General features: G+C 46.5%; 49 protein-coding genes and 2 rRNA genes. 31 read left to right on the forward strand and 20 right to left on the reverse strand.

Going from position 1 to position 55,642, the window contains the following annotated elements:
• The first annotated feature begins 98 nt into the window (after positions 1 to 98).
• Positions 99 to 213 (forward strand): 5S ribosomal RNA (rrf, locus tag ASC49_RS17695).
• Between the two features lie 519 nt (positions 214 to 732).
• On the opposite strand, the gene ASC49_RS17700 is transcribed toward rrf, so the two are convergent.
• A complete protein-coding gene (locus ASC49_RS17700; protein WP_055464577.1) occupies positions 733 to 2,076 on the reverse strand; it encodes a DUF2254 domain-containing protein in 1,344 nt (447 codons plus the stop codon).
• A gap of 136 nt (positions 2,077 to 2,212) precedes the next feature.
• Entirely contained in the window at positions 2,213 to 3,019 is an 807-nt protein-coding gene (locus ASC49_RS17705; RefSeq protein ID WP_055464578.1) for a flagellin N-terminal helical domain-containing protein, read from the reverse strand.
• Between the two features lie 167 nt (positions 3,020 to 3,186).
• Between ASC49_RS17705 and ASC49_RS17710 the strand changes: the two genes are divergently transcribed.
• Complete coding sequence (locus ASC49_RS17710) at positions 3,187 to 4,182, forward strand: phosphotransferase (RefSeq protein ID WP_055464579.1); 996 nt, start codon at positions 3,187 to 3,189, stop codon at positions 4,180 to 4,182.
• Positions 4,183 to 4,258: 76 nt separating this feature from the next.
• On the opposite strand, the gene ASC49_RS17715 is transcribed toward ASC49_RS17710, so the two are convergent.
• The 3 genes from ASC49_RS17715 to hrpB form a co-directional block, all read right to left on the reverse strand.
• Positions 4,259 to 4,483, reverse strand: coding sequence for a hypothetical protein (locus tag ASC49_RS17715; RefSeq protein WP_055464580.1), 225 nt, complete (start codon positions 4,481 to 4,483; stop codon positions 4,259 to 4,261).
• A 21-nt stretch (positions 4,484 to 4,504) separates the two neighbouring features.
• Positions 4,505 to 5,026 carry a DUF6795 domain-containing protein gene (locus ASC49_RS17720; protein ID WP_055464581.1) on the reverse strand — a complete coding sequence of 174 codons (522 nt, stop codon included), beginning with the start codon at positions 5,024 to 5,026 and terminating at the stop codon, positions 4,505 to 4,507.
• Between the two features lie 139 nt (positions 5,027 to 5,165).
• Positions 5,166 to 7,628 carry an ATP-dependent helicase HrpB gene (hrpB, locus tag ASC49_RS17725; RefSeq protein ID WP_055464582.1) on the reverse strand — a complete coding sequence of 821 codons (2,463 nt, stop codon included), beginning with the start codon at positions 7,626 to 7,628 and terminating at the stop codon, positions 5,166 to 5,168.
• Positions 7,629 to 7,831: 203 nt separating this feature from the next.
• Between hrpB and ASC49_RS17730 the strand changes: the two genes are divergently transcribed.
• The 10 genes from ASC49_RS17730 to ASC49_RS17775 all read left to right on the forward strand — a co-directional run bounded on the left by ASC49_RS17730 (position 7,832) and on the right by ASC49_RS17775 (position 18,098).
• On the forward strand, positions 7,832 to 8,572 hold the full coding sequence (locus ASC49_RS17730; protein ID WP_055464583.1) for a response regulator: 741 nt from the start codon (positions 7,832 to 7,834) through the stop codon (positions 8,570 to 8,572).
• Positions 8,572 to 11,082 carry a PAS-domain containing protein gene (locus ASC49_RS17735; RefSeq protein WP_055464584.1) on the forward strand — a complete coding sequence of 837 codons (2,511 nt, stop codon included), beginning with the start codon at positions 8,572 to 8,574 and terminating at the stop codon, positions 11,080 to 11,082. Before ASC49_RS17730 ends, ASC49_RS17735 begins: the two co-directional genes overlap by 1 nt.
• A gap of 140 nt (positions 11,083 to 11,222) precedes the next feature.
• Positions 11,223 to 12,242: a sugar ABC transporter substrate-binding protein gene (locus ASC49_RS17740; protein ID WP_055464585.1), complete on the forward strand. Its 1,020-nt coding sequence runs from the start codon at positions 11,223 to 11,225 to the stop codon at positions 12,240 to 12,242.
• A 107-nt stretch (positions 12,243 to 12,349) separates the two neighbouring features.
• On the forward strand, positions 12,350 to 13,438 hold the full coding sequence (locus tag ASC49_RS17745; RefSeq protein WP_055464586.1) for an ABC transporter permease: 1,089 nt from the start codon (positions 12,350 to 12,352) through the stop codon (positions 13,436 to 13,438).
• Entirely contained in the window at positions 13,438 to 14,232 is a 795-nt protein-coding gene (locus tag ASC49_RS17750) for an ATP-binding cassette domain-containing protein (protein WP_055464587.1), read from the forward strand. The genes ASC49_RS17745 and ASC49_RS17750 overlap by 1 nt, the downstream gene beginning before the upstream one ends.
• A gap of 35 nt (positions 14,233 to 14,267) precedes the next feature.
• Entirely contained in the window at positions 14,268 to 15,242 is a 975-nt protein-coding gene (locus ASC49_RS17755; protein ID WP_082443874.1) for a substrate-binding domain-containing protein, read from the forward strand.
• A gap of 97 nt (positions 15,243 to 15,339) precedes the next feature.
• Entirely contained in the window at positions 15,340 to 16,227 is an 888-nt protein-coding gene (locus tag ASC49_RS17760) for an AEC family transporter (RefSeq protein WP_055464588.1), read from the forward strand.
• 11 nt (positions 16,228 to 16,238) lie between these two features.
• Entirely contained in the window at positions 16,239 to 16,805 is a 567-nt protein-coding gene (locus ASC49_RS17765) for a mechanosensitive ion channel domain-containing protein (protein WP_055464589.1), read from the forward strand.
• An 85-nt stretch (positions 16,806 to 16,890) separates the two neighbouring features.
• Complete coding sequence (locus ASC49_RS17770; RefSeq protein WP_055464590.1) at positions 16,891 to 17,166, forward strand: hypothetical protein; 276 nt, start codon at positions 16,891 to 16,893, stop codon at positions 17,164 to 17,166.
• Between the two features lie 107 nt (positions 17,167 to 17,273).
• Positions 17,274 to 18,098, forward strand: coding sequence for an ion transporter (locus ASC49_RS17775; RefSeq protein ID WP_055464591.1), 825 nt, complete (start codon positions 17,274 to 17,276; stop codon positions 18,096 to 18,098).
• Between the two features lie 107 nt (positions 18,099 to 18,205).
• Here ASC49_RS17775 and ASC49_RS17780 read toward each other — a convergent pair whose 3' ends face one another.
• The 8 genes from ASC49_RS17780 to xseA all read right to left on the reverse strand — a co-directional run bounded on the left by ASC49_RS17780 (position 18,206) and on the right by xseA (position 27,205).
• Complete coding sequence (locus tag ASC49_RS17780; RefSeq protein ID WP_055464592.1) at positions 18,206 to 19,711, reverse strand: tripartite tricarboxylate transporter permease; 1,506 nt, start codon at positions 19,709 to 19,711, stop codon at positions 18,206 to 18,208.
• A complete protein-coding gene (locus tag ASC49_RS17785; RefSeq protein ID WP_055464593.1) occupies positions 19,699 to 20,151 on the reverse strand; it encodes a tripartite tricarboxylate transporter TctB family protein in 453 nt (150 codons plus the stop codon). Before ASC49_RS17785 ends, ASC49_RS17780 begins: the two co-directional genes overlap by 13 nt.
• Positions 20,148 to 21,149: a Bug family tripartite tricarboxylate transporter substrate binding protein gene (locus ASC49_RS17790; RefSeq protein ID WP_245624758.1), complete on the reverse strand. Its 1,002-nt coding sequence runs from the start codon at positions 21,147 to 21,149 to the stop codon at positions 20,148 to 20,150. The genes ASC49_RS17785 and ASC49_RS17790 overlap by 4 nt, the downstream gene beginning before the upstream one ends.
• A 41-nt stretch (positions 21,150 to 21,190) precedes the next feature.
• The gene (gene tcuB, locus ASC49_RS17795; protein ID WP_055464594.1) at positions 21,191 to 22,327 is read right to left on the reverse strand and encodes a tricarballylate utilization 4Fe-4S protein TcuB; all 1,137 of its coding nucleotides are present in this window, start codon (positions 22,325 to 22,327) and stop codon (positions 21,191 to 21,193) included.
• A 42-nt stretch (positions 22,328 to 22,369) separates the two neighbouring features.
• Positions 22,370 to 23,794, reverse strand: a complete 1,425-nt coding sequence (tcuA, locus tag ASC49_RS17800) for an FAD-dependent tricarballylate dehydrogenase TcuA (protein ID WP_055464595.1) — start codon at positions 23,792 to 23,794, stop codon at positions 22,370 to 22,372.
• Between the two features lie 126 nt (positions 23,795 to 23,920).
• The gene (locus tag ASC49_RS17805; RefSeq protein WP_055464596.1) at positions 23,921 to 24,847 is read right to left on the reverse strand and encodes a LysR family transcriptional regulator; all 927 of its coding nucleotides are present in this window, start codon (positions 24,845 to 24,847) and stop codon (positions 23,921 to 23,923) included.
• Between the two features lie 40 nt (positions 24,848 to 24,887).
• Positions 24,888 to 25,781 (reverse strand): EamA family transporter, encoded by an 894-nt coding sequence (locus tag ASC49_RS17810; protein ID WP_055464597.1) that lies wholly within the window; start codon positions 25,779 to 25,781, stop codon positions 24,888 to 24,890.
• Positions 25,782 to 25,870: 89 nt separating this feature from the next.
• The gene (gene xseA / locus ASC49_RS17815; protein ID WP_055464598.1) at positions 25,871 to 27,205 is read right to left on the reverse strand and encodes an exodeoxyribonuclease VII large subunit; all 1,335 of its coding nucleotides are present in this window, start codon (positions 27,203 to 27,205) and stop codon (positions 25,871 to 25,873) included.
• Positions 27,206 to 27,296: 91 nt separating this feature from the next.
• Here xseA and guaB point away from each other — a divergent pair, with 91 nt between their 5' ends.
• The 3 genes from guaB to ASC49_RS17830 all read left to right on the forward strand — a co-directional run bounded on the left by guaB (position 27,297) and on the right by ASC49_RS17830 (position 31,943).
• The gene (gene guaB / locus ASC49_RS17820; RefSeq protein WP_055464599.1) at positions 27,297 to 28,763 is read left to right on the forward strand and encodes an IMP dehydrogenase; all 1,467 of its coding nucleotides are present in this window, start codon (positions 27,297 to 27,299) and stop codon (positions 28,761 to 28,763) included.
• A 102-nt stretch (positions 28,764 to 28,865) separates the two neighbouring features.
• The gene (gene guaA / locus ASC49_RS17825) at positions 28,866 to 30,443 is read left to right on the forward strand and encodes a glutamine-hydrolyzing GMP synthase (RefSeq protein ID WP_055464600.1); all 1,578 of its coding nucleotides are present in this window, start codon (positions 28,866 to 28,868) and stop codon (positions 30,441 to 30,443) included.
• Between the two features lie 306 nt (positions 30,444 to 30,749).
• Positions 30,750 to 31,943 carry a tyrosine-type recombinase/integrase gene (locus ASC49_RS17830; protein ID WP_055464601.1) on the forward strand — a complete coding sequence of 398 codons (1,194 nt, stop codon included), beginning with the start codon at positions 30,750 to 30,752 and terminating at the stop codon, positions 31,941 to 31,943.
• Here the strand turns inward: ASC49_RS17830 and ASC49_RS20105 are convergent.
• Genes ASC49_RS20105 through ASC49_RS17850 form a run of 5 tightly spaced genes read right to left on the reverse strand, consistent with a single transcriptional unit; the run spans position 31,940 to position 37,542 of the window.
• Positions 31,940 to 32,626 carry a hypothetical protein gene (locus ASC49_RS20105; RefSeq protein WP_342667549.1) on the reverse strand — a complete coding sequence of 229 codons (687 nt, stop codon included), beginning with the start codon at positions 32,624 to 32,626 and terminating at the stop codon, positions 31,940 to 31,942. The two genes, ASC49_RS17830 and ASC49_RS20105, sit on opposite strands and share 4 nt — an antisense overlap.
• A gap of 34 nt (positions 32,627 to 32,660) precedes the next feature.
• Positions 32,661 to 34,280: an AAA family ATPase gene (locus ASC49_RS17835; RefSeq protein WP_245624760.1), complete on the reverse strand. Its 1,620-nt coding sequence runs from the start codon at positions 34,278 to 34,280 to the stop codon at positions 32,661 to 32,663.
• Positions 34,255 to 34,917 carry an ABC-three component system middle component 1 gene (locus tag ASC49_RS17840; RefSeq protein WP_245624765.1) on the reverse strand — a complete coding sequence of 221 codons (663 nt, stop codon included), beginning with the start codon at positions 34,915 to 34,917 and terminating at the stop codon, positions 34,255 to 34,257. Before ASC49_RS17840 ends, ASC49_RS17835 begins: the two co-directional genes overlap by 26 nt.
• Entirely contained in the window at positions 34,917 to 36,143 is a 1,227-nt protein-coding gene (locus ASC49_RS17845) for an ABC-three component system protein (protein WP_055464603.1), read from the reverse strand. Before ASC49_RS17845 ends, ASC49_RS17840 begins: the two co-directional genes overlap by 1 nt.
• Positions 36,144 to 36,186: 43 nt before the next feature.
• On the reverse strand, positions 36,187 to 37,542 hold the full coding sequence (locus ASC49_RS17850; RefSeq protein ID WP_055464604.1) for a hypothetical protein: 1,356 nt from the start codon (positions 37,540 to 37,542) through the stop codon (positions 36,187 to 36,189).
• Positions 37,543 to 37,751: 209 nt separating this feature from the next.
• Here ASC49_RS17850 and ASC49_RS17855 point away from each other — a divergent pair, with 209 nt between their 5' ends.
• The 14 genes from ASC49_RS17855 to ASC49_RS17915 all read left to right on the forward strand — a co-directional run bounded on the left by ASC49_RS17855 (position 37,752) and on the right by ASC49_RS17915 (position 51,422).
• On the forward strand, positions 37,752 to 37,982 hold the full coding sequence (locus tag ASC49_RS17855; RefSeq protein WP_055464605.1) for a helix-turn-helix transcriptional regulator: 231 nt from the start codon (positions 37,752 to 37,754) through the stop codon (positions 37,980 to 37,982).
• Between the two features lie 2 nt (positions 37,983 to 37,984).
• Positions 37,985 to 38,806, forward strand: a complete 822-nt coding sequence (locus ASC49_RS17860) for a helicase RepA family protein (RefSeq protein WP_055464606.1) — start codon at positions 37,985 to 37,987, stop codon at positions 38,804 to 38,806.
• Positions 38,781 to 39,620, forward strand: coding sequence for a replication protein C, IncQ-type (gene repC / locus ASC49_RS17865; RefSeq protein ID WP_407067177.1), 840 nt, complete (start codon positions 38,781 to 38,783; stop codon positions 39,618 to 39,620). The genes ASC49_RS17860 and repC overlap by 26 nt, the downstream gene beginning before the upstream one ends.
• 732 nt (positions 39,621 to 40,352) lie before the next feature.
• Positions 40,353 to 40,727: a conjugal transfer transcriptional regulator TraJ gene (gene traJ / locus ASC49_RS17870; protein WP_055464622.1), complete on the forward strand. Its 375-nt coding sequence runs from the start codon at positions 40,353 to 40,355 to the stop codon at positions 40,725 to 40,727.
• On the forward strand, positions 40,724 to 42,484 hold the full coding sequence (gene traI / locus ASC49_RS17875) for a TraI/MobA(P) family conjugative relaxase (RefSeq protein ID WP_055464607.1): 1,761 nt from the start codon (positions 40,724 to 40,726) through the stop codon (positions 42,482 to 42,484). Before traJ ends, traI begins: the two co-directional genes overlap by 4 nt.
• 237 nt (positions 42,485 to 42,721) lie before the next feature.
• Positions 42,722 to 43,498, forward strand: a complete 777-nt coding sequence (gene trbJ, locus ASC49_RS17880) for a P-type conjugative transfer protein TrbJ (RefSeq protein WP_055464608.1) — start codon at positions 42,722 to 42,724, stop codon at positions 43,496 to 43,498.
• A 2-nt stretch (positions 43,499 to 43,500) separates the two neighbouring features.
• Positions 43,501 to 43,665 carry a hypothetical protein gene (locus ASC49_RS19825; protein WP_156085542.1) on the forward strand — a complete coding sequence of 55 codons (165 nt, stop codon included), beginning with the start codon at positions 43,501 to 43,503 and terminating at the stop codon, positions 43,663 to 43,665.
• 2 nt (positions 43,666 to 43,667) lie between these two features.
• Positions 43,668 to 45,341 (forward strand): P-type conjugative transfer protein TrbL, encoded by a 1,674-nt coding sequence (gene trbL, locus ASC49_RS17885; RefSeq protein ID WP_055464609.1) that lies wholly within the window; start codon positions 43,668 to 43,670, stop codon positions 45,339 to 45,341.
• Positions 45,342 to 45,606: 265 nt separating this feature from the next.
• Positions 45,607 to 46,497, forward strand: a complete 891-nt coding sequence (locus tag ASC49_RS17890) for a sce7726 family protein (protein WP_055464610.1) — start codon at positions 45,607 to 45,609, stop codon at positions 46,495 to 46,497.
• A gap of 7 nt (positions 46,498 to 46,504) precedes the next feature.
• Positions 46,505 to 47,446, forward strand: coding sequence for a sce7725 family protein (locus ASC49_RS17895; protein WP_055464611.1), 942 nt, complete (start codon positions 46,505 to 46,507; stop codon positions 47,444 to 47,446).
• A gap of 7 nt (positions 47,447 to 47,453) precedes the next feature.
• Complete coding sequence (locus ASC49_RS17900; protein WP_055464612.1) at positions 47,454 to 48,476, forward strand: RES family NAD+ phosphorylase; 1,023 nt, start codon at positions 47,454 to 47,456, stop codon at positions 48,474 to 48,476.
• A 77-nt stretch (positions 48,477 to 48,553) separates the two neighbouring features.
• Positions 48,554 to 50,434: a hypothetical protein gene (locus ASC49_RS17905; protein ID WP_055464613.1), complete on the forward strand. Its 1,881-nt coding sequence runs from the start codon at positions 48,554 to 48,556 to the stop codon at positions 50,432 to 50,434.
• 158 nt (positions 50,435 to 50,592) lie between these two features.
• Positions 50,593 to 50,757, forward strand: coding sequence for a hypothetical protein (locus tag ASC49_RS19930; RefSeq protein ID WP_169787817.1), 165 nt, complete (start codon positions 50,593 to 50,595; stop codon positions 50,755 to 50,757).
• A 266-nt stretch (positions 50,758 to 51,023) separates the two neighbouring features.
• Positions 51,024 to 51,422, forward strand: a complete 399-nt coding sequence (locus ASC49_RS17915) for a hypothetical protein (protein WP_055464615.1) — start codon at positions 51,024 to 51,026, stop codon at positions 51,420 to 51,422.
• Between the two features lie 293 nt (positions 51,423 to 51,715).
• On the opposite strand, the gene ASC49_RS17920 is transcribed toward ASC49_RS17915, so the two are convergent.
• Complete coding sequence (locus ASC49_RS17920; RefSeq protein WP_055464616.1) at positions 51,716 to 52,930, reverse strand: MFS transporter; 1,215 nt, start codon at positions 52,928 to 52,930, stop codon at positions 51,716 to 51,718.
• A 329-nt stretch (positions 52,931 to 53,259) separates the two neighbouring features.
• Positions 53,260 to 54,231 carry a LysR family transcriptional regulator gene (locus tag ASC49_RS17925; protein WP_055464617.1) on the reverse strand — a complete coding sequence of 324 codons (972 nt, stop codon included), beginning with the start codon at positions 54,229 to 54,231 and terminating at the stop codon, positions 53,260 to 53,262.
• A gap of 263 nt (positions 54,232 to 54,494) precedes the next feature.
• Between ASC49_RS17925 and sfsA the strand changes: the two genes are divergently transcribed.
• Together sfsA and ASC49_RS17935 are read left to right on the forward strand one after the other, a co-directional pair.
• Positions 54,495 to 55,199 carry a DNA/RNA nuclease SfsA gene (gene sfsA / locus ASC49_RS17930; protein ID WP_055464618.1) on the forward strand — a complete coding sequence of 235 codons (705 nt, stop codon included), beginning with the start codon at positions 54,495 to 54,497 and terminating at the stop codon, positions 55,197 to 55,199.
• 369 nt (positions 55,200 to 55,568) lie between these two features.
• A 16S ribosomal RNA gene (locus ASC49_RS17935) occupies positions 55,569 to 55,642 on the forward strand; the annotation flags it as partial.

The raw sequence follows: 55,642 nt of genomic DNA on the forward strand, positions 1-55,642 counted from the left end.
CTTGGTTATCGACTATTTCAAAGTCTAATTGTTAAAGACTCAAGTTTACGAACTTGCGTGTTTTGATAACCACATCAGAACGAACGCAAACCCGTTTGCTTGACGATCATAGAGGCGTTGAACCACCTGATCCCATCCCGAACTCAGAAGTGAAAAGCGCCATCGCCGATGGTAGTGTGGGAGATCCCATGTGAGAGTAGGTCGTCGTCAAGCTTTTAATTAAGAAGCCCTGATCGCTAACGCAGTCAGGGCTTTTTTACGTCTGTCGAAAATGCCCGGCCTGATCCCATCCCGAACCCAGAAGTGACTCTTTACACGCCGCAGGCGCTCGTCATTATGCAAGGGGTCAGATCCCTTATCTGATGGCAGTCATTAGAAGCTGATGTGCGTGCAGGGATCTGCCCCCCGAAAGATTGTCTTCGTCTGCTCAGGTATCTAAAGAATGGCCATCGCATCTAAAACTTACGAATCTGATAGGTTTTTGCACGTCGCAGGTGCTCGCCATCGGATCCTATATGTCCTGTTATGGGATAGGTAAGAGTGGGCCGTACCGTAAACATACATACCCCTTGGTTAAATAGATTCAAGCGATGACACATGTACGAGATTTATAAATCGAGGCAGCAATGATCTAAAACTATAGCCTTGATCATTTCTTAGAGGATAAGATTTATTGCTCTTTAAGGTTTAGATTCAATGTATATAAGGTAGCTAAAGCCCGGCAACGTGCCGTTAGTCATGTACTTTGGCTGCAAAAATCAGTGAGTTTAAATCGTTCAAATGTTGTCCAGTGACAGCTTTGTCATTACCGGTTAATTCCTGTTTTTGCAGGTCGCTCTCCAACATCTCTTTTTGATTTGATATAAGTTTCCAGTGCTCTTGTGTCGAAGCTTGTTCTGCAATGCGAGTTAGACCTTCTAATAATCTTAATTGTACTGCTAAGTTGCAGCGAGCATTTTGACGGATCTGGTCGTAAGCCGTATTAGCTAAGTCTTTAAACGATGCAACTTTGAAAACGAGGCGTACTTCTCTGTCAGTATGGCATGCTATACCTTTGGGGAATGTCTGGCGGGTTAAGTTAGAGAGCGTAGAACTTAGTTTGTCGACGCAGGCAATAGCAGAAAAGGAATCATTAATACTAGGTGAAAGAGCACGTAGAGCGATCTCTACCAATTGCATGATCGCGAATTCAGGATCTTGAATAGGTGTACGCTTAGAGCCGAGGATAATGCAACTAAGAAGTTGCTGTTGTGACTCGTTCGATAAGTCCCCTGAACATTTTATAACAACCATATTACGCGTTACAAAGTCGCCAGGCCTGATAAGCAGCTCCATGCATTGGTTTTGCGTTGCGATTAGCTCTACTAAATGTGAGTAATTAATAGCTTGTACGTATCCAGAATGCCGGCTTTTAATCAGGCCGAAGCGACTTTTGAGAGACGCTAGCACAAGCTCTTTACAGCCTTTAACAGACTCATTATCTATTTGTTCAGAGAAAATATGTTCGATATTAAGTTGTAGCTGGCAGTAAATCTTTTCGATGACGGTATCGGCTTGTAAGTTAATGGCGACATGATGAATAAAGTAGATCAATAGGAATATGCTGAGTAACGTGAGTAGCATCGCACCACCTATTGCCAATCCCGGCAGATGATTCCCTTGCTCAAAATTATACGTTACACGAACGAGTACTAAGCAATACAGAAAAATGGCGGTGAAGGTACCAAGTACGATTTGGGTGTTCTGATCATTCATAAAGCTTCGTAGTAGCCTATGACCAAATTGCGACGAGGCATTGGTTAGAGCAACCATTGTGATTGAAAACGTAATACTCACAACTGTCATCAAGCTACCTGCAATGGTTGTGAGCAGGCTACGTGTAATAGCGCCATCAGAATGATATAGAAAATCTAGCCACGTTACTTTTTCTAACTCTGTCGTTGAATCAAGCCAGACAAGTGCAGCGCAAAGCGACAGTATGATGAGAATGATGACACAAGGTACAAACCAAAAGCTGGTATGAATAGTATCGTATGCCTTACGCAGACGATTGTTTTTAAATACATTATTAAGCACGTTAACTTCCATTACGCGTTAAGTTATCTGTGTAACTTAAAAATAAATACGAGCCAAATGTTTTAATATCAGCTCGCATTCTTGAATCATAAAACTAAGTTACCGGGATATGGGCGATTTTAAATGGGATATTAAGTTAGCTACTTAGTAAATTTAAACTTTGCCCTGCGTTTGCATTAGCTTGTGCTTGAACTGCAATGGACGAACGCTCCAAGATACTTGCCGCTATCTGATCGCTTACGGTTGCTGCGAAATCGGCATCTTGAATACGTGATCGTGCAGCAGATTCATTTTCTCGATTACTGAGCAGTGCATCAATACGGCTACTGAAAGCGTTTTGTGTCGCCCCATACTCTGTTTGCAGAGAAGAGATATTGCTTAAGCTATCGTCGATTGAGCTGAGTGTGCTTTCCAAGGCGTTCGCATCACTAATATCAAGCGAAAATAATCCACTGCTGGTTAAAGAGGCGGTAATGTCATTCGTGGCAACGTTAAAGGTTGAGTTACTATTCGGCCCTACCTGAAAACCAAGGCTGCCATTTTCGGTAAAGAGTTCTTTCCCTGCAAAGGTTGTGTTGCCAATAGTGCTTTGGATATTTTCCATAAGGGCACTGGCCTGTTTTTGAAGGGCTTGACGATCAGCGCTGCTGTAAATGCCATTACCTGCTTGCACAGCAAGCTCGCGTAAAGAGGTTAAATCATTAGTGATGGATTCCAGTCCACTTTGGGCAACCTGAGCTAAGGAAATGCCATCCATACTGTTACGAATAGCTTGGCCATTACCATCAATTTGACCTGTAAGCCGATTAGCAATCTGAAGGCCTGCCGCGTCATCTGCCGCACTGTTAATACGACGTCCACTAGATAAACTCTCCTGACTGCGGTTCAACGACTGAGATGCAGAGCTATTAATATAGTTGCTACCAACACCGTTTATACTCATAACAAATTCCTTGACCTTATCAAGTTAGATGACGTTAACTGGGCTAGACTCTAGTATAGACATAAATACACTAGAGCAAAAAACAAACACCTTATAAACTAAGCCTTTTTTATATTAGCCTCTGTTTGTGTGCATCCAAGGACAAAGCCATACCATCGCTTTTTAATATGACTGCTTTAGCGCCAGAATTTTTTATTAAACAGATCTTTCATGCCAGCTATGTTGAACAACAGCGATTACAGTCTCTGTGGAGCGGCTACGGTCATATTACTCGTTATCGTGTGAAAACAGACGCTGATGATTCAAGTGTCATTTTGAAGGCGATTGATTGGGGGAACGTTGCAAAACATCCTAGAGGCTGGCAGTCAGATCTTGCCCACCAACGAAAAATGGACTCTTATCAAGTGGAATGCCATTGGTATGCACACTGGTCGGCGACGACACAGGGAAGTATACGTGTGCCGCGCTATCTCGGTAGTTATCAACAAGCGACAGTGCTCTATTTACTGTTAGAAGATCTAGATGCCAGTGGTTTCAATCTGCGTTGCTCTCAGCTGGAGAGCAACCAAACGATGGTTGTACTTCATTGGTTAGCCAACTTCCATGCGCATTACTTAATCACCGATCCTGCTACGAACTGGCCTGAGGGCTTATGGCCACAAGGCACCTATTGGCATTTAGCAACGCGTCCGGATGAATGGCAGGCCATGGTGGACGGACCATTGAAAAAGTCAGCTAAAGCGTTAGATTACACGATGCGCGATTGTTCTTATCAGACCCTTGTCCATGGTGATGCTAAAATCGCGAACTTCTGTTTTCGGAGGGATTTAAGCGAAGTGGCTGCAGTCGACTTTCAATATATTGGCCGCGGCATTGGCGTCCAGGATGTGGCGTATTTTTTGGGTAGTTGCTTAAGTGAACCGCAACTCGAGGAGGATTTAGAGTATCTTCTGGATATATATTTCAGTGAATTGGCGCGTTGTATTATCGCCCGTGGAGAATCCCCTGATCTTGCTGAGTCCGTGACACAGGAATGGTATCGATTATTTCCTGTAGCGTGGGCAGACTTCCATCGTTTTATCATGGGGTGGAGTCCAAACCATGTGAAAAATACGGCGTTGAGTCGCCGACTCACTCGGCTAGGGCTACAGGCATTGAACTAGGAGCTCAGTCTCTGCTTTAGCTTAATGCAAAAAGAGATAAGTAATGCAGTTCCAATCAGGTGCAGTAAAGTCATGACTAACGGCACGCTATTTTATAGTTGCCTGCCCCGCGAGCGCAGACTCCAAAACCATCTGAAACTTGGATTAATCGAGACCCAACATCGGCATGTAAATGAGCTGTATTCTCGCGTTCCGAGCTAAATTCCTCCCTACCTAAAAATGTAGATAAAGAAAAGTTATCTATAACACCATAAACTTCATCGGCTAAAGAGGCGGCAACATTTGGGCTGATAGTATCCATTATCTAACTTTCCTTTAATAACTAGTTCCAGTGACAGTTTGTACCTATGAAGCCTCTTTTTCCGGTATTAACTCGTTTTGCTCCAGCCGTAATCTCACAAACTAAGTTATTCGGGCGTTGATTATTAAACTCGTATAACTCAGTAGGCTCGACCTTGGCTCCCCCCCAGATTTGAGTCTCAGCATTTTGATATTGAACGAATATTTGCTGATGAACTAAGAAGCCTGTTGGCGTTAAGTATGGTTCAGTAAATTCCCAGAAAACCGAGTCGAATTGAAAATGTCCGTTTGAGTCTGTTGTGGCTTTGTCTTCGCCTTTGCGGCCAAAGAGTTCATATTTTCGTATTAATACTGCATCAGCCGCTGGTTCCCCTTCATAGAGCAGCTGTCCGTCAAAGCCTGAAAAAACACAGCCAGTCTCTTTCTTTTTGAAAATCCCCATTCCATCATCTCCATATACTGTGGACGATAACCAAAGCACTAATAAAAACAGCTTGGGGTGGTCACGCATTGCTTGAATGGTTGAATTAACAAAAGAAGACATGAGCAATCCTTTCCCTGTGAGCGCTTAACGTTACTTTGATTAAGAAACAGGCGGGATTATGGAAGAGAGTACATTGATAATAAAAGGGGTTTGTAAATAGTTTTCAGGAAGTTGACGTATCTATCATGGTACGCGAGCATTACAAGTTCCGTAATGCTCGGTTGGTTTTTGCTGTTGCTTCGGCGGTTAACGGGTCTTCTGGCCACGGATGTTTAGGGTAACGGCCGCGCATTTCTTTGCGCACTTCTGGGTAAGCTTCTTTCCAGAAAAACGCTAAATCCATGGTGACGGCTAGAGGGCGCTGCGCTGGCGACAGCAGTTCGATTTTAACCGTTTGCCCCGCGATCACAGGGCTTTGTGTTTCACCAAACATTTCTTGTAGCTTGACGCGAATCACCGGCTGTTCGCCTTGGTAATCTACTTTTATGGTTGAACCTGAAGCCACGGGAATCCGAATGGGCAAGGTCTTTAACGTTTGTTGCTGCGGCCAATCCAATAGTGCCATCAGAGGGTCAAGAAGGGATAATTTCTCTAATTGTTGAATGCGCGTAACACCCGTCAAGAAGGGACCGAGCCAATCCTCTAATCTATCTAACAGGCAGTCATCAGAGGCGTCGGGCAGAGTGGTATCAAGATGCTTGTGGGCAAATTGGAGCCGTGCCCGTAGCGCTAAGCTGTCCTCATCCCAATTCAGCACCTGCAAACCTTGTTGGCGAATATAGTGGCACGTTGCCTGTGTGATGGCCTCGGCAGGCAGATCCGTTAAGCGCTGTTGCTTGAGCTTTAACTTGCCTAGCCAAGTTTCGCTAACACCGGCTAAACCGCCACTCGACTTATCCCATTCGCAGCGCTCGACGGTGTTTATTTGATCCGCTAGGGCTTGCTCTAATTCAGCAAACGTAATTGGACAAGTAAGGTAGAGCCAGTCGGCGTCGCGCTCTGCATGACCGCCTAGCTCTAAAGCAATCAGAAGCTCGCTGCTGGCTTGTGAGTCATGGTTGGCGAGCAGGGCCTGTCGGCCATTGCTTAACTTAAATAAGGTTTCGCTGCCTTGCTGACGTTGACGCATAGCGATGCGATCAGGAAACGCCACCGCCAAGCAAGCCGCCAATGAGTAAGTTTGATCAGAACTATTTTGCGGTAAGTGCCTGTTTAATGCATTTAGGGTGCGTTGCCACGTTTTACTCTGGTGAGCAGAGGAGATGGCTGTTTGCAGATGGGAGTCTTGGCTCTGCTTAGACAGGCCTTCGTAAAGTAGGGCTGCAACAGGCAAGGCTTGTTGTGAGTCTCCGTGGCGACTGGCGACTAGTAAAAGGCATGCTAAGCGCGGTGGCAATGGCAGGCTAGCAAGAGCTTCGCCATCAGCGGTGAGCGTCAAGCTGTGCCCTGATTCAAGCAACCCAAGCTGTGTTAGCAAGCCTGTTGCCTGTTGCCAATGCGCCAACGGAGGCAAGCTAATCCAGTTCAATTCCTCTCGCTTTTGTGCCCCCCAGCGAGCGACATCCATGACCAGATGACTAAGATCTTCGAGCTCGATTTGTGGTGCATTATGGGCACTTAGGCGGTGTTGCTGATCGGCAGACCACCAACGATAGCAAACACCGGCTTGCAGACGGCCAGCCCGTCCCGCACGCTGAGTAGTTTCCGCTTGCGAGGCGCGGCGTGTGTGCAAGCGTGTGGTGGCGGTTTTAGCATCAAAACGTGCCTCCCGCGATAAGCCTGAGTCGATCACCACGCGAATCCCTTCAATGGTTAAACTGGTCTGTGCAATGCTAGTGGCAAGCACCACTTTACGTTGACCAGTCGGCGCAGGCGCAATGACTTTTTCCTGTTCTGCCATGCTCATATCACCATAGAGCGATAACAACTCGGTATTGTCCGGTAATTGATCTTCTAAAAGGCTTTCTACTTTGCGAATTTCCCCTTGGCCTGGCAAAAACACTAAGACCGAACCGTCTTCTTCGCGCAGTGCTTGTTGAATCTGCTTAGAAACTTGCACTGGCACGTCTTGCTGTTTTAATGAAAGGTTGGCATAACGCATCTCGATTGGGAACTGCCGACCTTCACAAACAATCGGCTCGCAATGCAGCAATTCGGTTAATCGTTCGCTATCAAGAGTCGCTGACATCACTAAGAGTTTAAGTGGATCGTCTTCGCGAAACAGCTCCCGTGCTTGTAGGCTTAAGGCAAAGGCTAAATCAGAATGCAGGTTTCGCTCATGGAATTCATCAAAGATAATGAGAGCGACATCCTCAAGACTGGGGTCGTCTTGCAACATACGGGTGAGAATTCCCTCCGTCACGACTAGAATCTGGGTATGTGCGCTTTGCTGGCCTTCTTGGCGGACTTGATAACCCACTCGTTGTCCCAGCGGTTCGCCTAATTGATCTGCGAGGCGTTTGGCAGCGGACTTAGCTGCAAGGCGGCGCGGCTCTAGCATGATGATTTTACGCTTGCCCAGCCAGCTCGCTTCAAGGAACGCCAACGGCACAACGGTGGTTTTACCAGCCCCCGGCGCAGCTTCTAAAATGGCCTCATGGTGCTGATTTAACTGTGATTGTAGTGCTGGAATGATAGAGTAAATAGGCAAAGCAAACGTCATAGGTGTCCCCTGTAGCGATGCGTCCATGATAGCGGTATTTGCTTTGCTTTTCAGTGTTTCCAGGTGTTGAACATGCCATAGACTGAAGCTGAATTAAGTGATTTGAGTGGTGGTTAATGGCTGATTAACAATGGCATGATAATGCTTTCTGTGGCGCCGGCCGCTCCAGCTAAATGATAAAAAATAAAAGGATAGAAAACTGCATGAACGAGCTCGGTAAAAAGACCCTGTTGATCGTTGATGATGAGCCCGATATTCGTCACTTACTGTGTGATGCTTTAGCGCAGAAAGGCTATCAAGTTTTGGATGCGGAAAATGGTGCTCATATGTGGCGTTGTTTAGAAGTGCAGCCGGTGGATTTGGTGTTGATGGATTTGTATCTGCAAGAAGAAGACGGACTACAGCTGGCGCGTGAAGTGCGAGAACGCTTTGATGACATGCCGATTATGATGTTGACGGGTAAGGGCGATGAAACCGACCGTATTTTGGGGCTAGAGCTGGCGGCGGATGATTACATGATGAAGCCATTTAACCTACGTGAACTGACGGCTCGGATTCATGCGTTGTTACGTCGCAGTGCGCGCCAAGCCCCTGCACAGCAACCGATTAACACCGATCACGAATGCTTGTACTTTGGCAAATGGACCTTGGACTTAACCTCGCGCCAGTTACGTGATCAGCAGGGTGAGGAAGTGATCTTGACCCTTGGCGAGTTTTCGCTGTTAGAAACGTTAGCGACCCGACCGGATCGTGTGCTCAGTCGTGAGCAAATCATCGACCTGAGTCGCGGCTTAGAAACTGAGGTGTTTGATCGCACGGTCGATGTCTTAATACTGCGTTTGCGTCGCAAGCTGGAAGTTAATCCCAAAGCGCCGGAATTTATCAAAACCCAACGCGGCCTCGGGTATTTATTTCAAGGGCCTGTTGCCAAGAGTGTCAGCTAATGCGTCAGGTCAGTATTCGCCAAAAAGCGTCCTTGGTGATTTTATCCATCACGGTTGTGGCGCTGTTTATGGTGGCGATTGGCTGGCAATCCATGCGTATCAGTGAAGCGTCGTTATCGGAATTCGAAGCGCAAACTTTACCGGAAATCAGTACCGCTCTGACTCTAGCAGAAAGTGTCGCACAATTGGCCGCGGCCGCTCCGTATACCGCAGGTTCTGCACGCCCGTTTCAGCTACAAACCGAATCGGAGCGACTCAATCGGCGTATTACTGATTTGCGTAGCGTCGCGGATAACCTCAAAGACACCGCCTTTCGTGCCCAAATTGAAGAACGCTTAGAGAGTCTAGAGACGACGCTCGATGAGCTAGTGGAGCTGGTGCATGAAGAGCTGTACATCCGTGAAGACAGCTTGGCGCAACAGTTTGCAATTCGCCAAATTTTACCAACGACTTCCCAGCAGAAAACGCTGCAAGAGTACCAAGTGCTGGCTTGGTTGCTACGCTTGATTGAAAAGCCTGGCCAAGTGGCGCAGCAAATCGTCCAAGAGCTGAACATACTGGATGCCTCACCAGAGGTGAAACGCATAGCTGAGTCGTTACTTAAAGCACAACAACGTCTCAATGACATTCAAGATCGCAAAAGCTACCTCCTGATTTCCTTGCGCGCAAAATCCGAACAGCTCAGCGCTCAAGTCAGTGAGTTCGTCGGTGCGTTGCAAAAACAAGTCTCTCGACAACGCCTTGAAGTGGGGCAAGTGGTTGCCAATGGGCAGCTGTGGCTAATGGGAATTTCTCTGTTCTTAGTGGTTGGCTTGAGCTTGTTATATCGCTCTAGTCGCCGTATGACCCGAGACTTAGAGTCGGTCACTCAGGATATGGAAGAATTATCCCTTGGGCAGGTAGATCTGCGTAATCCTCAAGTCAAACGCAATGATGAAATCGGTACGCTGGCGAATGCTTTTGAGGTATTTCGCCGCGACGCCATTCGGCGTTTGGAAGTGTCTGCTGAGCTATCAGAGCAGAAACGTCTCTTGGAAACCATCTTCGACAATATGAACGATGGTTTAAGTGTGTTTTCCGAGAAAGGTTTATTGATCGCTTGGAACAAAGGCTATGAAGCACTGTTCGATATCCAATCGGATCAACTGTACCATGGCATGCCACTTGCCGAGGTACAAAAGCTGATCACGCAAAGCTCCCACAAAAACCTCAATATGGAAAATCAACTGGTGCACATGGATGAGGTGAATGCCTCGCGTCACCATCGCAGCCAGAGTTTTGAGCGCCATTTTGACTCGGGTAAAATCATAGAGTTTCGTTCCAAACCTATGCCAGATGGTGGTTTTGTCACGCTTTATACTGATTTGACGGAGCGTAAGAGCGTTGAGAGTCAGCTGCGTCAGGCACAAAAAATGGAAGTGCTGGGGCAGCTCACCGGCGGTGTCGCCCATGACTTTAATAACCTACTTGCAGCGATTATGGGCAACCTACAAATGCTGTCCGACTCTGAGCCGAAAACCGACGATCAAGCACGCTATGTGGAGCGTGCTTTAGCGGTGGCTGAGAAAAGCAGCAGTTTGGTACATCGTCTACTGGCCTTTAGTCGCCGTCAGCAGCTTTTCCCTGAACCGACGCATGTGGATGATTTGATCGAGGGCATGCTGGATCTGGTTGAGTACAGTGTTGGCAACCATATTCGAGTGGAAGTGGATTTAAATTGTCCGAAACAATACTGCCTGATCGACCCTTCTCAGCTAGAGAATGCTTTGCTGAACTTATCGCTTAACAGTGCTGCGGCTATGGCTCGCGGAGGGACTTTAAGCTTTTCCACCAAAGCGACGACTCTGCCGGATTCTGATGTAGCGGGCGTGCGTATCAAAGTAGAAGACACCGGCAGTGGTATTTCTGAAGAGGTGCTTGGACGCATTTTTGAGCCGTTCTTTACCACCAAGCCTGTGGGCAAAGGCAGTGGCTTGGGGCTCAGTATGATTTACGGCTTTGTGAAACAAAGTGGCGGTGAAATTCGTGTCACGTCCGAAGAAGGCCAATGGACCAAGGTATGCTTATTTTTACCTCTCATGGCGACGCAAGACGCTGCGGGCAAGCCTTCTAAATTAGAAAGCCTACCTGTGGTTGAAGTGCCGCAAGATGCCGTGATTTGGTTGGTTGAAGACGATCCCGAGGTCCGACGAGTGATGCGTGAACAGCTGCAAAAGCTTGGCTGCATGGTACAAGACTTTGAGCGCGCTGAAGACGTGCTGGACGCGCTCAATCGCTCATTTCATCCTGATCTTATTATGAGTGATGTGAACCTAGCGGGTGAAGTGCATGGTGTGACTTTGGCGCATACTTTGAAACAAAACAGTGCTTGGGTCGGGCAAGTATTGCTCATGTCTGGGCTACCCATCCAAGAATTACGCGAAAGTTATGGTTTAGAACAAGACGATTTGATCTTATCTAAACCTTTTACAATCAATGAGTTACAGAGGGTTTTTCGATTTAAGATGTGAAATGTTACAAATATTTCACGCCTTCCTTAATTGCTGAAATTTTTCATTAGTTTTCATAGACGATATTTCCATGAGAAACAGCGGTGACTGACTGTTTCGACGGCATAAGCCAGAATAAAAACAATATTGGAGTCGTTTTCATGAAATTTAACTACCGTACACTTGCTTGTCTTGTTGCTGCCGGCGCTCTGTCTACCTCTGCGATGGCGGAAACTCCTATCATCGGTCTGATCACTAAGACCAATACCAACCCATTCTTTGTCAAAATGAAAGAAGGTGCTCAGGCCAAAGCCGCTGAGTTAGGGGTTGAGTTACGTACTTTTGCTGGCCGCTACGACGGCGATAATGAAACCCAAGTCCAAGCGGTTGAGAACTTGATTGCCTCTGGTGCTAAAGGGATTCTGATTACCCCAAGCGATACCGCGGGCATTGTGCCAACCATTCAAAAGGCTCGCGAGGCCGGTTTGTTGGTGATTGCACTCGATACGCCATTATCACCAGCGAGTGCCGCAGACATGACGTTTGCAACGGATAACTTTAAAGCCGGTGAAATGATCGGTATGTGGGCCAAAGCGAAAATGGGTGATAAAGCCAAAGACGCCAAAATCGCTTTACTAGATCTTAGCACGAGCCAAATTACGGTAGACGTAGCGCGTAACCAAGGTTTCTTGAAAGGCTTCGGTATTGATCTAAACAATCCAAACTACATGGGCGATGAAACCGACCCACGTATCGTTGGCAACGACGTGACCCAAGGCTCGGAAGAGGGCGGACGTCGTGCCATGGAAAACCTATTGCAGAAAGACCCAGGCGTGAATTTGGTCTACACCATCAACGAACCTGCAGCAGCAGGTGCTTATGAAGCGCTGAAATCGTTTGGAATGGAAAAAGACGTGCTGATCGTATCGGTCGACGGTGGCTGTCCGGGTGTGCGTAACATCCAAGACGGTGTGATCGGCGCGACGTCTATGCAATTCCCTCTCAGAATGGCCTCTGAAGGTGTAAGTGCGATCGTTGAATTCGCCAAAACGGGTACTCGCCCGACTGCTTCTGACGGCCTAGATTTTTACGACACAGGTGTTCAGTTGATCACTGATGAGCCTGCCAACGGCGTTGACTCGGTGACCTCGAAAACAGGTCTGGCGATGTGTTGGGGCTAACGCAAAAGTCGTTCGTACTTTTATCGCCTTAGAACATTTTAGGCAAACTTGCCTGACCCCGCTGGCTGATGCCGCCAGCGGTGGTTTTTCTGCTTGGAGTTATTCATATGAGTTCTGCTAACCCAAAACCGTCTGCACCGGTATTAGATCACGATAAAGTCGCTGATCAGGCTGGCAGTGGTAGTTATGTAGCGAATTTCGAAAACAAGGATACGCCAGTTCAGCGTTTCCAAAAATTTCTTCATAAGTACCCGGTCGCAGCGCCAACCATTGTGCTAGTTTTAGCCATCATTGGCTTTAGCTTATTGGTTGGAGACCGTTTCTTACATCCATTTAACTTATCTTTGGTCTTGCAGCAAGTCACCATCATTGGTGTGATCGGTGTCGCGCAAACCTTGATTATTTTAACAGCCGGCATTGATCTATCGGTCGGTGCCATCATGGTATTAGCATCCGTCGTGATGGGGCGTATGGCGATTGATCATGGCTTGGATGCGAGTGTGGCCTTGCTGATTGGGATCAGCGTCGGCGCTTTGGCGGGGTTAATTAACGGCACGCTGATTACGCGCTTCAAACTTCCACCTTTCATCGCCACGCTAGGTTCTTGGAATGTGTTTTTTGCCTTAAACCTTTGGTACTCAAAAAGCGAAACCATTCGTTCACAAGACATTGCTAATAACGCACCACTGTTGCAGTGGTTGGGCGAAACGATTTCATTCTTTGGTGCTCGGCTGACCTATGGCTCCTTGCTGATGTTGGCGCTGTTTGTGGTGATCTGGTATGCCCTGAACTGGACTGCTTGGGGACGACATGTGTACGCCACAGGGGACGATCCTGCTGCGGCGAAACTCGCGGGGATTCGCACGGATCGCATTCTGTTGTCTGTATATGTGTTGGCGGGTGTAGTGTGTGCCATTGGTGCATGGGTGTTGATTGGCCGTATCGGTTCAGTCTCTCCTCAAGCGGGTTACACCACTAACTTGGACAGTATTACCGCAGTAGTGATCGGTGGCTGTAGTTTATTCGGTGGGCGTGGCTCTATCTTTGGTACTTTAATTGGTGCGCTGGTGGTTGGGGTGTTCCGCAATGGTTTGGCGCTTGCTGGTGTGGATGTGCTTTGGCAAGAATTCACCGTGGGTATTTTGATTATTGTCGCCGTTGGCGTAGACCAGTGGATTCGTAAGGGGACAGCATAATGACAGCACATTACGATCAACAACCTGTATTGCAAGCGCGCGGTTTGGTGAAACGTTACGGCAGTGTAACGGCCATTGACCATGCGGACCTGACCCTTTACCCAGGGGAAATCTTGGCCGTTATCGGCGATAACGGTGCTGGTAAGTCTTCCCTGATTAAGGCCTTATCAGGAGCCTTGGTACCAGACGAAGGGGAAATCCTGCTAGACGGTAAACCTGTGCACTTCAGCTCGCCCATGCAGGCACGAGAGTTGGGCATCGAAACCGTTTATCAAAACTTGGCGGTGTCACCCGCGTTAAACATTGCTGATAATTTGTTTCTTGGCCGAGAGTTGCGTAAGCCGGGGATTTTAGGATCTGTTTTTCGTATGCTTGATAAGAAAGCCATGGAAGAACGCGCACAAGCCAAGATGAAAGAGCTGGGCTTGATGACGATCCAAAATATCTCCCAAGCAGTGGAATCCCTATCAGGTGGTCAGCGACAGGGCGTTGCCGTAGCACGCTCTGCGTTGTTTGGTAGTAAAGTAGTGATTATGGACGAGCCAACCGCGGCACTTGGAGTAAAAGAATCTCGTCGAGTGTTGAATTTGATTAAAGAAGTTCGTGATCGAGGCTTACCGATCATCTTGATCAGTCACAACATGCCACATGTGTTTGAGGTGGCGGATCGTATTCACGTTCACCGCTTGGGTAAATGTGCAGCGACCATCACTCCTGAGACCCATACCATGTCGGAAGCGGTTGCGATCATGACTGGGGCGATGGAAGTGGACTCAAGTACTCAGGCTGCGTAAAGTTAAGCCCTTGCGAGATGTAGACTGAGGTAACCATGACAGTGCAAACCATAAAGCTGGCGCTAAAGCGCCTGTGCAGGGCGCTTTCACAAGGAGTGTTTGCAGGCATCCTGTCCTGTGCCTTGGTCTCTTCTTCTGCGACGGCAAGTGATGCGCAAGACCAGCCGCTACGCTCGATTGGTATCAGCGTAGCGGACTTAGGTAATCCTTTCTTTGTCGAACTGGTGGATTCCGTCACTCGACGCGCGAACGAACTAAACAACGGGCAGTCGGTTGAGGTAATTGTCCGTTCAGATGCCTATGATCTGCGCCGTCAAGTACGCCAGCTGAATGAATTTATTGAACAAAAAGTCGATCTGATTGTTTTAACTGCTGCGGACGAATACAAAATCGCTCCCGTGGTGGCCAAAGCTCAGCGCGCTGGCATTAAAGTGATTGCCGTCGATGTCAATGCCCATGGTGCGGATGCGACCATCACGACTGATAATGTCCAAGCGGGAGTGGTGGCGTGCGAGCGATTGGCTAAGGAAATTGGCTACACAGGGCAGTTTGTTATCATAAACGGCGTATCCGTTTCATCTGTATTAGAACGGGTAGCGGGCTGTAAGTCGGCGATCAACCGTTATCCTGATATCACCTTGCTGAGCGATCGTCTAAACGGGACTGGTAGCCAAGAGGGCGGTATGGAAGCCATGACCTATTTAATGGAAGAGTACGAGCATTTAGACGCGGTATTTGCGATCAATGATCCGACGGCATATGGCGCTATGATGGCGGCACAACAAGCGGGGCGTAGTGAATTTGTCTTGGCCTCTGTCGACGGCTCCAGCTTCGCCATTGATACCATCCAGCAACCTAACCTCTGGATTGCTACCGCCGTACAACGCCCACGTTTAATGGCTGAGAGGGCCGTTGAGATTGGCTTGGCTCTGCTTAAGGGTGAAGACGTGCGGCAGCGTTTTATTCTCATTCCAGCCCAGCTGGCGGAAAAGCATGGCTCTGAAAAATAGCCTAGAAAATCGCGCATAAATAAAGTATTTCTGCTCCTAGCATTGGTGTTTGTAACGATCCTCGATACCCTATCAGCTTCATCGTCAAGGATCAGCTATGGACGCTTCACACCTATTTCAACAGATTTTTAATACCGTATTTCCGCTACTGATTATTGTATTGATCGGCTTTTTCTACGCCCGTGTTCGTCCAACGGATATGACAGTGGCTAACCGTATCAATATGAGCGTGTTTATTCCCGCTTTGATTTTCTCGGTCATGGCAGCGAAAGATTTTCAAATCCAAGCCTATCAACCTTTAATTGCTGCGGCGGCTTTCGTGGTGATTGGTTCTGGTTTTGTGGCGTGGCCGATTGCCAAGCTTTTAGGCTACGAGTTCAAGACTTTTGTGCCGCCCATGATGTTTAATAACAGCGGTAACTTAGGCATTCCGCTAATGGTGCTGGCATTTGGTGAACAAGCCTTGCCGATTGCTGTGGTGATGTTTCTAACGGAAAACTTACTACACTTCACGGTAGGCATGTACTTGCTGAATCCAAAAACCAACCTCTTAAATTTGCTAAAAATGCCGATGATTATTGCCACGGCACTTGGCTTGGTGTGGAGTATTCAAGGCTGGTCGCTACCGTCTGCAATCGGTACGGGGGTGGATATGCTTGGACAGATTTCAATACCCTTAATGTTATTCGCGCTCGGTGTTCGTATGACGGATGTGGATTTTGCACAGTGGCGCATAGGTATTATCAGCGGTTTGGTCAGCCCGTTAAGCGGCTTGGTGGCTGCGTTTGTATTCTATTGGCTGTTTGGTCTCAATGAAGAGTGGTTTGCCTATTTGGTGGTATTTGCTTGTTTGCCGCCTGCCGTCTTGAATTATATGGTGGCTGAGATTTTCCAGCAGGAGCCGCAAAAGGTGGCCTCCATTGTACTGCTGGGTAACTTAATGTCACTGGTATGCATCCCCGTGGCGCTGTATTTTGTTTTGTAATGGAGCACTCTATGTTGGTTCAAATCGGCTTGGTAGCCTTGTTGGTTCTGGCGTATGCCATTGCTATGCGCTTAAGCTCAACCGCAATCCATTCGGTTGGTTTGCGCCGCTCTTTGAATGATTTGCGCGTGAGTCTCATCTCGAAAATGATCAATTTAGCACTCACGGCTGTTTTTATCTTTTCGCTGTGTGTGGTGCTTGGCGTTGGCTATGGGCAGTTAGCGGTGTTCTTTTCTTCGGTCTTTGCCGTGGTGGGGGTGGCCCTTTTTGCGCAATGGTCGATTCTTAGTAACATCACCGCCAGTCTGATCATCTTTTTTGGCTTCCCATATCGGGTCGGTGATTGGATTAAGGTCGTTGATAAAGATGAAGAGATTCTCGGACAAATCCATGAGATCTCAACCTTTCATGTGATTATTACTCGCCTCACTGGCGATACGGTGACGTATCCTAACAGCATGATGTTGCAGAAAGCTGTGATTCGCTTTCGTGATGAGCAAGAGGCAAAGCGCCATTCTCAGCTGCTTAAAGAGGTTGTCGAAGATGACAACACGGTCACAGGAAAAAGTAAAAATTGATCAAATTTCACACAGCACTGTGAGGTTGTGGCATACTATCTGACCTTGTCTTATTTATGTTCCGCAAGCTCGGTAGGAGAGTTCAATGAAATCCAAGCCCGAAGCCCTGATCTCTAAGCATCCCGGCCTCATCCACAGTGACGCTTTGAAAGTGAAATCCCATGTTCAGCGTAACCAAGAAGATTGGGTGCTGCACACACTGATGATTGAAGGCTATGATGTACCGTTTCGCTTTAGACGCCAAGGTAAGTATCATTCGCTGCGCGGCGCTCGTGTGAATTTAACCTATTACCCAGCTCAAGAATCCGTGGCTGGGATTGATATGGAAGTAATGAAGGTCGTGCGCGTAAAACGCAGTTAACGTTCTTTACTCGCGCTGATTAGCATTCGGGATAATATTTGATTTGTCATTGTCTGAAGGTACTCTCTGCTCAGTTCGAGCTTTTTCATTAGGAGTAATTTCAGGTAATGACAACTGCCCTTTCTCAGTCTTGGTTAAGCACCTTTAAACGCATTGAGCGTAGTGCTTGGTTTCAAGGCTTTATCATCAGTATCATTATTATCGCCGCGTTGACAGTTGGCGCTAAGACCTATCCATTGCCTTACTCTGTCGAGTTGGCTATTAACTATCTTGATACGCTCATCACTGTTTTCTTCCTCGTGGAAATCTCGCTTCGATTTATTACTTACGAACGTAAGTCGGCGTTTTTTAAAGATCCTTGGAATATCTTTGATACGGTGATTGTTATCGGCAGCTTAGTACCGATTTCTAATACAGACATGGTGCTTGTAGCGCGCCTATTACGTGTATTACGCGTACTACGTTTAGTCTCCATCATTCCGGATTTACGGGTGTTAATTAACGCCTTGCTAAAAGCTATTCCGAAGATGGGCTACATCGCCTTGCTGATGTTTATCATCTTCTACATATTTGCCGCAGTTGGCTCGATCTTCTTTGAGCACATTAATGAGACGCTGTGGGGCGATATCGCCATCTCAATGCTGACCTTGTTCCGTATCGCTACGTTTGAGGATTGGACAGACGTGATGTACGAAACGATGGCGGTGTATCCACTCAGCTGGATTTACTATGTAGTGTTTATCTTCTTAACTGCATTTGTGTTCCTCAACATGATGGTCGGTGTGGTGCTGGAGGTGATGAGCCGCGAAACCGCCGCAGAAGAGCACCAGAATCAAGAAGACCATCACCAAGCTTTGGTTGGCCAGATCTCACAACTGCAGCAGCAAGTGCAGGCCCTGAGCGACAAGCTGGATCGTAAAGACCAATCTTGATTTGGCGCATCTGATACCCATTGCGTTTTAATGTTTATTTGCGGGATTTTCGCGGACTTCTGGGAGGAGAGTGGAGGCCTAGCACTAGGCCTCCAAGGCAGGTCAATTTAGTGTTTGTTAATCCTTGCTCGTAGGATAGGGCCAACAATCACAGGAATAACCAGTCCCGCAATCGCGATGCTCCACAGTCCAATGGACAGGCCGCTGTCCCACAGCATGAGCCAATTGCCATCGTGAATCTGCATAACATGGCGCAGATTCTTTTCCATTTCAGGTCCCAATAGCATACCCAAAATAATGGGCACTAGCGGGATGTCAGCCTTGCGGAAAATGTAACCCATGACGCCAAACCCAATCATAAAGCAAAGATCGAAGGCTGAGCGACTGATCGCATAAATGCCCACAAAAGCTACCATGGTCACAATAGGTAGTAGGTAGCGTGGCGGGATGGATAAGAGACGAACAAAAATCCCCACAAGCGGTAAGTTCAGCAGTAATAGCAGAATATTACCTAGCAACAAGGCGGCAATGACGCCCCACACGATGTCCGCATTTTGAGTAAACATCAGCGGACCAGGGGTAATATTAAACGAGACTAACATAGCCAACAGCACGGCTGTGGTGGCACTGCCGGGTATGCCTAGCGTCAGCATCGGTACTAAAGCGCCCGAAGCAGCGCCATTGTTTCCGGCCTCTGGGGCTGCAATACCGCGTGGATCACCCTTACCAAAACAGCCTTTAGCACCGACGAGGCGTTTCTCCAGCGTGTAGCTCACGAAACTTCCCAAAGATGCGCCGGCACCAGGTAGCACCCCGGCAATAAAACCAATTACCCCGCCCCGTAGCGATGTCGGTAGGATTTGTAAGACGCTTGCAAAGCTAAGATGCAGAGGGTTCATCTTGATCTCACTGCGAGGCGTCGAACCTCTGTGAGCCTCGATGAAAAGCAACAGCTCTGAAATGGCAAACAAGCCCACAATCGCGACGATGAAATCAATGCCTTCAAAGAGTTCCAAGATATTGAAGGTATATCGCTGGGTGCCCGTTGATAGATCAATCCCGACGGTTGCGATGGCTAAGCCAAGACCAGCCGCCAGTGCAGCCTTGGCCGGGTTCTTGCCAGTGACGCCTCCCAATGTCGCAAAAGCGAGTACAAATAGTGCGAAATATTCAGCCGCACCAAAGCTCAGAGCAAACTTCGCCAGAATAGGTGCTAGGAAAATTAAGCCAATAGTAGCCACCAAACTGCCGATAAATGAAGCAAGTGCCGACAGTGCCAAGGCTTCCGCTGCTTTTCCCTGTTGCGCCATTGGGTAGCCATCTAAACAGGTCATCATGGCTGGCTCATCGCCTGGAATATTAAGCAGGATGGAAGAGATCCTTCCGCCATACATGGCGCCTGCATATACAGAAGTCAGCATAATCAATGCTGTCTCAGGCGACAGACCCAGTGTAAAGGTTAGAGGGATCATAATGGCAACGCCATTGGCTGGGCCTAACCCTGGTAACGCACCAATTAGCGTGCCAATAAAACATCCCATTAATGCGTAGAGGAAGTTATTCAGGCTTAAAGCCGTACTAAAACCATCCATTAATAAGCTTAGAGTTTCCATACTGCCTCCCAAGGCCCAATGGGCAGAGGCAATGCCAGCCCGAAGTGAAACAATAGAAATACCAGTGTGCTGCTGCAGAGTCCGGTTATTGCGGCATGGAAGGGCTTAACGCCCATACGCCAACATAAGACCGCGACCATAAGCGAAGTGGCTAAAATGAAACCAAGTGGCTCCATAATAAAGACGTACAGCACCAGTACGGCTAGCACAAGCAGCAGCTCAGGCAAGGCCTTGGTCTTGAGTCCTTCTTCTACGGTGTCTGGTTTAACGATCATGTATACACTGCAGAATCCGATTAAGAACGCGAGTATTTTCGGGAAAGTGGCTGGGCCAACACTTTCAGGGCCAGCAAAAGCCGCAGGGAAATTGAATGCTCCCCAGCCGTATGCAACGGCTAGGGTCAGCAATAAAAGGCCCAGTATACGGTCCAAATTTATCATTTGATGATACCAATTTCTTTCGAGATAGTAGCTAAAGAGCCAACCTGCTTGTTGACGAATTGATCAAAGTCTTCCCCAAAAAGGCTGAATGGCTCTAGACCGTTCTGGACCATCGTCTGCTTCCATTCATCCGTCTGGCTGGCCGCTTTTAGATTGTTCACCCACCATTGGTAGGCTTCTTCTGGTACCTCTTTAGGCATGTAGAATCCGCGCCAGTTACTCGCTTCAACATCCAGGCCTAGCTCAAACGAGGTTGGGATGCTGTCCAGCGGAGGGCTAAGGCGGTCATGTCCCAATACCGCCAGTGGTTTGAGGTCTCCAGACTCAATAAAGCCTTTAGTTGACGAGGCAACGCCAACCAACACATCGATGTGACCACCTACCACTTGGGTAACAGCGGAACCACCGTTGTTATAAGATAAGTATTTGATCTGTTTTAGATCAGACAGACCGGCGGAATGAGCCGTCATCAGTATTTTTAAGTGATCCCAACCACCGATGGCACTTGCCCCAGCAAAAGTGAGTGAGCTTGGGTCGTTCTTTAATCGCGTGATAAGTGTTGCTAGCGAGTCGATATCGGAATCTTTACTGACTGCAATAATACCTGGATCCGTACCAATGGCTCCGACCCAACGCACCATATCCGAACTCATCCCCGGAAACTGATTCTGTGCTAAACGAGCGGTTGTGGCGGTACTGGCTGCGGCCAGTACTTTTGGGTCATGGCTGCGCTTAGTGATCATATGAGCAAACCCCACACCCCCGCCGGCACCAGGCATGTTAAGTGTTTGTACGGTAAGGTCACCGTGGCTGAAGTTATTCAATAGACGGCCAATACTGCGACAGGTAAAGTCCCAGCCACCACCAGGTCCGGCTGGGGCAATACAGTCAACCTTTCCGGTAATCAATGGCTCAGCCGCATTGCTCAATCCGCTGGTCATTCCAATAATAAGAGAAGCTGTTGCAAGCGCTAGTTTGGTTTTTGTTCTTGTTTTCACTTTTCGATCCTCGCTGTTGTTTCGTAACAGTTTTTAATTTTTTATGACTTGGATTTTTTCTCTTTAAGGCGCTCAAGATAGGACTTGAACAGGGCCGCACAACGATAGAAACCATGTGCAAATTTGCTGTATGGCATGGTCAGGAAGAAGGCCATGACAAAACCGAGATGCAAGGCAAGCATGAGTGGCATCAAAGCGGTTTCTCTGAATCCAAGCAGCAGTAAGCCCGTCAAACTAATCATGAAAAGCAGGATAATAAAGGCTCGGTCCATAGGACGTTGCGCTTGGTCCCCGTGATCAGGGTGTCGTTGATAGTTGAGGTAAAGCAGCCCAGCAGGGCCCACTAATAAGCCTAAGCCGCCGATGATTCCCAACATGACTGGTATACTGAACACAGGGTATGGCGCTTGCCATCCCATAACGTAGTGGTAGAGCGTTGCCACGGACGTTGCGGCGAAGCAAAGCATGAAACCGTAGAAGGTCATGTGATGGAAACGGCGACGAGCTAAGGTGTAGGCATCATCTTCGTTGTTGCATCCTTGGCCATGGCCACCATCTAAATATTTGAGTGTTAAGGCTGCCTCGCCCGCTTGTAGCATGGCGGTCACAGGTGTTTGCTGCCGTTTTTCCTGTGTTGGCGCTACCTTACGCCAGAACTGAACGACCCCTATTAATAACGCCAGTGCGGAGAAGCCAAACACGCTGCCAAACATAGTCACTAGCGTGTTGTGCGGGAATATTTGATAAAAATCCCCCCCTTCAATTTCAGTGAAGAGGTTTCCTTGTATGACCAAAGTGAGAATCAAAAACAGGCCTAGAGCCAAGGCGCTGGAAATCGCCAGCGTTACGCCATTACGCTGATATAGCGTGCCGAATTTTTTCGGCCAAGCGAAGTCGGTATAGGTTTGCAGACGCACTTTTGCCATAGATCTGGGGATGTTGACGTCAAATTCATGTGGCGCGGCGTATTGGCAGGCATGCAAACATGCTCCACAGTTATGGCATAGATTAGCGAGATAATGGATATCCGCTTTATTAAATTCCAGACGCTGTGTCATGGCGGGGAAAACGGCACAAAAGCCTTCGCAGTAGCGGCAGGCATTGCAGATTTGCATTTGTCGGTTGACGTCTTCTTCGGCGATGTTTAACAGCGGAATCAGGTTGCTTTCAGCATTCATGATAAATTCACTTATTCTCTATCGGTCATCTATTCAGACATTCTAAGCGGGCTGTCTGTCCAAGCTGGATAAGGCGGCATTTCGGCCTGCGATGCGGCCAAACGCGGTGCCAATCGACATACCAACACCGGCGGTGTAGCCTTTACCCAGTACGTTTCCAGCCATCATTTCCCCCGCCACAAACAGGTTTTGGCTAGGTTGATCGGCAAAGCGGACTGCAGCGGTTTTGTCGGTCTTGAGTCCCAGATAAGTGAAGGTCACTCCGGGTCTTAGGGCGTATCCATAAAACGGTGGCGTGTCGATTGGGCGTGCCCAGTGGGTTTTCGCTGGCGAGATCCCCTCAGTGGCACAATCATCTAACTTGGTGTGGTCAAATGAGCCGGGACGACAGGCATCGTTGTAACTGCGTAGGGTTTGCACGAAGGTTTCCCGCGGCAGCCCTAGTTGATCGGCAAGTTGTTCTAGCGTGTCCGCTTTGTTGCCTGGGAATACCGGGGGCATGAAGTTGCCCACCGCTTTACTGTCTATGATCGAGTAACCTATTTGGTCTGGCTGTTGGGCCACAAGGCGTCCCCATATGGCGTAACGCTTAGGCCAGAAGTCTTCCCCCTCGTCGTAGAAGCGTTCACCGTCTTTATTTACCACCACGCCTAGCGATACACAGTCGATACGGGTACAAATGCCGCCGTCGTATAATGGCGCGCGCGCATCAATGGCGACCATGTGTGCCTGAGTCGGATCACCAATGCTGTCGGCACCAAGGTCGAGCATGCGCTTAAGTAAGGTGCCGGTATTGAAACGGGTACCGCGAATCAAAAAGTTATCAGAAGGGTATTCGCCCCGTTCATTCTGTCCCCAAGCTTCGCGCAACCAATCGCGGTTGGACTCAAAGCCGCCAGCGGCCAACACGCAACTTTTGGCTTCGATGCGTTCTGCTGGAAAATGAACGCCATTGACTTCCCGTTCAGGGACAAGCGCGGCGACAAAGCGACCCTCTTTGATTTCTATATCGGCAACAGGGGTGTCATAGCGGATTTGAATGCCGAGATGTTCGGCGCTGCGATAGTAGGCGTTGACAAGGGCTTTTCCGCCCCCCATAAAAAACGCATTGGTACGGGCTACGTGCAGGGCGCCTGAAAGAGGTGGTTGGAAATGAACACCATGTTGGCGCATCCAATCTCGGCAGCTAGAGGACTCACGGATCACCAGTCGAGCAAGCTCTTCGTTGGTTTTACCATCGGTCACTTTCAGCAAATCTTGCCAAAATTCTTCTTCTGGATAGGCGTCAACAAGTACATCTTGTGGTGCATCGTGCATGCATCTAAGGTTTCGGGTGTGCTGTGAGTTACCACCACGCCATTCACGTGGTGAAGCCTCCAGTAGCAAGACGCTGGCACCCGCTTCGCGCGCCATCAGGGCTGCGCACAGAGCGGCGTTGCCACCGCCAATAATCAGAACATCGATCATAAGCTCTCCTATTACATGAGAAGCCGCATAGCTTTTCAGTATCGGAGAAATACTATTGTGCGAAAGCACTCATCGACAGTAGGGTTTTTTAGGTAGGTGTTTAGAAAAAATAAACACTATGGCGCATTAACCGATCCAGTTTGCGCCAGACCAAATGCCGCTGTTAACCAAGTCTTTAGCGACTTTAGTCATGGTGGCTCGGGTAGCGAGGGCACTTGGGGAGAGGTCGTCATCCGGTAAACTCACGAGATAGTTTCGACGAATCAATTGGTTATCTTCAACTCGACGGATACAAAGCCCACTTTTATCAAACCGAGCCGCCGCCGATCCGGGTTGAATCGTAGCGCCAAAACCTTGATGAACTGTATCCATTAGTAGAGTGAGCCCATCAACTTCCATAATGATATTGGGTTGAATATTGTGGCGCTCAAATGCTGCCATCAAGTTGGTGCGTAATCCATGTAAACCACTTGGCATAATCAATTTGGTTTCGGCTAGATCCTTGATATGTACAGGGGAGCTTGCGTCCGATGCTGCCACGTGCTCCGGTGCGCAGATAAGAAATAGCTCTTCATCGAGTAGAGCTCTTGTACTCCAGCGATGTACGGTCTCTTTATGAAAGAGAATGGCTAAATCTAGCTGCCGTGCATTGAGCATATTCTCTAGGTAGCCAGACAGCATCTCGACAATGTGTAAGTGAATATGGGGATACTGTTCTCTCATTGCTCGAATCAGTGGCAGCGCTAGAACCGTGGCTGTCGTGGGAGGCATGCCTATACTGACATAGCCACTGGCGCGCTCTTTCTGAGCCGCAATGACAGCTTGTTCGGCCTGTCTCACTGCTAATTGCGCATGATGCATAAATGCCATGCCTGCACTCGTGGGGAGCGCACCAGTTGATGTCCTATTCAGAAGACGTGTGGATAGCTCGTTTTCTAATTTTGAGATTTGTTGGCTTAAGGCAGAAGTACCTACATCGAGCTCAAGAGCCGCCTTACCTAGGCTGCCGCATTCCACCACCTTTAGAAAGTACCTAAGCTGTCGCAGTTCCATCGTTCTTCCTTCTGTGTTTATCGTCGATCAAAATAAGGCGCTAGTTAAGTGCCTTTTGGCGGTTGCGTAAGCGGCCGCCAAACGTATTGAGCATCAAGCCCAGTAACACGACTAAGATACCGGCCCATTGCTGATGACTGATGCTTTCATCCAGTATCAGTGCGGCAGATGTCAGTCCAACTACTGGCACGCCCAATGAAAGGGGGGCGACAGTGCCAGCACTGTAGCGGGTCATCAGCAGGCTCCACAAACCGTAACCGGCCAACGTCGCAACCACAGACAAGTAACCAAGGATTGCCAGCGTCGACCAATTAATGCTGATGATATTGGACCACATGAGCTGTGGCCCATCGATAAAATACGCCGCGATATAGAAAGGAATGGCTGCTAGCCAAGCGCTCCAGACGATGAAGCCCAAATCTGATTGGTAGCCTTTTTGACTAATGGCTTTGGTGGCAATATTGCCAATCGCCCAACTGGACGCGGCTGCAAGCGTCAGGACAAAACCGAGTAAGGTCATGTTGGTTTCTTCTCCGGCGTTGCCGATAACCGCCAAACCCACTCCCGCAATGGCGATGGCGAGTACCTGATAGGGACGAACCACTTCTTTAAGTAATAAAACCGAAAACAGTAGCGTGAACACCGCTTGCGATTGGAGGACTAACGACGCCAGCCCCGCCGGCATGCCAAAGATCATGCCGCTAAATAACAAAGCAAATTGGCCGAAGTTCAAAGATAAAGCGTACAGAAGACACCACTTTAACGGCGTCTTGGGGCGTGCGAAGAAAAAGCTACCGATCAGAGCCAAGACAAGAAAGCGGGTGCCGCCCAGCATCATCGGGGTCATGGCATCTAGTCCCCAACGAATGACTACAAAGTTAAATCCCCATGCGAAAATAATGAAGAGTCCGAGTAGCATGTCTCTTGCAGTCATAGCCTGATTCCTTGTATGTGGCAATGGGTCACTGTAACGAGTTCGAGATCTAACAGACAAGAAATAAAGAACAGCGCCATGAATATTCGTTATTTCACTTCACAGTCAATCAGACCATCCTTAACGCGCACTGTAAGCGAATCACCGGGGCTTACCTCTGCGACCGATCGAATCACATGCTTGTCTTTGCTCGCGATCGCATAACCACGAGACAAAATATTCAGGGGACTGACAAGGTTCAGCTTCTCCACCACATTGGCAAAGCGATCTTGTTTGCGGCTAAGGGTTTGGCCTAGAGCTTGGCGTAAACGTTGTTGTAAAGCCGCAATGCGCTCGTCGTGGTTCTGAATCTTTCTGCTCGGTGTGGCTTGGATTAAGCGTTGTTGCAGATGCTGAGTGCGCACTTTGTTTTGCTGCACATGGCTGAGTAGGGCAGCTTTTAAGCGTTGCTTATTTTGGTTTAGGCGCTGTTGCTGCTGCTCGATACGCTCTTTTGGATGACGAATGCGTTGTGTGAGAAAGTCTAAGCGTTGCTGATGCTGCTGTAGGGTTTGTTCGAAACGACGAGTAAAGAGATGCTCAAAATGGCTGATTTGCTGCTGCAAGTTGCGCACATCTGGGCTTAATAATTCTGCTGCCGCAGTAGGCGTCGCTGCACGGACATCGGCGACAAAATCAGCGATGGTGAAGTCCACTTCATGACCTACCGCCGAAACAATCGGTGTTTTAGCGTTGAAAATGGCGCGCGCCAGCGCTTCGTCGTTAAAGCTCCACAAATCTTCTAAAGAACCACCGCCTCGTCCGACGATGATGGCGTCAAAATGTCCGCTAATGTCAGCACGTTCCAGTTGTTGGCGAATATTGGTGGCGGCCCCTTCTCCCTGCACTAGGGTTGGCAAAATCGTTAACTCGGTCAACGGGAAGCGCCGTTTAAAGGCAATCACCATATCGCGTACGGCGGCACCTTTAGAAGAGGTAATGATTGCCACTCGTTCAGGGCGTGTTGGTAGCGGCTTTTTATGGGCTGGATCAAATAGGCCTTCCGCTTGCAGCTGGTTCTTTAAACGCTCGAAAGCGGCTTGCAAAGCGCCTTCGCCAGCGGCTTCCATGGATTCGACCATTAGCTGGCAATCGCCACGGGCACCATAAAAGGTAACTCGTGCGCGCAGGCGCACGAGGTCGCCATCTTTAGGACGAAACTTCACGGCGATATTCTTACCTTTAAACATGGCGCAACGGATTTGTGCGCGATCGTCTTTGAGGGAAAAATACCAGTGTCCAGAGGTCGGACGAGCCAAATTAGAGATCTCTCCTTCGACCAAAATCCAAGGCAGGCTGGCTTCTAGCAATTGCTGAATCTGGCGGTTCAATTCCGAGACCGTGAAAGTAGGTTCTGAACTGTGCAAAGTTGTAAATTTTTTCATCAATCTCACTTGGTTTTGATTTACCGATTCACAATGTTGGAGTAGAATTACTTGCCATCTTAAACCCAGTTGGCATTGGAAATTCCCTATTATGTTACGAATCGCACAAGAAGCATTAACGTTTGACGACGTATTGCTTATCCCCGGCTATTCTGAAGTTCTTCCTAAAGATGTGAGTTTGAAAACTCGTATCACTAAGGACATCGAACTTAATATTCCTCTTGTTTCTTCTGCCATGGATACGGTGACAGAACACCGCATGGCGATTGCATTGGCGCAAGAAGGCGGCATCGGCATTATCCACAAAAACCTGACGATTGAGCAACAAGCGGCGGAAGTTCGTCGTGTGAAAAAATTCGAAAGTGGCATCGTTCAGGATCCTGTAACCATCAACCCAACTGCGACTGTTCGCGAATTGATGGAATTAACAGCAGCACACAACATCTCTGGTGTACCTGTTGTCGAAGGCAAAGACCTTGTTGGTATCGTAACCAGCCGTGATGTTCGTTTTATCAAAGATTTCGACAAAACTGTTGCCGACATCATGACGCCAAAAGAGCGTTTGGTAACAGTGCTTGAAGGCGCATCAAGCGGTTCAATCCGTAAACTACTTCACGAACACCGCATCGAAAAAGTACTAGTTGTGAACGAGCAGTTCGAACTACGTGGCATGGTGACAGTAACTGACATCAACAAAGCGCAGACTTTCCCGCTTGCTTGTAAAGACGAGCATGGCCGTCTACGTGTTGGCGCTGCGGTAGGCACGGGTGCTGACACACCAGATCGTGTTAAAGCTCTAGCGGAAGCGGGTGTTGACGTTATCGTAGTGGACACGGCTCACGGTCACTCTAAAGGCGTTATCGACCGCGTACGTTGGGTGAAAGAAAACTTCCCTAAAGTACAGGTAATTGGCGGCAACATCGCGACGGCTGAAGCGGCGATTGCGCTAGCAGATGCGGGCGCTGACGGCGTAAAAGTCGGTATCGGCCCAGGCTCTATCTGTACCACTCGTATCATCGCTGGTGTGGGCGTTCCGCAAATCAGTGCGGTAGCAAACGTTGCTGCAGCAATGAACGAGCGTAACATTCCTGTTATCGCAGACGGCGGTGTTCGCTTCTCTGGTGACATTGCCAAAGCGCTAGCGGCTGGTGCAAGTGTTATCATGGTCGGCGGTCTACTGGCTGGTACGGATGAAGCGCCAGGTGAAGTGGTTCTGTTCCAAGGTCGTTCATTCAAAGCGTACCGTGGTATGGGCTCGCTAGGTGCGATGTCTCAATCACAAGGTTCTTCTGATCGTTACTTCCAAGACTCCAGCAGTGTTGAGAAGCTTGTTCCAGAAGGTATCGAAGGTCGTGTACCATCGAAAGGCCCAATGGCAACTGTTGTTCACCAATTGATGGGTGGCGTTCGCTCTTCAATGGGTTACACTGGTTCACCTGATATCGAGACAATGCGTACGAAAACGCAATTCTCACAAATTACCGGCGCTGGTATGCGTGAAAGTCATGTTCATGACGTGACGATCACCAAAGAAGCTCCAAACTATCACGTTGGTTAAGCGCTGATAGAATAAAAACCAAGATGGGGCGTAGTTTCTGCGCCCCATCTTCTTTTTTTTTTGAACAGCTCTTACTGGGTAGGAGCGAAGGACTAGCTAAAAATGTCGCAAGATATCCACGCTCATAAAATTCTTATTCTTGATTTTGGTTCTCAATACACGCAGCTGATTGCTCGTCGTGTCCGTGAAATTGGTGTTTTCTGTGAAATCCGTGCGTTTGACATGGAAGAGCAAGAAATCCTAGATTTCAATCCAAAAGGTATCATCCTAGCGGGTGGTCCTGAGTCTGTAACGGAACAAGGTTCACCACGTGCTCCTGAAATCGTCTTCACACTAGGTGTACCTGTTTTGGGTATTTGTTACGGCATGCAAACCATGGCCGAGCAAATGGGCGGTAAAGTTCAAGGATCTGAATTGCGTGAATTTGGTTACGCGCAAATCCGCACACATGGCAACTACTCTCTGCTAGATGGCATTGAAGATCACGTTGCAAACAACGGTGTTGCTTTGCTAGACGTGTGGATGAGCCACGGTGACAAAGTGGTTGATATGCCAGAAGGCTTTGCTTTGATGGCTTCCACTGAAAGTTGTCCAATTGCGGCCATGGCCCACGAAGCGAAAAAATTCTACGGTGTTCAATTCCACCCAGAAGTAACACACACGAAACAGGGCGGTCGTATTCTGTCTCGTTTCATCGTTGATATCTGTGGTTGTGAAACGCTATGGACACCTGCCAACATTGCTCAAGATGCGATTGATCGCATGAAAGAGCAAGTCGGCAACAAGAAAGTGCTACTAGCGCTTTCTGGTGGCGTGGACTCTTCTGTGGTAGCGGCATTGCTACACAAAGCGATCGGCCCACAGCTAACATGTGTATTCGTTGATAACGGTCTTCTTCGTCTTAACGAAGGCGATCAAGTGATGGCGATGTTCAAAGAGAACATGGGCGTTAACGTTATCCGTGTTGATGCTGAAGACCTATTCCTAGGTAAGCTAGCGGGCGAAGCAGACCCAGAGAAGAAGCGTAAAATCATCGGTAACACCTTCATCGAAGTATTCGACGAAGAAGCTGCAAAACTGACCGAAGTAGAGTTCCTAGCACAAGGTACTATCTACCCTGACGTAATCGAGTCGGCGGCGTCTAAAACAGGCAAAGCGCACGTTATCAAGTCGCACCACAACGTGGGTGGTCTACCAGAAGACATGAAGATGCAACTGGTTGAACCTCTTCGTGAGCTGTTTAAAGACGAAGTGCGTAAGCTAGGTCTAGAACTAGGTCTACCATACGACATGGTTTACCGTCACCCATTCCCAGGACCAGGTCTAGGTGTGCGTATCCTTGGTGAAGTGAAGAAAGACTACGCTGACATCCTACGTCGTGCTGACGCAATCTTCATCGAAGAGCTACGCAAAGCGGGTTACTACGAGAAGACAAGCCAAGCGTTTGCAGTATTCCTACCCGTTAAATCGGTAGGCGTTGTAGGCGATGGCCGTCGTTACGAATACGTGGTTGCACTACGTGCGGTAGAAACCATCGACTTCATGACAGCACGCTGGGCGCACCTACCATACGAGCTACTAGAGAAAGTATCGGGTCGTATCATCAACGAAATCGAACACATCTCACGCGTGACTTACGACGTATCGTCTAAGCCACCAGCAACTATTGAGTGGGAATAATTCAGCGTTAGGTAACACCTTGCACTGAACAGCAATAAACACTCCCAAGCCCGCTATCTAGCGGGCTTTTTCATATCTAACGGCCAAATCATTTGGCACTGTCTAGCAGCTTCAAGCACGGTTTGACCGGGGTATAGCGGTGGGTATTATTTTCTCCAAACACCATGCTCAATCCCGATGCCATAACGCGACATTTCTACGACTCATGGTATGGGTTTTGTCTAACTGGCTGAAAGTAAAAGAGAAAATAGACTCAAAAACATAGGTTTTACAGCATGGTATTAAACTCAACGGAGAACCATAGTCATGCTGACCGATACCAAGATCAGAAACCTAAAGCCCAAGGATAAACTCTACAAAGTAAACGACCGTGATGGCTTGTACGTGGCGGTCACCGCAGCGGGCACCAAGTCCTTTCGTTACAACTATTCTATCAATGGACGCCAGGAAACGATTACCTTTGGCCGCTATGGCAATGGTGGCATCAGCCTCGCAGAAGCCCGTGAGCAGCTTGGAGAGGCTAAGAAACTAATCGCGAATGGAAGGTCTCCTGCAAAGGAAAAAGCGCGTAGCAAAGCTCGTGTGAAGGATGCGGCAACATTTGGAGCCTGGGCAGACAAGTGGTTACGCGGTTATCAAATGGCAGAGTCCACCCGAGATATGCGCCGCTCGATCTATGAACGTGAACTCAAAGCCAAGTTTGGCAATCTCCAGCTAACAGAAATCTCCCATGAGGACCTACGCATGCTGACTAACAGCATCGTGGATCGAGGTGCACCGGCCACGGCAGTGCATACCCGTGAGATTGTGATGCAGGTATTTCGTTGGGCCATGGAGCGCGGCCAGAAGGTAGAGAACCCTGCCGATCATGTACGGCCAAACTCTATTGCTCGATTCCAGCCACGGGACCGCTCGTTAACGCCAGAAGAGATCGGCGTGATGTACAAGTATCTGGAGAAGGTGGGTACCAGCCCAGTTAACCGCGCAGCGGCTAAACTGCTCCTGCTAACCATGGTGCGAAAAGGGGAGTTGTGCCAGGCAAAATGGAGTGAGATCAATTTCAGTGAAGCCCTATGGAGTATTCCTAAAGAACGAATGAAGCGCCGCAAACCTCACTTGGTGTTCCTATCACGCCAAGCGATAGATTTGTTAGTTGCGTTAAAGACCTTTGCCGGCGGCTCAGAGTATATCCTACCGTCGCGTTATGACACTGATCAGCCTATGAGTAACGCCACAATTAACCTGGTGTTGAAATACACCTTCCAGGCGGCCCAGAAAGACGGCATACCGATGGAAAAGTTTGGCCCACACGACCTACGCCGTACAGCAAGCACCTTGCTTCATGAGGCGGGTTATAACAGTGATTGGATTGAGAAATGCCTAGCCCACGAACAGAAAGGCGTCAGAGCCATCTACAACAAAGCCGAGTACCGAGAGCAGCGCGCGGCCATGTTGCAGGATTGGGCGGATATGATTGATGAGTGGACGACTACCCATTAGCTACCATGATTTAATCCTTGCTGCGCTAGGCGTTGCATATTGAGAGAGCTAGTGGATAATCCAGCTCGGCTAAAACGATAACGCATGTATGCTGAAATATCTTCCTCATGAGAAGATACAATTAGCTGGCAATGATTCAGCTCACAGCGAAGTAAATCTGTCAGAGAAGCGATATTTACTTCATCTAAAGATTGGGATGGATCATCGATTAAAATTAGTGGAACGTTAGCGTAGACCTTGTTAAGTGACAAAAAGAAAGCAAGGCCAAGCGCTGATATTTGTCCAGTGCTCATGGACATTACTGCGTCATGATCTGATTTCTCAGCTGTAAGGAATCTTAGTTGCTTACCTTCTTTACTTTCTATAAAGAGGCCAAGTCCCCGCTGATAATTCTGTATCAAGCGACCGCTATAAATATGGAAAATTAGCTCAATCTCAGAAATTGTTTGGTCCGCATACTTTTGTTCCGACTTTATTAAAGTTTCACGCAAACGGTTAACTTTATCTTTTGCTTTATGCGCAGCGCTATTTTCACGCCGGATCTTTTCAATTTCCGTACTGCAGAGTTGGATTTTACTGCTTCTGGCTAAATTAGCTTTTGACTTTATGTAGAGTTCTTTATTTTTTAGCTCACTTGGATCAAGCGTATAGAAATCACTAAGTTCCTTAAAAGCGTCTCCAATGCTTTGACGCCAATCCTCAGGAAGGACCTCTGTCTCATTGGTTTTTTTTAGCTCTTATCTGCATGAGAAGGTTATCTACACGGCTGTTTACGGTCACTATATCTTCGTTGAATTGAAAATCAATATTAAGGTCCCTTTCTTTGAGCTGCTTAGCTAGTAACTGCAAAGCAGGTAAATCTACTCTTACTTGCTTTAAAGCCTTGTGGAGTGCTTCGTTGTACTGAGGCTTCACTAGTTTGAGCCTCTCTTGGATAACTAATTCAAGAGAGGCTAACTCAGAGTTCATTGATGATGTTAAGGTAACAAGGCTTTGTCCATCCTGGCTTAAAATCCCTTCGAGCCGCTTTGCTTTTTCCTCAATAGCCGATAACATGAGTTCATGTGTTTGCCAATCATGTCCACAAAGCGGACAATGCTTATCAGTTGGATAAAGCTTTCCATGCTCTTCCACCATCTTACTTTTAAGGATTTTTAACTCAGTAACGGAGCTTTCATTAGCTGTAATTCTGCTTTTGATGCTATCGCGCTGTTTGATCTGCTTCTCAAACCATTCTAGTCGATCAGGCTGCAAACTAGGTAGCTTGCGCGCCTGTTCGATAGAGATTAGAGAAGCTCCCTTTTGAGTGATTGATACGGCATAATCTAGTAAGTCTACTTGTTCTTTGGTCCTGTCTAAACTATCTAGCCTGTTTATGTCATTTCCAAATTTTGCTAAGTTGGTTAGGGAAAAAGCATATCTATTAATGTACGCCTCTATCTTTTCATTAGCATCTCTTATCTGAATTGCATTTTTTAAAGGAATTAGTTCAATTAGTTTTTGAACGGATTCAATAAATATATTATAAGTCTCATTGTTAAAAATAGGGAATGGCTCTTCTTTATCCCAAGTGGGTTGAGGTTCTATAGTTGATATTTTTTTAAACTCTATAAATTCATCAGTAACTGAATTTATTTCTTTTAGATCTTCAAGTTCTTTTTCTAGGGAACTTAATCTTTCTACCCGTTCACTATTATTTATTGATCTAGTTATCTTGCTTAAAGTGATGTTGCAGTTGTCAATTTCATTTTTAATGTCGCTAGTGTTAAATAAATTTCCTAATGCTTCTTTTCTCTCGTCGATTCTAGTGTGAAGAAGCTTGTTTTGACCTTGCTCTAAATAATTTAGAAAAGAGAAGTTCTCTCTGAAATTATTCCCGAAAATAGAATCTAAATAATCGTTTTCTCTCTTGTTGTTTGATGTGAAGGAATTTGATTCGAATGATGGTAGTTCATATAATGTGAAATGTTTAAATTTGTCAGCTCTATTGTTTGATTTTGTTTTGAAAGATTTTGATGGGGTGTGCCTTGCTAGGGTTAGTTTTTTTTCTCCATTATAGAACTCGATTTTTATATATAGATCTTTCTCTTCAGATCGATTGTTCCAAAATAAATTGTCATCATAGTTTGACTTATTTCTAGTCATTAAGGTTGTAAATAAATTCTGTATTCTTTTTATTTGTCCTGTTAGTAATAGCTCAATTGCATCGAAAACACTGGTTTTTCCGTATCCATTTGGCCCATCAAGTGTCAACAGGTCAGATTTTTCAAGGTCTAAATTAATATTTTTGAATGCTTTGAAGCTAGATATTTCAATCTGTTTTATTTTCCAATTCATGCTTGATTAGCTCCTGAACTAAATCTTCTATATTGTTTTTGTTCGCTTTTTTTATTAATTCATAGGTTTCAGATAGATTTTTCTCTGATACGGATTCTTCTGCTTGTAAGCGAAGTGAAATAAGTTCGCTATGCTTGAAAGGTAATTCTATAAACGGTAGCTTTATAAAAACTTTTGCAGCTACACTATATTTTGTGGGAGCTAATGGGTCATCTTTATAGTTGTTGAACTGGTTTTTGTCAGAGATGATTTCTTTTATTTCTTTAAAAGATGAGCCTCTAATTAGACTGTTTTCTGCATCGCTAAAATATAAGATGTACTTCTTGAAATGGTGAGGATCCTCCTCGATTTCAAATATTTTCTCCTCAAGGATTTTGAAATCAGATAGCTTATCGATCTGGTGTATACAAATAAGATCGCAATTTTTCTTGAAAGCAGGATTGTTTTGAAATGATTCAGGTGCAGAACGATTTATTTTATAGTTCAATTCTGATGGTGTGGCTAGGCTATCTAGTCTATGCAGTATTACAAAACGAATAGACTCACCAGACTCACGAATATAAAAGCTTGATGTTTCGTCCTCTTTTTCTCTTTCAAATCTATGGTCGATAAGTGCTTCATCAATAATTCTATACATCACTTTAATGCCGCCTCTGCATCTTTTTGGTTGATTATTTTTAGACAAAATGATTTTGTTATGTTGCTGTCAATTCGATCTTTAACTTCTTGGCAGCTTAGGTCTTCATGATGAGTGTATTTAGTGTTAATAATAAAGGAGTCGACTGACTTATATGCGATAAGATGGTTGTACTCGAATAAAAGTTTAAGGAGATCTTCATTACTTTCCATTTCATCTAATAAGTCTGAAGTGCAGCCATCTTTATCCTCTAAATCTCTTATGTCTAGCGCTGTTGGTAAGAAAAACTTTCTGTCTCGATCTTTATAGTGAGGAAAATTTTTAAGTATTGGGTCAATGTCCAGTTTTTCAATCAAATCTGAGTATCGTCTGATGTCTGATTTTTGAATAGTGTTGAAACGCTCTGATGGCTTCATTAGTTGACATAGAGATTTTAGGTTTTCTGTGCTTATTGATCGAATATGGTTGAATAAGTTTATTGATCTAAAATATGTTTTTTCTGGAATGCTTTCTAAAGATTGATCAAGCTTTGTTTCTAGAAAAATGTATAAGTCTGACTTTAGTTTAAGGGATGAGTACTCTTTATCATTATAGGATTTTTCGTCTAATGTTTCATTTAGAATGTTTTTAGAATGTATTCGGTTGTTATAAGCTGCTTCATTAGCCTTCTGGCCGTCTATCTGTACTAGTTTGTGTATTTCTAGAGCTTTATTGCTTATTTTTTCAGATAAAATGCAATAATTATTGTTGATCAGTGTTTCACTTAGGTTGACCTTATTTTTTAAGGAGATCTCTTTTATTATATCTTTTGTGAGGTTCTCGATTTCTCCTAGCCCACAATATTTTTTATTTTTATAAGAATAAAATTTAACTACTTCTCCGTTTATTCCAATATGATCATTTGTGTCGTCTAAATCAACTGATACGTGGAAGTATCTGGTTATGCCTTTAGTTCGATCAAGCTCAATTTTTGAGGACTTTTCTAATGCATCAGCATAGCCGCTTCTATACTTGCTTATCTTTGCTTTTACTTGATGTGCACTGGTTAATTTGTTGTCTTCGTAAATAGCAAAATCATCAGAACTATCTAGTTGAAGTGAAAAATCTTCTTTACCTTCGTTTATTAATCTTAGGCAATGATATAGCGCTACTTTCCCCTGATAGACGAAACCACTCCATGTAGTAATTGCGCTACTTGGATATTGATTAACTACATTGCTGCTCATATCGAAATTCACTCTGACTTATTAATTTTATATATAGGGATATTTAGTCTAGGAAAAATCGTACATCTAGTACTCCTAGTGCTTTAGATACCGCTTGTGGTGATATATTCTTACCTTCTAGCTCCGTCAATCTCTCTGAAATTTGTGTCTGGTTAAGCCCTTGCTTCAGAACGAGAATTTGTTTCTTACGATCCGTAAGTCTTGAGTCAACCATGTGACGAGCGATGTCCCTGAGTTTTCCTTCATCATCAGCACCCAGTAATGTACCTGCTCCTGTTAAGCGCACGATGGCATCATCAATGAGCCGTTTGGTTTCTCCTTCAACCGCTATTGGGCACTTAAAGTTATGTTTAACGTACTCGAAATATGCCTGGGCGTGTTCTTGTGTAACCGTCTTACCTTCTAAAAAGAGATAGAAAAAGCGATCAATAAGCTCTTCTGCTGATAAGGATCTTAGCTCTTTGTCATCTAACACTGGCTTATACTCCACGGCACCAGCGACATGAAGTTGTAAGCGTCGAAACTCCTTTTCAAATTGCTCTTTTGATTGCAGAGCACTTTTGTAAGCAGGATTCCAAGTGAGGCCATCTTTGTTTCTTGGCCGATGGCGAGTGCAATATCTATGACTAAGTTGCAACTTTTTCTTTTGCTCGTCATTAGCTTCTTGCTGGTCGTCTGGGTCTAGCAGGTTGTTATCTAGTCGATAGAAGTACTCGGCCAGTTCATTTCTTTGGCCGCATAGCTCGCAATAGGTTTGCTTGCGTCTTGCATTGATCTTTATATCTGGGCTGTGGTGCTTAAAGCGTGTTGGTGTTAGGTGCAGCATCCATAGAAGTTCCAGCAGGTTATCGACGGTTGCCTGAAACCGGAAGTCTATCGGTCGGCATTGGTGCTCTGTGTTCATAAAGTGTCTAAGCTGCTGCTTGATCGAGTCATGAGCACTTTTAAAGCCCATCATCACGATCAAGTTGGTCAATGGAGTCTCTGCTTTGAATTTGGGTCCATATTTTACGGATACTCTACGGTAGAAATTTCGTACTAGTGGAAATTCTGATTGTGAATCTTGCACCGGTGCGTGGCGAAGATTCCAATAAGGGTTCGGAAAGAAGTGAAAATGAGTTTCCGGTAGAGAATTCAGAAACGCTGATACCTTGGGATCAAGGACTTCTAGGATAAGCTCGCCAATAGGGCGCTTATCCGTTTCTTTTTTGATGTCTGCATGAGCATCTTTTAGATGGTTTCTAGGATCTTTTCTATGGGAGTGTACGGAATAGTTCGCCCAACGATCCCTAAACTCTCGTATGCCTTCGGCAACAAGAGCGTCGCAGTCTTCCCAGACAGAGATAAAGTGTCTGTCTAGGCGATCACTAGCTTCCTTTTCGATTTCCGCATATTCCATTGCCACACCTTCAAGCCCATAGCATTAGGTCATGTTACTACTGGTTAAATAGTGAGTCTATTAGCAACTAGTCGCAATGTTTGGCTGCTGTTTTAGGGTGGAGCTCTGAAAATAAATGGCGTTTTCAACTTTTTCCTCCACAAGGTCCAATCAAGCTTCAAATGAATACAGGCATAGTCAGGTTTCAGTAACTAAGAGGAGGCCGTGACATGCAGGAGCTAGCACATAAAACCCTAATTAATCGAAAAACACTTTTACGAATGGTGCCGCTTTCGGATCGGACCATTTACAACTTAGAGCAGCAAGGTGAGTTCCCTCGTCGTATTGTCCTAACTAGTCGCAGTGTGGCCTGGGATCTTGCTGAGATAGAAGAGTGGATCGAACAACGCCGCAAGAGTGCGCTTAAGGCGGCTCGCCCTGGATACTTCGGGGGTAACTGATTATGCGAATCGATTTTTATGAAACCCTTATGACTCCGGCTCAAGAGATGGACTACGTCTTACCAAGTCTATTGGTGGGCTCATTTGGTGCATTTGTTGCGCCAGGTGGTATGGGTAAGTCTATGTTTGCCTTAGAGCTGGCGATACATATTGCGGGTGGCCCAGATCTCTTAGGTGTTGGGCCATTGAAACAAGGCCCTGTGGTTTACATTTCTGCCGAGGATCCAGTATTAGCTATTGAAGATCGAATACGTAACATCGGAAAACATCTAAGCCAAGAGCAAATAAAGACCATTAGGCAAAACCTTGTGATTGAGTCAGTTTTAGGCCGAACCCCAGATCTATTGGATGAAAAGTGCGTTGAACTATTGGTGAAACAATCAGAAGGCCGAAGGCTTTTGATCTTGGATACATTACGCCGTTTTAGCACTGAAGATGAGAACTCAAGCAGTGCTATGTCCCAGGTATTAAACCGTATAGAGCTGATTGCTCGTGATACAAATGCTGCGGTGATTTTTACCCATCACACTAGCAAAGATTTAGATGCTCAATACACGGGGCGAGGCTCTTCTGTAATCGCTTATCACAGTCGTTGGCAATCTGTACTGCGTGAAATGACGAAAAGCGAGGCCAATGAATTTGGTATAGATGAAACGAAACGCACGAGCTATCTACGCTATAGCATCAACAAAGCCAACTTTGGGTCATGCTACAACGGAAGCTGGCTAATTCGGCGTGAGAATGGGTTGTTAGAGAAAGTAACGCTGCAAAAGCAACAGAAGTCACAGAAGCCGTCTAATGGGCGAGTACGTGGAGAAGCCTAGGTATCAACTAACGCACGCTAGGCATGCTCCATCGCACTGCTTAGCTCCTGGGCTTTTTCGAGCGCTGCAAAAAGGTGAGCGTAAAAAGTCCAAGTTGGATGTGGTATACGACTACGGCAAAGGGCGCTTGATTGAGTTCAGCGGACCTGAGCCGTTAGGGGCGGATGATTTGCGAGTGCTTCAGGGCTTAATAGCGATGGCTGGACCAAAAGGGTTAATTCTTAAGCCTGAACCCAACACAGAGGATGGGCAGCAATTGCGGCTGTTTCTGGAGCCGAAATGGGAGGCTATCGATATGGACGCTATTGTGGTGAAAGGCAGTTATAGGGCGCTTGCTAGGGAAATAGGGTATGCCAGCATTAACTACTACAAAACCATAAAGGCGTGTATTGAGCGGATGTGGAAGGTGTCGATTATTGTTCAACATGGAAGCAAACGAAAAGGTTTTCGCTTGCTGGCAGAGTATGAGAGTGATGATGTCGCCGGACACTTATACGTGGCGTTAAATCCTATGATTGCTGAAGCTATTCTTCCTGACGGTCAGTACATCCGTATCGATATGGACGAAGTCAGGGCGTTACGCAGTGAGAACGCACGCCTAATTCATCAGCGTCTCTGTGCGTGGATTAATCCAGGTCAAACAGAAAAGGTGTCCTTAGATACGCTATGCGGCTATCTGCATCAAAACCCTGTCACTGGTGCAACGCTGCGCAAACGTCATGAGCGACTAAGACGCGCTTTAGATGAGTTACAAAGCTTAGGGTGGCTTGTTACGGAATACCGAAAGGGGATGTTTGAAGTACAAAGACCATAACTTAAGCCCATTTTAACGGTCACATACCCCCATTTTAACTGTCACATTAGCCCATTTTAACGGTCACGTTTTTGAAGTTTAAAAATCGCTGTAAGCCTTGATATTAAAGGGCTACAGGGGGTGCACTAAAAAACGGTCTAAGATCTCTCTAAGATCTTTCTACTAGGCGTAGTCTTTAACGCCCTAGTAGGGCTAAGACTTTGCCGCAGATAAACACTTGCATGGAGTTAAACCGTGTTTATTGACATATGAAGGGCAGAGCACAAGACAAGGTGTTTTATTGACACTTGAGGGGCAGAGCGCAAAACAGGGCATTTTATTGACATATGAGGGGCACTGTTCAAAACCGGCTGATTAGCTTTGGTTAGCGAGGAAAGTAGTAGGAAAGCTGTGTTTTTCGGTGTCGTGATAGTGAGTAAAGCCATCACAAGTAAATCGCTGTAAGACCGCTATTTTAGCGCTATTCAGTCGCTATAAGTGCGCTGTAACTATCGGTTTTTAAAACGAAAAGAGTGGTGAGCAGGCAAAAACAGATGAAAACAGGGAAATGCACAGAAATGCAGACTTCTATGCAGAGGTTACCTTGCTAAAACCAATGCTGATATGCGGGCAGGATGTGTGAAGTAGGCCCACCATGCAAGCATGGCGAAGCCTCTTCACTTATGTGACTTATTCGCACCTTCGGCGCTCAACGTTGATCCTGCCCTGCGGGGCGAAAGAGAGGATACACAAATGGAGAACAACACAAATAAGACGACGAGAAAGAATAGCCCACCGATTAAGGTCTATTGCCTACCGGAAGAGCGTGCGCTGATTGAATCTATGTCAGCACAGGCAGGGCTCAGTGCTTCGACCTATTTGCGCGAAGTCGGCCAGGGCTATCGTATCCAGGGAATTACCGATGCAGAGCAAGTACGCGAGTTAGTGCGGGTCAATGGTGATTTAGGGCGTTTGGGTGGATTGCTGAAGTTATGGCTTAGCAATGATGCCAAGGTGGCACATGTTGGGGCCAATACGATCTTGGCAGTGCTTAATCGTATCGAGGTGACGCAAGATCAAATGAGTTCGCTTATGGAGTCCATTCTTCGTCCGAGGGCGGACCAATGATCGCCAAGCATGTACCGATGCGTTCACAGGGCAAATCTGATTTTGCTGGCCTGGTGAATTACCTCACCGATCACCAGAGTAAAGAACATCGACTTGGTAGCGTTCGTTTAAATAACTGTGAAGCGGAAACCGTGCGCGATGCGATCAGTGAAGTGTTGGCGACTCAGTTTGCGAACACCAGAGCGAAGAGTGATAAAACCTATCACCTGATAGTGAGCTTCCCGAGTGGTGAGCGGTTAGAAGCGAATACCTTGGCTGCGATAGAAGAGCGTATTTGTCAGGGGTTGGGTTATGGGGAGCATCAGCGTGTCAGTGCGGTACACAACGATACGGACAATCAACATATCCATATCGCCATCAATAAGATTCACCCCACGCGCAACACAATCCATGAACCGTATTACCCGCATAAGAAGCTAGCGGAAATGTGCGAGGCCATTGAGCAAGACTTTGATTTACAGCCGGATAATCATATACCACGCAAGCGCGGGTCTGAATCACGGGCGATGGATATGGAACGGCATTCGGGTATTGAAAGCTTAGTTGGTTGGGTGAGGCGTGAATGTATGGACGAGATCAAATCAGCCAATAGCTGGCAGGCGTTGCACCAGGTCATGCAGGACAACGGTTTACAGTTAAGAACCAGAGGTAATGGGCTAGTAATTGTTGCCGAGGGTGAAGCGATCATTAAAGCGAGCACCTTGGGACGTGAGTTTTCTAAACCCAAACTCGAAGCGCGCCTTGGTCCCTTTGAAGCGGCTGCAACGGATTCTGTTAAGCCGAGCCGCCAATACACACATCGACCGGTTCGCTTGAAGGTGAATACCACCGAGCTATATGCCCGTTATCAAGCAGAGCAGAAACATGCCGCAGCGAGTAAGTCGCAAGCCCTTGAACAGGCGCGCCGTGATAAAGATCGACAGGTTGAAAACGCCAAGAGAAAAGGGCGAAGCCGTCGTGCGGCGATTAAGTTAACTGGTAGTAATAAGCTTACTAAGAAGCTTTTGTACAAACAGGCCAGTGTTGCATTGAAAAGCGATCTTGAACGTATCCACAAACGTTACCAAGAGCAACGGCAAACGATATATCAAAGCAATAAACGCCAAGCCTGGGCGGATTGGTTAAAAAGCCAAGCATTGCAGGGAGATAGCGAAGCCCTCAAAGCGCTACGCAGCCGAGAAGCGGCACAAAAGCTTAAAGGGAACACACTTAAAGGAGATACAGTTCAGTCCGAGCCCAAAGTAACGGCCGATACGATTACGAAAAAAGGCACCATTATTTATCGAGCAGGTAACAGCGCCGTGCGTGATGATGGTGAGCGTCTACAAGTGGCGACGGCTTCCAACCAAACCAGTGTCTTAGCTGCGCTAAAGGTAGCAATGGAGCGTTACGGTAATCGCATTACCGTGAATGGCTCGCCTGAGTTCAAGGCGCGAGTAATCAAGGCAGCAGTCGATGGCAACCTGTCTATAAAGTTTGTCGACCAAGGGCTAGAGCGCCGTCGTCAGGCATTAATGGCCCAGAACAAAAAGGCCAAACGGTCAGATAAGCCTGGTGTGTTACCGATTGGCAAAGTGCCACCTTCACGCCGTGGCCGGTTGCAGAACCTATCTCAGTTAGAGGTTTTAGCTATTAGGTCAGGCTCAGTAACTGAAAAAGCGGCGGTCATGCCAGCATTAGAGCAGCGTAAAGCCAAGCTGCAAGCTGAGCAGGCAGCTAAAAAAGCGAAACGACAACATAAGAGCCGATCACGTTGAGGTGATGGCAAAGGAATCGACGGAAGCCCTAACCGCTTCGGTTGGTAATGACACCGATGTTTAACCCTATTCGGCCGCGCGTTTAACGGTGTCGCGCAGGTCGGGCGCCGAGATAGTAAGTGGCGAGCTAGCTCTGTACAGGCCCACATTCACTGCTGGTAACGGCAGGAGTAGAGATCAAGTTTCTACAGGTTGGTGAATGCAAATTTTAGTCATAACAACTAAGAGTAAATGACCATGCTAAAACGCAAAATTTTAGCGGCTAAAATTCCCGTGCTCGCCATTTCCTTGGCGTTAAACATGTCTAATCCCGTTCATGCCGGTATTCCGGTTGCTGATGGGCTGAACTTATCGCAAAACATGATGGCTGCAATGGAAGCCGTTGCACAGACGCTTAAGCAGATTCAGGAGTATCAAACCCAGCTTCAGCAGTACGAAAATATGCTGCAAAACACGATGGCCCCAGCGGCTCATATTTGGGACCAGGCCCAGCAAACGATTCATGATTTAAACCAGGCAACGAATACGCTGGCGTATTACCAAAATCAGTTGGGCAGTATCGACGCCTATCTTAGCCGGTTCCAAGATGTGGCCTATTACCGCAGTTCACCTTGTTTTTCCCGCAGTGGTTGCAGCGACGCCGAATGGGCGGCCATGGATGAAAACCGTCGTCTAGCCTCAGAGTCACAGAAGAAGGCCAATGATGCCGTCTTTCGTGGTTTAGAACTCCAGCAACAGAACTTACAGAGTGACGCAGGCAAATTACTGCAACTACAGTCCGCCGCCCAAGGCGCAGAAGGTCAACTTGAAGCGATTGGTTACGCTAATCAGTTGGCGAGTAACCAGGCAAACCAGTTGCTGCAAATTCGCAGTTTATTGATCGCCCAACAAAACGCTCTAGCCACCAAGATGCAGGCTGATGCAGATCTTAACGCTCAGTATCAGGCAAGCCGGGACAACCTCTATGAAGGCTTACGCGAGCCGGTCGACCGTTCACAAAGTAAGGAGTACTGACCATGAAATGGATGATGCAAACACTGGTGATGGTGTTCACAACGTTGTTTTTAGTGGCTTGCTCGGATCCTGAGGCAACATGCACACAAAACTGCGAGCAACAAGATGGCTCAGTTTACCAAAGCCTAGAAGGTCCGGTGGATCGCTCGAAGAGCAAGGAGTACTAATCATGAAAGGATTCACAACAAAATCAGCGTTAATTCTCTCCTTGGGTACGATATCGGTGCATGCCTCTGCCGCAGTAGATCGAGGCGGTGTGCTCAATGATGTGGCGGACCGCTTCGCTACGGCAAGTCAGGCATGGGCGTCTGTCATTACAGATCATGCGACCTGGCTATTTTGGACGCTTGTTGTTATCTCTATGGTTTGGACCTTTGGCATGATGGCGTTACGTAAAGCGGATATCGGCGAGTTCTTTGCCGAGTTTGTCCGCTTCACGATAACAACAGGGTTCTTTTGGTGGCTGCTGATCAATGGGCCGACGTTCGCTATGTCGATCATTGATTCATTGCGTAACGTTGCAGCTGAGGCATCGGGGATGCCTAGAGGGCTGCACCCATCGACGCCGATAGATATTGCCTTCGATATTCTGGCAAAGGCAGTGGATAGCTACAGTGTCACCAGTCCAATCGACAACTTATCTATCTTTCTCACCTCGTTAGCCATTTTGGCTTGTATGGCCATCGTAGCCGCGAACGTCTTATTAGCATTGATCACTGCTTGGATCATTGCTTACGCCGGTATCTTTGTCTTGGGTTTTGGTGGTTCTCGTTGGACCTCTGATATTGCGGTGAACTACTTTCGCAGTGTGGCCGGTATCGCCTTAAAACTGATGACTATGACGTTGTTAGTCGGTATCGCCGTTTCCATTATTGATGGCTACCACGCCGATTTATCGGAAGGCGCGCCCCTTGATGAATTGCTAGTGATCTTCGTGGTGTCGCTGGTCATGGTGATATTGATTAACTCTGTGCCGAATGTGATTGCCGGTTTGATCCCTGGTGGCGGAGCTGCGGCCAGCTCAGGTAGTTCATTTGGTGCGGGTGCCTTGATCGGTGGGGCGGTGGGAGCTGGTGCAGCTGTTATGTCTGGCGGCGCAGCGCTTGGCGGAGCGGCTATGTCTGGAGTGACCAATATGGCCGGTGGAGCCAGTGCAGTGAAGGCTGCCTTTGAGAAAGCGCAAATGAGCATGTCTGAGGGGCCAATGCCCGAGTTTGGAGGGTCTAGCTCAAGTGCTTCAAATGGTGATACTGGCAGCAGTGATACAGGTGAAACGCCTTTTGCTCAAGCGGCTGGCTTCTCTGGCGGCGAGTCTCACGCTCCTGGTGAAGAGGCTGTATCTGAAAGTGGCAGCGAGACCCATTCCAGCGAGCAGGCCCAAACATCAAGTGGCTTTATGACTGGTGCGGCTAACGCTGGCCGTGTAGCTGCTGGCACAGCATCAGCTCTTGCTAAAGGTATGGGTTCTAAAGCAATGGGTGGTTTCCAGAACAAAGTCAGCCAAACCGCCGGTGGCCGTTTGGCTTCATCTATCCGCGAAAGTATGGACACAGGTAGTGATTCAATGGGACATCAAGAAGGGGAGGGCTCCAGCGATGGGCGGCAATCGCCATCTTTCGGCAGTGACTCCCTCGGCGGCCAAGAAGGCTGGATAAATCAAAGCGGTGGTTTTAGTGAGCTCTCTGAATCAGACCAGGAAGAAGCCCGCCAGGCCCACGCCGACTGGCAAGAGCGCGATCCTGAGAAACACACGTTTGATGTAGAGGATTACGTCGACTACGCCCAGGATAAGCAAAGGGAACGGAACGAAGAGATAGCGAGTTTTGTGGGGAGGACTCGTTAGTTATTTAGTAAAAAACTTATTAGCCGCTAGGGTTGCTATGAGCGGAAATAGAGGTAGTTGATTGTAATAGTCTAAAGTTAAGACTGCAGGGGCGACAAATATGAGGCCGCCTTTTTCATCGCCTAAATTAAGCGTGGATGCTAGTATGGCGGCTAAATTTTAATGTGATTCATAGGGTGAAGATCGCCTGTGCCATGACCTGATAAGAAGGCTAATATACTTCTTAAGGTTGATATATGGTTAAAGGCGTTTGTCTGGTATTTAGATGAAAATCAATAATGTAACTCAACTTTCAGCACTGACGAGGCTTTTTTCAGCCACTGTCTTCCGAGAGATGGCGAAGAAGGGACGATCAGCATTGTTCTCTCGCTTACTTAAGGAGACAGGGCTAGTAGATCAAGTAGGGCCCAATGCAACAGTTGGAGAAACTTTCGATTTTGCGTTTAACATCCTTAAAATCGCGGGCCATCGTGATGAGTACATATATAGAGCGGCAGTAAGCCAAAAAGTACTTCTTGGTACCCACTCTCTTCGTACGGCCTCAATGCTTAATGAGTTTCGAGCGGGTAACTGCAAAGCAGACCTTGTGATTTTAAACGGTACGGCAACCGTCTATGAAATAAAGTCCGAACGAGACTCACTGACTCGGCTTGAAAATCAAGTGGAGAACTATAAGCGCGTATTTGCAAAAGTTAATGTGATATCTAGTGAAGACCACATCGATGGAATAATCGGAACTGTACCGGATGATGTTGGAGTTATGTGTCTTACTAAGCGATATCAAATAAAGACTATACGTGAGGCTAAGAATAGTCCTGAAAGAGTCTGCCCTCGTACAGTGTTTGAGTCTTTACGTATTACTGAAAGCATTGAGATCCTTGAAAGTTTAGGAGTAAAGGTCCCTGATGTTCCTAATACTCAAAGACATGCTGTATTACGTGAGTTGTTTTCTGAGCTCGATCCAGCTACTTTGCATTTTGAAATGGTAAAAACGCTAAAACGGACACGAGAACTTGCTTCTCTTAGCGATTTTGTTGAAAGCTTACCGAAATCCTTACAGACAGCTGCGTTATCTGTATCTGTGCGTCGCTCGGATCAAATAAGGTTGATCAATGCGACTGAAACCCCGCTACATGCGGCAATGACATGGAGTTAACCGACGTATGTACTACCCATATTTTCGTGGAAAGCAATTTGAGCTAATAACAGTTCGTGAAATGGCCAGGTTGTTCGCTGAAAATGATTTTATTCCAGTTATAGAGCCAGTTCGTGAGTCATTGAATGGTCTAAAAAGGGCATTAGAAGCGATTCATGCGGCAAATGGTAAGGCTATTGTCATAGTGAACCCTTACTACGGGGATCATCAATCTGATGGTGGTAGTATCACTAGCTTTCTTGAAAATGAATTTTCGGGCTCTACGAATATTTCAGCAGGGATACTTTTGCGTAATGACATGTCGGTAGATGATGCTTTTTCTTGTTTAGAGCAGCATTTGGCTCATACCCCAGTTCTAGTTCATGCCGGCTTTACTGAGCCTAAGGCGTTGGCCGCTACTCTTGAAGAGCAAGGACTTATGACCGGGTTAACAAATATTTTTATTGATGACTACGCGAAGCTGCTATACCGGAAGCACTTTGGTTCAAGTACGCGTATTTTGATTAGAGATGGTTTCAACCGCCAACGTAATGCAGATTACCCTGAAGTCGAGGTTTTTTCTGAGCTTCATGCTACTTATCCAGAGTTGGGGATGAGTGGGTTCGGAGACTTCTTAATGGTTGGAGACGCATACACCGAAGGTGGTGGACCTGCTTACGCAGTTGCCATTCACCTAACTTTTATAGATCGTGATAAGGACGATGTGATGTACATTTATCATTTCGTCTCAGATACAAAAGATACCCCTACAGACCCCGCAGGAAAGTTTGCTCAAGCACTAAATAAGCTAATCACTAAGTTAGATAGCGGTGACTCAGGCATTTTTGAAGGGGCCGCAATTGAGGAGTTTAGAGGTCTTCATGCTAAAGGTCATTTTCCTGGCCTAGGCTATGTGAAGAAGCTTTCGATGAAGCATCATATCGAAACGCTTGCCAACTATTTGAAGTGAGGTGGTTATGGCTGAGCGTTTCTGTTGCCCCGAATGTTTTGGCGACCGTGTTTTACGGGATGAGATATTTCCGACACTGGAGCCAAAAAAAGGAGTTTGCGATTTCTGTGGAACAACTAACACGTTACTAGTAGCTCCAGAGAAATTAGCTGATTATTTTGAACTTCTAGTGAATGTGTATGAATCTAATCCTGATGGAAAAACCTTAGTTGAGTGGATGAAAGACGATTGGCTGATATTTAGCCATGATCGTATGGATAACGCTCATGCCAAAGAGCTATTAAGTGAAATTCTTAATGATGGTGAAATAGTTCGTCGCAAGTTTAGCCCTTCTAGTAGTTATAGTAGTGATGGCCTTGCTCAATGGGATCGGCTTCGAGATGAAATGATGTACTCGAATCGCTGGTTTCTTGATGTAACTATAGATAAGGAGCGTCTTAAAGGTCTACTAGAAAATCTAATCGCTAAAGGGTTGCCTTTAAGGTGGCATCGCGCTCGAATTCTGACCGAGGACGTAGCTTTTCAGATAGATAAAATGGGTGCTCCACCAAAAAGGCGTTCTTCAAATGGGCGCGCCAACCCTGCTGGAATTCCTTATCTCTATTTAGGTTCTATACCAGAGACTGCTATAGCTGAAGTAAGACCTCATACTGGCGAAGTTGCTTGCGTAGCTACCTTTAACATTCCTGAAATTAAGGCTGTTGATTTACGAAACCCTCGTGAACTTGTGTCTCCATTTATTTGGGATGACGCAGATAAAATAGCTCAGTTACGAGCTGATTTGCCTTTCCTAGAACGGTTAGGTGAAGAGTTAACACGACCTGTTCAACCTGCTGGTGCTGCTATAGATTACATACCTAGCCAATATTTGTGTGAGTTTATTAAAAAGATAGGGTTCGATGGAGTGGTTTATCGTAGCTCTGTAAGTGAAGGGATCAATCTTGCGCTGTTTAATCCAGAGTTGGCGACGGGTGGTGACGTGACTCTCTACAATGTTACGAAGGTATCGGTTGCAGTCGGCGCTGCCTAGATGAGTACCTATTTGTAACTGTGCATTGATGACTATGGGACGCTACTCCGAGAGGTGATAACAGGGAGCATGTTTGTATGTCGGTAATCAGTTCGGCTGCCGAATTGTGGGCTAGTCTTTGTGTGAAAGCTGGGCTAGAGGTTAGGCTGAAGAGCGGGCGAAAAGGCAGAGACTATGATGTCGAAGGCTTACTTCGTGCTGCTTTAGGCGTGCCTGAGTCCGTCAGGTCTTTTGATAAGTGGTTAGCTGCCGATTCAGCTTCAGGTAATTCAAAAGTAAGTGCAGAGCTGCTTCTAATCGAAGTTTTGAAGAGCCAAGAAGGCTTTGCTCGCATGATGCAGGATATATTGGATGTACTAATTAAAGCGGATGCTAAGCAGGTATCTCATCGACTGAGTGTAGAATTTAATTTTGACAATGTGCCTAGCTCTTTGCGAATGACTTTGGAGCAATTTAGGGAAATTGAACTACGTATCAAACACGTTTTGCAAAAGCGACCAACGCTGCCTGGTCATAATTTGATGTGGCGGATCTATGAAGAGTTTAGCTCGCTAATTGGTGGCCGTCTTGTTTCTGAAGAAAGGCCCCAAGGCTTTCCTGCCTCCCCTGAAATAACACCAACTGATTGTGAAGAGCTTAATAGGTTATTAAATAGCGTAGTCCTGCTTGTGTCCGGTTTTAGAGACCTCTGTCGTAGCCTTGGTGAAACCCGATGGGAAGTCTTCAGTGTAGCTAAAGCATCGAATGATGGAGTCCTCTTAGAGCAAATGGTAGCTGCTACTGATTATTGGGATGACAGTGTTTTAAACGGGGTTAAGAGAGTTGCGGAACTAGTAAACTCCGGACAGCTATCTTCGAAAGATGCTTCAGATCGTATATCTAAAATTTTAAGCGAAGTTGAGTGGGGTGATAACTGGGTGGAGAAGACTATTGAGGATCTGCTCGATATTTTGAACCTCCCTGTTTGGCGATATAGGCATGAACTTTACTCGGTGTGGGTTGGGACTAGAATGCTTGCAGTGATTGAGCAAGTAGTTCCAGACGTCCATTATCACCCTGTTGATGGAGTCTTGTCATTTGAGTTCGGTGGAAGCCGTTTGGCTTCATTTAATTGGGACAACAAACAGTTTGATGTTTGGGCTGAGCTAAGATCCGCTTTAGTGGGTAGAAGCTCAAAACGCAAAAAAGGAATACAACCTGACTTTCGTGTGCTCCAAGTCGATATCTCAAAATCAGTAAATCAGCAGACGACTTATGTTCTTGAGTGCAAACACTATTTGAGAAGTAACACCTCTAACTTTACCTCAGCTGCTGCGGACTATGCTCGAAGCTGCCCGAATTCGATAGTTCACATTGTAAACCATGGTGATATTAATGAATCACGACTGATGAGCTCGCTTGCTCCCGAGCTACACTCTCAAAGCCAATTCATTGGGGGGGCGACGCCAGTACAAGAGGCTGAAATGCAAATCATAAGTAAAGCTATTCGGAGTGCTCTGTTTCCTACATCTAATGTGCTTGTTCCAAAGGAAACTACTTGTTTGATTGAGAAACGGAGTAATATAGCGAGCACGGTGCAGCTTGTTTGGGATCATTCATTAGAAGATATAGATCTTATACTACGTGCGGTAGACTCTGAAGGCCAAGTTGTATATACCGTAGACTATCGAGATAAAGGAGCGCTGGACGAGCATCCATTTGCTTGTCTTGATAAAGATGAAATGCATGGTCCTGGTCAGGAATGTATTGAAATAAGTGATTGGCACTATAGTAGATATGAGCTAATTGCGAACAATTACACCAAGACAGGTCTTATGAATAAAGAGTCGTTGTATTGCGATATACAAATTGGTGATGAGCTGACGCCGAGGAGATACCCAGTTGGGTTAGGCGCTGATGACTATGAATGGAAGATAGCTGAAATAACGATAAATAAAGGCCTCCCAACAATTATTTGATTACTTCGATACGCATCTTGGTCTATTCAAATCAGTGATCAAAGAGGTAGCTTTTTTACGTAAACTGCATGCTGTGATTTAGCTCTATTATCTTTAAGTACATTAAATAAATGAAAATAGAAAACGTAAATAACTTACCTAGTGAATCAAGAGCTAGATTGCTCACTTTAGAAGAGCAACAAGACCTCCGCCGCGACATGGCTGAGTCTTCTGCTTGGGCACGTGCCGAGCTGAAGCGCCGCCGGGAAGAAAAGGCGAAACAAAACGCTGAACATGGTACTAATAATGGTACTACGACAGAGCCAAGCCCCAAACAGCCGTAGTTAAAGGGCTTGCGGCTCTCGTTAACGATAGAGTGGGAATAATTCAGTGTTTTCGTAATACCTTCACTTGTAGGAGCAAACAACAAATCATTTGGCACTGTCTAGCAGCTTCAAACACAGTTTGACAAGGGGAGCAGCGGTGACATTTTGAATCAGGGCAGATAAGTGGTTGCATGGTTAACCTATGGCAGAATCCACAAGAAACATGCGCTGCTCGATCTTCAGAGTGAATTCAAAGCTAAGTTTGGCCTTTTCGAGGCTCTTAAATGAGAAAGAAATATTTGTATTCGGCGGCTTTAATACTATTCCTTAGTGTTTCAATGTTTGGATTTCACCTTCTCAAACTAGCTTTTTCTGAGAACTATCAGACGAGTCTTGACAGCTTTTCATATTATTTTATGGCCAGTGACTCGGTAGAGCAGATTGTAGAAACATTGGCTCAAAAGCCAACGTTATACAAATATACCTTTGGAGATAACGGTCCAATTAGAGAGACTCTTATGTTTGATCAAGTGCTGATGGAGTCAGATAGAGAGGCTATAGAGGAAAGTCTGGCGATGGTTGGTTTTATGCCCGACTTGGTGTCTTCGAAGCTTTTCGTTAGTGAAGATGGTTCTGTAACCGCTGAGGTTTTAGGCGACGAAATACTAGTTCTTAGTTATTAATATTCTTGAAGCCTCGTTTAATGTGATTACTAGCCTGGAGAAATCATGGGTATCTTATCTAGTGATCAAGAGCTAGATTGCTCTTTATAGAAGACAAACAAGACCTCCGCCGCGATATGGCTGAGTCCTCTGCTTGGGTGCGTGCTGAGCTGAAGCACCGCCGTGAATAAAAGGCGAAACAAAACTCTGATAATACTACTACTTAAGGGGATTTTTTTGGGGGGATGAGTTCGCAGTAAACTAGGAATAGCAAATAAAGACCCCTAACATTCTGGGTTAGGGGTCTATAAACTCTACGCGGTTGCTGCATCCAAGCGTGGCACTGGCTTGTCATTGATTGGAAGGTGAATCAATGCGGAGATAAACGCTAGTGCGACCGCTGTCCACCAAATGGGATTGTAAGATCCGTAGAAGTCGTAAGCGACACCGCCGATCCACGCGCCCAAAAAGCTTCCCACTTGGTGAGAGAAAAACACCAAGCCGTATAGTGTCGATAAGTATCGAGATCCGAAGATCTGACGTACTAGCCCTGATGTAATGGGTACGGTTCCTAGCCAACAAAAGCCGATTGCGGCACCGAAGACTGCAGCCGTTAGCTCTGTAGTTGGTAGTAGGACAAACGCGGCGATCACAACCGTACGTACTAAGTACAATGCGGACATCACATACCGTTTGCTATAGCGGTCTGCCATGGCTCCCCAAAAATATGAGCCAAAGATATTGAAGATGCCGATGTAAGCCAGCGCCATGGCCGCTGTTGAAGCGGGTAGGTTTTGATCCAATACATAGCTCGGAAGATGCGTGGCGATAAACATTACGTGGAAACCACACACAAAAAAACCTAGATGAATCAACCAGTAACCTTTGTGCGCAAACGCCTCTTTTAATGCCTCTTCGAGCGTTTGTAGATCTTCTTTTAAATGATGAGTGTGATGCGTTCCCTGTTTGGCTGTTTTGATAAAAAACGCAAATACCACAATAAAACTACACAGTACTGCGAATATTTGCATGGCACTTTGCCAATCGTAAATACTCAACAATGTTTGTGCGCCAGGGATCATCGCGAACATACCAAATGATCCAGCTGCGGTAGTTAAGCCAAAGGCTTTAGCCGCATGTTGTGCGGGAACTACTTTCGCGACGGCGCCGAGTACGATTACGTAACTGGTGGCACTTAAACCGAATCCAATCAGCACACCTAGTGATAGGTACATCATAGAGGGCTCCATCGCGATTGACGTTAGGTAAAGACCCAAGGCGTAAGCCATCGCACCTAAAATGATGATGCGCTTCGGTCCCCAACGATCGGCAGCCATACCCACAAACGGTTGGAACGCCCCAAACAGTAGGTTTTGCAAGGCAATGGCAAAACTGAAGAATTCTCGTCCCGTATGGAAGTAGTCGGAAATAGGTGTCATGAAAATGCCAAAGGATTGTCTGATCCCTAGACTGGTAATCAAAATCCCTATACCTAGCCAAACTAGGAGTGGAAATCGGAAAGTAAACATAAATTGCTCTTAATAATGCCTATGGTGGTGAGATTGCCTTTATTTACCTCGGTAGGGGACAAACTCAGTGCCTTAGCGAAAGTGGATGGGAACAAGTGCGTATGCGCGCTCAGCTACTAGATTGGCGGAGTGTAGAGAGTATTTTGGGGGGACTCAAATGATAAAAAGTGAAGTAATCTATGCATAATATGCATGGATTAAAATGGTGCACGAAAGGCGCTTGGAGCCCAGTTATTCTCGCTGTTTAGCGGAATTTTAAGATGGCAAAAGCGTTGTCATTAGTGCTTTATGATGGCGTTTTTGTATGATTAAGGCGCATATACGAAAGACTATTCAGGCAAAGCTGTGGTATCGGCTTCAGCATCTAGCCCCATATCGATAACGCGTTTAGCGATGAGTCTGCCACACTCTTCTTTTACAATGCTTCTTAACCATTCCTGTGCAGGTGAGTGCTCACAGCGAGGGTGCCAAATCATGGAGTAGTCAAACGGTGTAAAATGAAAGGGTAAGGGTTTTACGGCTAAGTCATAACGCTCAGAAACTAAGTAAGCTAAATCAGCTGGTACCGTAATAATGATCGGCATCGTGTCCACAATGGCCAGTGCAGCTTCTAAATGATAGGCCCGCAAAATCATACGTCGTTTAGGCTCATTCTCTAATGCTTGTTCAATAAGAGCTTTGACGCCATCGCTTATGGCAATCATGGCATGGGGAAAATTCAAATAATCCTCTAGGCACATTTGCTGATTCGCTAACGGATGTTGTTTAGATAAGAGGCAAGATACCCCTACACGGCCTAATGTCTCGTAATGCAAAGGTTCAATAGAGTAAATCGGGCGACAAATAGCTAAGTCCGCGCGGCCGTAGGTGAGTTGTTCTTTTAAATGTTCATCTTGTAGCGGCAAAAATTCAAACGCAACATTAGGGGCTTCCTGATATATGCGAGGTAAAGCAAAGGGTAGAATCGTTTGCAGTGCATAATCAGTGGTTAAAATTGTAAAGGTTTGGTCGCATGACTTGGGGTCAAAATCAAGAGGTGACAAGAGCTGTCGCAAAGAGCCAAGGGGCTCATCCAAAGCTCTGCTCATGGATAGCGCTTTTTCTGTAGGAACTAGGTGTTGCCCTTGACGAGTAAATAAAGGGTCTGACAATAAGCTGCGTAATCGCCCCAGAACCCGACTCATTGCGGATTGGCTCAAATTTAAACGGTCTGCTGCTTTGCTGACACTGCGTTCTTCAACCAAAATTTGCAATGCGACTAACAGGTTTAAATCCCGGCGATAAATCTCTTCTACTCTCATACCTAGCCTACACAATCTAGCAACACTGACAGTGTAACTAATAAACCTTTTAGTGGGGGATTTAATCAAGTGAAACTTAGCTCGATTAGATGACTCAGGCTCTGACTGTCGATTTTAGTGGTGTCGCGTTTATAGAGGTCGCTGATATGACGAAGCCTCATACTGCATGAGATATTGTGGATGTGTTAGGCTAAAGCATTAATGGTTAATAGCTGATTTTTGCGGCTCTCTTTAAGAGGGCCGTTTTTGTATCTGGAGTTCTTATGCAATTCCCCGAGTTAATAGAAGGGCGTTTAATTAAACGCTACAAACGCTTTCTTGCGGATATTGAGCTGATAACTGGTGAAGTGATTACTGCTCATTGTCCTAATACAGGTTCAATGCGTCGCTGCCAGCAGGAAAATGCGCGTGTGTGGGTATCAAAAAGCAATAACCCTAAGCGTAAGTTGGCTTACACCTGGGAGATCGTCGAGGTTGATAAGCAATACTTGGCTTGTATCAATACTGGGCTGCCGAATAAAGTCATTGGTGAAGCAATGGCGCAGGGTGAGATATCCGAGTTATCTGGCTACGCTGTTCAGAAAGCTGAAGTGAAATATGGTCAAGGCAGTCGGATTGATTGGCTGTTGAGTGATGAAGATCGGCCGCTTTGTTATGTGGAGGTGAAAAACGTCACGCTATTAGAGGAGGATGGACAGGGCTACTTTCCTGATGCGGTAACTGATCGTGGTAGAAAACACTTATATGAATTAGCCGATATGGTGCAGGCGGGTCATCGGGCGGTACTGTTGTTCTGTGTGTCGCACACTGGAATCGAATCTGTTAGGCCTGCAGCGCATATTGACCCTAAATATGCAGCCGCTATTAAAGACGCTGTTGCACAAGGAGTGGAGGTATTAGCGTATAGAGCTGATATCACGCCTAAGCACATCGAAATAGTAAAAAAACTACCTGTAGAGTTATCTTAATGGATAGGTTGTCTGTTAATTGAGCTGTTTTGAGGTCTTTTTGTCTAATAAGTAAACAGTCTCAGTGTTTTCTCGTAATAAATCGAACTTTTTTAAAATTATTTTAAAAAGTGCTTGCGCTGAAAATTCTGATGCGTATTATACGCACCCACTGACACGGACAACGCTTCACAACAACGAAGCACACCGCGTCAGACGCTCTTTAAAATAGATAATCAGATAATTTGTGTGGGCGCTTGCTGGAGACTTCTCAAAAACTTTGAAGTCTTAAACAAGTGACCATGTCAATTCGCTTTACGTTCTTTAATCTTTGGGTTGAAGGATATAGTAAAAGTCAGACGTGATTCACGAGTTTGAGCAAACTTTTTTAAACTGAAGAGTTTGATCATGGCTCAGATTGAACGCTGGCGGCAGGCTTAACACATGCAAGTCGAGCGGTAACA

It is taken from the genome of Marinomonas fungiae, from assembly GCF_001418205.1.
Classification (GTDB): Bacteria; Pseudomonadota; Gammaproteobacteria; order Pseudomonadales; family Marinomonadaceae; genus Marinomonas; species Marinomonas fungiae.

Coding starts and splice junctions, on each gene's coding strand:
- ASC49_RS17705 (WP_055464578.1), bottom strand. CDS start 3,019: ATGAGTATAAACGGTGTTGGTAGCAACTATATTAATAGCTCTGCATCT.
- ASC49_RS17710 (WP_055464579.1), top strand. CDS start 3,187: ATGACTGCTTTAGCGCCAGAATTTTTTATTAAACAGATCTTTCATGCC.
- ASC49_RS17715 (WP_055464580.1), bottom strand. CDS start 4,483: ATGGATACTATCAGCCCAAATGTTGCCGCCTCTTTAGCCGATGAAGTT.
- ASC49_RS17720 (WP_055464581.1), bottom strand. CDS start 5,026: ATGTCTTCTTTTGTTAATTCAACCATTCAAGCAATGCGTGACCACCCC.
- hrpB (WP_055464582.1), bottom strand. CDS start 7,628: ATGACGTTTGCTTTGCCTATTTACTCTATCATTCCAGCACTACAATCA.
- ASC49_RS17730 (WP_055464583.1), top strand. CDS start 7,832: ATGAACGAGCTCGGTAAAAAGACCCTGTTGATCGTTGATGATGAGCCC.
- ASC49_RS17735 (WP_055464584.1), top strand. CDS start 8,572: ATGCGTCAGGTCAGTATTCGCCAAAAAGCGTCCTTGGTGATTTTATCC.
- ASC49_RS17740 (WP_055464585.1), top strand. CDS start 11,223: ATGAAATTTAACTACCGTACACTTGCTTGTCTTGTTGCTGCCGGCGCT.
- ASC49_RS17745 (WP_055464586.1), top strand. CDS start 12,350: ATGAGTTCTGCTAACCCAAAACCGTCTGCACCGGTATTAGATCACGAT.
- ASC49_RS17750 (WP_055464587.1), top strand. CDS start 13,438: ATGACAGCACATTACGATCAACAACCTGTATTGCAAGCGCGCGGTTTG.
- ASC49_RS17755 (WP_082443874.1), top strand. CDS start 14,268: ATGACAGTGCAAACCATAAAGCTGGCGCTAAAGCGCCTGTGCAGGGCG.
- ASC49_RS17760 (WP_055464588.1), top strand. CDS start 15,340: ATGGACGCTTCACACCTATTTCAACAGATTTTTAATACCGTATTTCCG.
- ASC49_RS17765 (WP_055464589.1), top strand. CDS start 16,239: ATGTTGGTTCAAATCGGCTTGGTAGCCTTGTTGGTTCTGGCGTATGCC.
- ASC49_RS17770 (WP_055464590.1), top strand. CDS start 16,891: ATGAAATCCAAGCCCGAAGCCCTGATCTCTAAGCATCCCGGCCTCATC.
- ASC49_RS17775 (WP_055464591.1), top strand. CDS start 17,274: ATGACAACTGCCCTTTCTCAGTCTTGGTTAAGCACCTTTAAACGCATT.
- ASC49_RS17780 (WP_055464592.1), bottom strand. CDS start 19,711: ATGGAAACTCTAAGCTTATTAATGGATGGTTTTAGTACGGCTTTAAGC.
- ASC49_RS17785 (WP_055464593.1), bottom strand. CDS start 20,151: ATGATAAATTTGGACCGTATACTGGGCCTTTTATTGCTGACCCTAGCC.
- tcuB (WP_055464594.1), bottom strand. CDS start 22,327: ATGAATGCTGAAAGCAACCTGATTCCGCTGTTAAACATCGCCGAAGAA.
- tcuA (WP_055464595.1), bottom strand. CDS start 23,794: ATGATCGATGTTCTGATTATTGGCGGTGGCAACGCCGCTCTGTGCGCA.
- ASC49_RS17805 (WP_055464596.1), bottom strand. CDS start 24,847: ATGGAACTGCGACAGCTTAGGTACTTTCTAAAGGTGGTGGAATGCGGC.
- ASC49_RS17810 (WP_055464597.1), bottom strand. CDS start 25,781: ATGACTGCAAGAGACATGCTACTCGGACTCTTCATTATTTTCGCATGG.
- xseA (WP_055464598.1), bottom strand. CDS start 27,205: ATGAAAAAATTTACAACTTTGCACAGTTCAGAACCTACTTTCACGGTC.
- guaB (WP_055464599.1), top strand. CDS start 27,297: ATGTTACGAATCGCACAAGAAGCATTAACGTTTGACGACGTATTGCTT.
- guaA (WP_055464600.1), top strand. CDS start 28,866: ATGTCGCAAGATATCCACGCTCATAAAATTCTTATTCTTGATTTTGGT.
- ASC49_RS17830 (WP_055464601.1), top strand. CDS start 30,750: ATGCTGACCGATACCAAGATCAGAAACCTAAAGCCCAAGGATAAACTC.
- ASC49_RS17835 (WP_245624760.1), bottom strand. CDS start 34,280: ATGAATTGGAAAATAAAACAGATTGAAATATCTAGCTTCAAAGCATTC.
- ASC49_RS17840 (WP_245624765.1), bottom strand. CDS start 34,917: ATGTATAGAATTATTGATGAAGCACTTATCGACCATAGATTTGAAAGA.
- ASC49_RS17845 (WP_055464603.1), bottom strand. CDS start 36,143: ATGAGCAGCAATGTAGTTAATCAATATCCAAGTAGCGCAATTACTACA.
- ASC49_RS17850 (WP_055464604.1), bottom strand. CDS start 37,542: ATGGAATATGCGGAAATCGAAAAGGAAGCTAGTGATCGCCTAGACAGA.
- ASC49_RS17855 (WP_055464605.1), top strand. CDS start 37,752: ATGCAGGAGCTAGCACATAAAACCCTAATTAATCGAAAAACACTTTTA.
- ASC49_RS17860 (WP_055464606.1), top strand. CDS start 37,985: ATGCGAATCGATTTTTATGAAACCCTTATGACTCCGGCTCAAGAGATG.
- repC (WP_407067177.1), top strand. CDS start 38,781: ATGGGCGAGTACGTGGAGAAGCCTAGGTATCAACTAACGCACGCTAGG.
- traJ (WP_055464622.1), top strand. CDS start 40,353: ATGGAGAACAACACAAATAAGACGACGAGAAAGAATAGCCCACCGATT.
- traI (WP_055464607.1), top strand. CDS start 40,724: ATGATCGCCAAGCATGTACCGATGCGTTCACAGGGCAAATCTGATTTT.
- trbJ (WP_055464608.1), top strand. CDS start 42,722: ATGCTAAAACGCAAAATTTTAGCGGCTAAAATTCCCGTGCTCGCCATT.
- ASC49_RS19825 (WP_156085542.1), top strand. CDS start 43,501: ATGAAATGGATGATGCAAACACTGGTGATGGTGTTCACAACGTTGTTT.
- trbL (WP_055464609.1), top strand. CDS start 43,668: ATGAAAGGATTCACAACAAAATCAGCGTTAATTCTCTCCTTGGGTACG.
- ASC49_RS17890 (WP_055464610.1), top strand. CDS start 45,607: ATGAAAATCAATAATGTAACTCAACTTTCAGCACTGACGAGGCTTTTT.
- ASC49_RS17895 (WP_055464611.1), top strand. CDS start 46,505: ATGTACTACCCATATTTTCGTGGAAAGCAATTTGAGCTAATAACAGTT.
- ASC49_RS17900 (WP_055464612.1), top strand. CDS start 47,454: ATGGCTGAGCGTTTCTGTTGCCCCGAATGTTTTGGCGACCGTGTTTTA.
- ASC49_RS17905 (WP_055464613.1), top strand. CDS start 48,554: ATGTCGGTAATCAGTTCGGCTGCCGAATTGTGGGCTAGTCTTTGTGTG.
- ASC49_RS17915 (WP_055464615.1), top strand. CDS start 51,024: ATGAGAAAGAAATATTTGTATTCGGCGGCTTTAATACTATTCCTTAGT.
- ASC49_RS17920 (WP_055464616.1), bottom strand. CDS start 52,930: ATGTTTACTTTCCGATTTCCACTCCTAGTTTGGCTAGGTATAGGGATT.
- ASC49_RS17925 (WP_055464617.1), bottom strand. CDS start 54,231: ATGAGAGTAGAAGAGATTTATCGCCGGGATTTAAACCTGTTAGTCGCA.
- sfsA (WP_055464618.1), top strand. CDS start 54,495: ATGCAATTCCCCGAGTTAATAGAAGGGCGTTTAATTAAACGCTACAAA.